Source organism: Neisseria basseii (genome assembly GCF_962707005.1).
Lineage (GTDB): Bacteria > Pseudomonadota > Gammaproteobacteria > Burkholderiales > Neisseriaceae > Neisseria > Neisseria bergeri.
On the sequence record NZ_CAUIXH010000005.1, the window covers coordinates 1 to 55,375 of the forward strand.

Consider the following 55,375-nt stretch of genomic DNA (forward strand, 5'->3'; position numbering starts at 1 on the left):
CCGTTTTTTTTTTTTTTTTCAACGGTTTATGTTGGTCATTGTGTAGTGGGTTAACAAAAATCAGGACAAGGCGGGGCAACGCCGTACCGGGTTTTGTTAATCCACTATATATTTGTGCGTTGTGGGGCTGCCTTTTGTACACGGGTATGAGAATGCCGTCTGAAGGGCTTCAGACGGCATTGTGTGTTTAGGGTTTATTTTTTCATCGCTTCGCTCATTGCCTTGATGTTGTGGCGGTACATTCCGATGTAGGTGTCTGCGGGCGCGTTGCCGAGTGCGTCGGAATACAGTTTGCCGCTGACGTTGACGCCGGTCTCTTTGGCGATGCGGTCAACCATACGGGTGTCTTTGATATTTTCGGTAAATACGGCTTTGATGCCTTCGCGTTTGATTTGTCGGATGATGGCGGCGACTTGTTTGGCTGAAGGCTCGGCTTCGCTGCTCACGCCTTGCGGGGCGATGAACTCGATATGGTAACGTTTGCCCATATAGGAAAAGGCATCGTGCCCGGTCAGGACTTTGCGTTTGGCGGCAGGGACGGCGTTAAATGCGGCTTGTGCGTCGCTGTGCAGTTTTTTGAGCTGCATTTGGTAGTTGCCCAAGCGTTGTTGATAATAAACTTTGCCTTCGGGGTCGGCCTTTATCAGGGCTTCGGCGACGTTTTGGGCATAGGCGGACATAAGGACGGGGTCGTTCCAGACGTGCGGGTCATATTCGCCGTGGTCGTGGTGGTGTCCTTCGTGGTCATGGTCGTGGTCATGATCGTGGTCGTGATGGTGTCCGCCTTCTTCTTCGGCTTTGAGGGGTTGGATGCCTTTGGTCGCTTCGGCATAGGATACTTTGCTTTGTTTGACGGCACGTTGCACATCGGCAGCTTCAAGACCTAAACCGTTAATCAGGACGAGTTTTGCACTGCGGATTTTTTTAATGTCGCCGCTGGTCATATGATAGGCGTGCGTGTCTTGGTTGGCGCCGACCAAACTTTGTATGGATACGCGCTCTCCGCCGATTTGCTTGGCAACGTCGCCCAAAATGCTGAAACTGGTTACAACCGGCAGGGGTGCGGCAGTTGCGGCAGTGGTCAGCAATGCGGCAATAAGGGTGAGTTTGGGGTGTTTCATAACTGTTCTCCTGTGATATAACGTAACATTCATTATGGTAAAACAAGCTGCCTGTTTGTTCAAGCGGCTTGCGAGGTCAGGTGGTGTGGTGGCGGTGGTTTTTGAGCCATTTGGTCAGAATGCCGCCTTCTTTGCCGAGTATGACGGAAAAGAGATAAAGGACGCTGCAACAGAGGATGATGGCGGGACCGGAGGGAATTTCGATGTGGTAGGAAATGAGCAGTCCGCTCAAGCCGCACAGCAGGGCTGTCAGAACGGATAGGAGGATGAGTGCGCCCATGTGCTTCGCCCATAGGCGGGCGGTAATGGCTGGCAGCATCATGAGTCCGACGGACATGAGTGTGCCGAGGGCTTGAAAGCCGGATACGAGGTTCATGACGACCAGGACGAGAAAGAGGACGTGCCAAAGCCCGCCTTTGCCGCCGACGGATTTGAGAAACAGGGGGTCGATGCTTTCGAGTACGAGCGGGCGGTAGATGACGGCAAGGGTAATGAGCGTGAGGCTGGAGACGGCGGCGATGAGTTGCAGGGCAGGAATGTCGACGGCAAGTACGGAGCCGAAAAGGAGGTGGAGCAAATCGACGCTGCTCCCGTTTTTGCTGACGAGGACTACGCCGATGGCGAGGCTGCTCAGGTAGAAGGCGGCAAAGTTGGCATCTTCTTTCAGGGTGGTGAAGCGGCTGACGAGTCCGGCAAGCAGTGCCATCAGCATGCCTGCGGCTACGCCGCCCAAACCCATGGCGGGCAGGCTCAAGCCGGCAAACATGTAGCCGACGGCGGCACCGGGCAGGACGGCGTGGCTCAATGCGTCGCCTATCAGGCTCATACGGCGCATGACGAGGAATACGCCGACGGGTGCGGCACTGAGGGACAGGCAGAAGACGGATGCGAGGGCGTAGCGCATAAAGTCGAATTCTGCAAAGGGGGCAAGGAGCAGGTCGTAGAGGTTCATGGTTTTTCGGTTTCAGACGGCATTTATGACGCGCACCACTCGGGGCTTTCCTGTTGCTGCATTTTGGCGTTGGCTTGAGCGAGGTAGGGTTCTGTCAGAATGGTCTCGGTTGCACCTGCCGCAATTTTTTCACGTGCAAGCAGCATAGTGTTAGGAAAGTAGGCACGGACTTGTTCGTAATCGTGCAAAACGGCAATGATAGCGTGTCCGTTGCAATGACATTTTTGCAATACGTCGAGAAGCTCGTAGGTTGTCCGTGCATCAACGGCATTGAAAGGTTCGTCCAGAAGTAGGAATTTGGCGTTTTGAACCAGCATTCGGGCAAAAAGGACACGCTGAAATTGTCCGTTGGAAAGGTGGGCGATTTGGCGGCGTGCAAACTGCCGCATTCCTACACGCTCCAAGGCTTCGTGAACGCGTTGTTTTTGAGCGGTATTTATCCCTTTGAAAAAACCGATTTCATACCACAGCCCCATTGCCGCCAAGTCGAAAACAGTCATAGGTTGGGAGCGGTCGATGTCGGACTGCTGGGGAAGGTAGGCAATGTTCTGACGGGTCAATCCGTCCAGCCGGATGCTGCCCGTATCGATAGGCTGCAATCCCATTAAGGATTTGAGAAAGGTGGATTTCCCTGCGCCGTTGGGACCGAAAACCGCCCACATACTATGTTCTTCAAAAGTAATGTCCACATGGTGCACGGCAGGTCGGCGGCGGTAGCTGACGGTCAGGTTTTCGACAATGATGCTCATGCGGATACTGCCCAAAAGTAAACGCCCCATAAAAGGGATACGGCAATCAGGGCAAGGATGAGGCGGAAAGTCAATCCTGATAGTAAAAGGGAAAGTGTCATGATGATTTGCGGTTTTGAAAGGGAAGGCGGTAAAGCGTTTATCGTTATATGGCTGATATGATACTGTATAACGTTTGGTCTGTAAATTTTGTTCGGTTCGGACGGGGATTCGGGATGTGCCGGAAGGGGTGTGCTTCTTGGTGCTGTTCCGTTGCGGATGTTGCGGCAATAAGAAATGCCGTCTGAAGGTTCAGACGGCATTGGGGAAAACGGTTTGAATCAACCTTTGCGTGCAGGCAGTTTTTCTTTGATGCGTGCAGCTTTACCGGTCAGGCCGCGCAGGTAGTAAAGTTTGGCACGGCGTACGTCGCCACGGCGTTTGACTTCGATTTTCTCAACGGTAGGAGAGTACAGTTGGAAAGTACGTTCAACACCTTCGCCGCTGGAGATTTTGCGGACGATGAAGTTGCTGTTCAGACCACGGTTGCGGCGTGCAATGACAACGCCTTCGTAGGCTTGCAGACGGCTACGGGTACCTTCCACGACGCGTACGGATACGACTACGGTGTCGCCTGGTGCGAATTCGGGGATTTCTTTGTTCAGGCGGGCAATTTCTTCTTGCTCGAGCTGTTGAATCAGGTTCATTGTTTTTTTCCTAAATTATGATTGGATTTCCCGTTGCTCTTGCCGGATGGTTTCTAAGAGGCGGGATTCCTTTGGGATTAAAACGCGCTTTTCCAAAAGATCGGGTCTGCGCTCCAAGGTGCGACGCAGCGATTGTTCCAACCGCCATTCCGCTATCAAGCCATGATTGCCGGAACGCAATACTTCCGGAACAGCCATGCCTTGAAATTCTAAGGGTTTGGTGTATTGGGGATAATCCAAAATACCGTTTGAGAACGAGTCTTGCTCGGCAGACTGCATATCACCCAATACGCCGGGTACGAGCCTCAATACCGCATCCATCAGCATCATGGCGGGAAGCTCTCCGCCGGAAACAACGAAGTCTCCGATGCTGATTTCTTCATCGACGCTGGTTTGCAGCAGTCTTTCGTCTATTCCCTCATAGCGTCCGCACAGCAGAATCAGATGCGGAAGTTCTGCCAATTCTGCCGCTTTTTGGTGTGTCAGCGGTTTTCCTTGGGGGCTGAGGTAGATGACTTTTGCGGTTTGGGAAGATTGTGCTTTGGCGTGTTCTATCGCCGCATGAAGTGGCGGAGCCATCATAATCATTCCCGGACCGCCGCCGAACGGGCGGTCGTCGATGTAGCCCAATCTGTTGTCGGCAAACTTTCGGGGATTGACTGCTTCAAACTGCCAGATTCCCTGTCTGTTCGCGCGTCCCGTTACGCCGTAGCGGGTAATGCTGTCGAACATTTCGGGGAAAATGGTAACTGCCTGGATAAGCATCAGTAGTCCAAACCCCAGTCGGTAGTAATGGTCTTGCTGCCGGTATCGACGGTTTCGATATATTGGGAAACGAACGGAATCAGAATCTGCCCGTGTTCTCCGTCAATCATCAATACGTCGTTTGCGCCGGTTTCCATCAGGTTGCTTACCTTGCCTAAAACGGTGTGGTCTTTGTTGACGACGGTCATGCCGACCAAGTCTGCCCAGTAGTATTCGTCTTCTTCCGTCGGTGCGAATGCTTCACGGGGTATTTCGATGGTGTAACCGCGCAATGAGAATGCTGAATCGCGGTTGTCTATGCCTTCGAATTTGACTTGGAGTTCGCCGTTGACGACTTTTCCGGCTTCAAGGGTAACGCTGACGGTTTTGCCGTCCTTGACCAAATGCCACTCGGGGTAGTCCAAAAGGCTATCGGAATATTCGGTGTTGGCGGCAATTTTCAACCAGCCCTTTATGCCGAATACGCCTTTGATGTAGCCCATGGCTACCCGGTTTTGAGTGTCTGTCATGGCGGCAAATGCGGATTAGGCGGCTTTTTGTTCTTTAATCAGTTTTGCAACGGAGTCGCTGACTTGCGCGCCTTGTGCAATCCAGTGGTTCAGGCGGTCTGCGTTGAGGCGTACGCGCTCTTGTTTTTCATTGGCTACGGGGTTGTAGAAGCCTACGCGTTCGATGAAGCGGCCGTCGCGGCGGCTGCGTGAGTCAGTAACGATGACGTTGTAGAAGGGGCGGTGTTTCGAGCCGCCGCGTGCCAAACGGATAACTACCATTTTGAGTCCTTTTGAGAAAATCGGATATATGGAAACTGCCAATTCTAGGTTATTTTGTGGTCGGTGTGCAAGTTTTTATTTGTTTTTTCTGTTGTTTTGTCCGCCGCAAGGTTCAGATATGCGCGGTACAGGTTTTTTTCGGTGTCCGATTCCTTGAGGGTAAATCCTGATTTTTCAGCAAGTTTGATCATGGGGGTATTGGTTTTGAGGATGTCGGCACTCATGCTCAGGTAGCCTTGCTGTGCGGCGGTTTGGATGATGAGTTCCATCATTTTCTGCGCCAGTCCGCTGCCGCGCATATGTTCCGCCAGTGTGATGCCAAATTCGCATTCGTTGCGGTTCAGGCGGCTGTGGCGGACGACGGCGATGATGTTGCTGTCGGCATCCCTTGCCGTCCATGCGGCTTCACAGTGGTAGTCGGGGTTGCACAGGCGTGCCAACGTTGCTGCAGGCAGTTCGTTGGTGTGGGTCATGAAGCGTGTGTACCGTGCTTCGGGGCTGAGGCTGCGGACGAACTGCTGTTTGGCTTCTGCGTCTTCGGGTAAAAGGGGGGTAATGGTAACGGTTGTGTTGTTTTTTAGGGACAGTGTTTTGGGGTGTGCTGCGGGATAGGGGGCAAGTACGTTGGGTACGGCTGCTCCGGTTTCGGTTTTGCTGCCGAGCAGTTCTGCGGCGGCTTCGCTTGTGTGGCGGAGAAATTCGGCGGCTGTTGGGTTTTTGTGTTTCAGGTATGCGGCGGCACTCTGCATTTTTGCGGCGGCATGTTCGAGGGTTTGGGCGGCTTTGCCTGTGTTCTTGCGTTTGGGCGTGTCGTGTGTTTCGGGTGTCTTTAAGATGAAATCGCTGCTGTATTGTCCGCCGTTGAGGTTGAGGGTGATGCCGAGAATGTGTTGGTGATATTCGGGAATGACGGTCAGTGTGTGCAGGAAGCAGTCGAGGGTTTGTGTGTCGTCGAGTTCGGCAAAGCGGGCAAGGTGGCGGCTGTCGAGTGTGGTAAACGGCGGGAGTACGGCAGTGGTTTGTCCGTTGCGGCGTGCGGTCAGGATGTCGCCATAGAGGGGGTGGCTGCCGACTTGGAATTGGACGGCGTTATGGGTGGTGTGCCGGTAGGGGGGGAGGTGCAGGGCTTCGGCGAGCAGGGAGGGGTTTGCCGCTGCAAGGGCTTTTTTGATGTTTTGGGGTTGCGGTGTTTTCAGACGGCATGGCTGCGGCGGTGCAATGTCGAGCTGTGCCTGTTTCAGGGCTGCGGCGGTGTTGCGGTAGGAAAGGGTGCGGATTGCCTGTGTGGGTGTGTCGAAATGGGTTATGCCGTCTGAAAAGGGGCTGCTGACGAGCAGGGGTTTGGCGGTCTGTTCGGACAGGCGGATAAGGGCGCGTGCTGTTTTTTTGTAATCCTCGTGTCCGTAGGGGCTGAGGATGGTCAGGACGGCTTGGGTGTCGGGGCGGGCAAGCTGACGTGAGGCGATGTCGTGGCAGATTGAGGGTGTGGGTGTGCCGGTCAGGTGTCCGTTGCGGATGTGGTGGGGAAGGTTGGGAAAGTGGAGGGTGAGGTTTTTTGGCGCGTGCGCGTGCAACCATTCGGCAGGCGTGTCGGACAGGATGTCGAGTCGGGACAGAGGTGGAATGTCGGACAGTTGGGCGCGCAGTGCGGCTTCGAGGTCGTCGGCGTTGAAACTGATGAGGAAGTTGCAGTGTCGGGCGAGGCAGTGCAGTACGGCACGGTCGGTTTCTGTCGTGCGGCAGGTAATGTGGAGAATCAGCGGCGTATGGCGGGTAAATTGGCGGATTGCGCTGAACAGTTTGCGCTGATCCTCTTCAGGGTTGTGGTGTAGGACGGCGGTTTTGGTGTGCAGGCTGTGTCCGAAGCGGTTGAGCCAATCGGCGGATGCGATGGGGCTGATGCCGGGATGCAGGCTGATGTGGCGGGATGTGCCTTGACGGAGTTTGTTCAGGATGTTGTCGATTTGGCGGCTGACGGCGGCATTGCCGGTCAGTATGGCGGTATGGCCTGCGGCGTATCCGTCTTGGGTACTGATGTTGAGTCCGAGTGAGGGCAGTTGGATGCCTGCGGTGGTGCAGGCGGTGATGTTGAGTCCGTTGCCGTGGTGTTTGCGGATGGCAGTTTCGGCGGTGTGCAGTTCTGCGGCAGACAGGCTGTCCCAGTCCTGTATGAGGATGATGTGTCGGAGCTGCTTTTTACGGCAGGTTTTGAAGAGGGTGTCGTAACTGTCGGGCGGGGTAACGGCAATAATCAGGTCTGCACTGCCGGGGATTTTGTTGAGGCTGGTGTAGGCGGGCAGTCCGGCTATGGTGTGGTGGCGCGGGTTTACGGGGGTGATTTTTCCTTGAAAGGGCGTACTCAGCAGGTTACTGAGTACGCGTTCGCCCAGGCTGTACGGACGTTCGCTTGCGCCTATCAGGATGATGTGGTTGGGCATGAAGAAGTAGCCGGGATCGGTTTGTGTCGGCATGACATATTCCTTTGCGGACGGTATGTGCGTGATTGTTGGAGATGCACTCACTGTGTGTTTGTTTTGGGGTAACTGTTTGTGCAATGCCGTCTGAAGCGGGTTCAGACGGCATTATGGTCAGTTCGCACTTTTTTCTGTTTTGGAACCGGTTTTTTTCTTGGGTAGGATGAAGCGCATCCGCAGACCGTTCGGTTTGATGTTTTCGGCGATGATTTTGCCGCAGTGCTGCCCGATGATGTGTTGTGTCAGGGCAAGTCCAAGCCCTGTTCCGGGTTTGTTGGCACTGGAGTCTGCACGGTAGAAAGCGGTGAAGATGTGCGGGAGCTGCATTTCGTCCACGCCGGGACCATTGTCGGTAACGTCGATTATCCAGTGTTTGTGGTCTTGTCCGATGTTGATCAGGATGGTGCTGCCTTCGGGGCTGTAGTTGACGGCGTTGCGGATGACGTTGTCGAAGGCGCGGTACAGGTAGCTTTCGTTGGCAAGGATGGTTGTGTTTTCGGGGATTTTTCCGTCGACGGACAGGGCGACCGTCTGTCCGTTCTTTTGGGCGATGCTTTGGTTGTCTTCTACAAGGTTGCTTAGGAAGGGTAGGAGTTTCAGGTTTTCTTTTTCCAAAGCCATATTGGAGGTTTCGAGCCGGGACAAGGTTAAGAGTTCGCCGACCAGCGTATCCATGCGGGTCAGTTCGCCTTCGAGTCGTTTTAGGTATTGTTCCTGTTTTTGGGGTTGTGCCTGAATTAATCCGACAATTGCCTGCATGCGTGCAAGGGGAGAACGCATTTCATGGGAAACGTGGTGGAGCAGGTGGCGTTCTTTGGCGACAAGTTTTTCGAGTTTTTCCGCCATTTTGTCGAATTGGAGGGCAAGATGGGACAATTCGTCATCACGGTCGTCGACCTGTTGGGAGATGCGGGTTTCAAGTTCTCCGTTTGCCACCCTGTCCATGCCGTTGCCTAAGATTCTGATGGGTTTGGCAATGTTGCCGGCAAGGATATATGCCATCAGCAGTCCGACGATGATGATGAAGGAGAGGATGATGAATTCGTGCCAAATCGGGGCAAGCGGCAGGCCCGGGATAAACAGCGGGCTGGGCAGGCGTTGTGCCTGGTGGTTGTCCCAGCCTTTAATGAAGAACAGGTATTCTTCGCCGAAACGGTCGTATTCGATGTGGACAAGGTTGGAATGGGGGTTGTTGGCGGCAAACAGCCGGGCGCGTTCTATGGTGTAATTGTCGATATAGCGGTTTAAGATGTCTTTTTTCTCGTCGCCCTGTATGACGTAAACGGCGGATGAGACGGGGCTGTCTTTCCATTCCGTCAGGATTTCGCGTGCGCCGTTGTCGCCCCGTGTCTTGAATGCGGAAATAATGCTGCCCATCAATGTGGTTTCGATGGTGCGGCGTTGGTTGAATTGGTTTTCGGCAAGGGTGTTCTGCACCAGCCAAAAAGAAAAACTCGCCACAAAGATTGCGCAGACGATAACCGCGCAAAATGTGGCGAAAATGCGTTGGAACAGTTTCATTTGCCCGCTGCTTCAGTTTTTGACAAACAGGTAGCCCAAGCCGCGTACGGTTTGAATCAGGGAGGCATCGCCCAGCTTGTGCCGGATGCTGGAAATGTGCACGTCGATGCTGCGGTCGAATTTTGCCAGCTTGCGGTCGAGTGCTTCGACGGACAGGGTTTCTTTGCTGACTACCTGTCCGGCATGGCGCATCAGGACTTCGAGCAGGTTGAATTCGGTGCTGGTCAGTTCGAGCGGCGTGTCTTTGACGGATGCCTGGCGTTTGGCGGGGTACAGGACGACATCGCTGACGGAGATGCTGTTGGGTGCGTTGTTCTGTTCGCCGCTGTGTTGTGCGCGGCGGAGGATGGCATTGATGCGTGCCAAGAGTTCGCGTGGTGTGCAGGGTTTGGGGACATAGTCGTCCGCACCCATTTCCAAGCCGATGATTCGGTCGATGTCGTCGCCTTTGGCGGTCAGCATGATGATGGGGACGGTGCTTTGGGCGCGTACGTTTTTCAAGACATCCAAGCCGTTCATTTTGGGCATCATGGAATCCAATACGACTACATCGTATTGCCCGCTCAGGATTTCTTGTACGCCTGCTTCGCCGTCGGGAACGCTGTGGACGTTCAGACCTTCGGCGCTCAGGTATTCGGTCAGCAGTTCGGTCAGCAGGGCATCGTCATCTACGAGTAATACGCGGCTCATGGTGTTTCCTTTTCCGTGGTGGTATGCGCCCGCTAGGTTTGGGACGGGCATGAAACAGGTGTTTAACGGTTTATCTTAACACGGCTGTAATGTTTTTTGATAGCGTATTTCCCTACCGGTTTGCTGTTTTTTGCAATGTCTTGCATGGAGCTTTACATTTCGGGCGGTATCCGCATCCGCCGGCGCGGGTCATTTGCAGGGTTTTGCTTCCGGATGGCCGGGCGCGGCGGCGAAGGCTTTGCAGTCTTTGAGCAGTTCGGGCAACAGCGGCGCCCATACGGGCAGTTTGCGGATTTCGTCGGCGTATCGGGGCATCAGGTAGGGGTAATAGGACTGTGTCGCCCGCATCCATTGTTTTGCTTCTGCAACTTTGCCTTGCCGCATCAGGTAGAGGGCAATCCGGTAGGTGGCGGAGTAGGGGCGGTATTTTAGTGCTTTGAGGGTTGCTTCTTCCGCCCAAGTCTGGGTTTCGGGGTATTCCGGCAGGGCGAAGTTTACGAGGGAGAAGTCGGCATAAAAGGACAGCATCGGACTGTTTGCGGAAATATAGCGCAGTTCGTTGATTTTCCGGTTGAGGGTTTTGGCACTGTCGTCAGTGGCGGGGGAAAAGGCGTTAACCATCCGGGTGTATGTCCAGTCCAAGTGCAGCAATCCTGCGAATATGGCGGCGGAGGCGGTCAGTATGCCGAGATTGGCGGCTTTTTTGAAGGCGATGCCGTCTGAAGCCTCTGCGGGGGACAGGAAGAGCATCAGTCCGAAGGGGATGAGGAAATAGACATACCATAAAGGATATTCGAGCATACTGTGGCACATACTGACGGCAAGCGTGCAGATCAGGAAAAGCGATGCGGGGGTCAGGGGGTGTTTCAGCAGCCTGGCAATGCCCGTCAGCAGGGTTGCGGCAACCAGAAGCGTGCCGCTGATTCCCATCTCTGCAAGGAGTTGGAGGACGATGTTGTGGGAATGGGTGAACAAGTTGCTGAGGAGGTTGTCGTGTATGTTGTGCTGTTCGGCATTGATGAGGAAGGTTTGTTGGGCAAAACTGTTCCAGCCGTGCCCGAATATCGGGGCGGACTGGAAGGCGGCAAGGGCTTTATTCCATTCGATTTGGCGCGGCAAGTCTGTGAAACCGCCGTTGGCAACGCGTTCGACGGCAGTTTCGTAGCGGATGCCGGTAAAGGTTTCCAGAATGGTGTTCATGGAAAATTGGAACAGCGCGGTAAGGAATACGGCTGCGGCTATGTTGAGCATCGTCCGCCTGTTGGATTTGTCCGAACGGAAATACCAGAAGGGAAGGATGAGGGCGATGGCGGCTATGTAGGTCAAGATGGTGCGCGAATTGACCAAACCTAAAACGGCGGTCTGCATAATCAGGCAGATTGCGCCCAAGGCGGGCGGGATTTTTCGTTGTCCGTTGAGGTAGGCGGCGGCGAGTATGCCCCACATGAGGTAGTGTCCGAGGTTGTTGCGCTGCCCGATGTGTCCGATTACGCCTTGCCCGCTGTAAACGATGATGTTTTGAAGCAGGGGGGTGTCTTCCCAGCCGGCAAACTGGATGACGACGATACAGGATTGAAGCAGGGAGCCGATAAGCAGTGACCAGGCAAACAGGGTAACGATGCGTTCTTGTCCGTAGTGTGCGACCAAGCTCCGGCAGGCCCACGCGCTGACGGCGAGCAAGATGAAAATCCAAGAGACGATGTCGTTCATACCGGGGTAAATCAGGTTCATCAGGCGTGCCTGAAGATACCAAAACGCCGCCATTGCAAACAGAAGGAAGCTGATGGGTGGGATTTTGACATCAAACAGCTTTTTTCCTGCCGTGAGGAACAACAGGACAATCAGGCCGGCTGCGGCTACGGCATCGTGGTAAAAGTCGGGCGACGGTTGCAGCCTGAGCGCGAAGGTAAAGGGGACGATGCCTATCCAAAGGAAGCAGGGCAGGATGTAAATCGGCAGTTTGGCGGCGGGGCGCGCGCCGGATACGGTCGTTTCAGCGGGCATTGTTTGTTTCCTTGTATTGTTTGACGAACGACAGGCATGATATGAAGAAGATGATGCTGAATACTGCGGAAAGCGCGGCGCAAATTTGTTCTGCCGGATAGGCGTCGAACAGGCGCATGACGGCTTCGGCAAAATAAATCAGAATCAACATGGAGCTGTATTGGTAGGTGTAGATTTTTTTCTTCAGGATGCCTGAAAGCGGCAGGCAGAGGGGCAGGGTTTTGAGCGCAAGCCACGAACCGCCCGGGCGCAACGGTGCAATCCACAGTTCCCAGGAAAGGGACAGGATTATCAGTGCGATCAGGCTGAAAGAGGCAAGGAAGTAAGCGGTTTGTTTGTTCACGGCGGACTTTACGGTTTAAGGGCGGACAAGGGGGAGCGGTATCCCAAATCCTGCAACATCGAAACGGTTTCATAAACGGGCAGTCCCATAATGCCGCTGAAGCTGCCTTCGATAGATTGGATAAAGATGCTGCCTATACCTTGTACGGCGTAGGCGCCGGCTTTGTCCATCGGTTCGCCGCTTTGCACATAGGCGACGATTTCTTCGGCTGTAAGGGGCTTAAAAACAACGCGGTTGGTTTGGATGCGGTTTTCCGCATTGCCGCGATAATGAATGCAGACGGCAGTCAGGACGATATGCCCGGTTCCCGACAGCAGGTTTAGAAAGGTTGCCGCTTCAGCTTGGGAGCGGGGTTTGCCCAATATGATGCCGTCTGAAACGACGCAGGTGTCGGCGGTAATCAGGGGGAAATCGGGCATTGTGCCGTTGGTTTCGCAAAAGAGGGTCAGGGCGGTTCGGTTTTTTTCTTCTGCCATCCTTTGAACGTAACGGGCAGGGTCTTCGTTCTGTCTGACCGTTTCGTCGATGTCGGCAGGCAGCTTGACGACCCGATAGCCCAACTGCGTCAGGATTTCCATTCTGCGTGGGCTGTTTGAACCTAAATAGAGGGTATTCAAAGGTATTCCTTAATCTGTGGCGGTATGAGGCGTGGCTTCAGACGGCATAGTGTCAGGTTTTTGCAGGCGGCCGTATGTCGCCATCCTGTTCTGAGCGTGGCGTGAAAAAGCGTCCGAACCAAATACCTGCTTCGTATAAGAGAATCAGTGGAATGGCAAGCAGGGTTTGTGAAATAACGTCGGGCGGTGTGATGACTGCGGCAATGACAAAAGCACCGACAATAACATAGGGGCGGGCATGTTTGAGCTGTCCGGTTGTTACCACGCCGATTTTGGTTAATAGGATAACGACGATGGGAACTTCAAAGGTTGTGCCGAACGCAACGAACATGCCTAAGATAAAGGACAGGTATTTGTCGATGTCTGTCGCCATATTGACGCCGACAGGGGTAACGCCGGCAAGGAATTTGAAAATGACGGGAAAAACCAGAAAATAGGCAAATGCCATGCCGATGAAAAACAGGCTGACGCTTGAGAGGACAAGCGGGGTAATCAGGCGTTTTTCGTTTTGATAGAGTGCGGGGGCGACAAATGCCCAGATTTGGTAGAGCGTATGCGGCAGCGAAACCAAAAACGCCGCCATCAGGGTAACTTTGACCGGCACGAAAAATGGTGCGATGACGTCGGTGGCAATCATGCTGGTGTTTTTTGGCAGGTTTGCCATCAGCGGGTCGGCGATAAAAGTATAGAGTTGTTGGGCAAACGGCATTAGGCCGAAAAAGCAGACTAAGATGCCGACAACCGTCCACATCAGGCGGCGGCGCAGCTCGATGAGATGCTCGACAAGCGGTTGGACGGTTTGTTCGTTTTGTGTTTCGGACACCGGATTTGCCCTCTTTATGATTTACGGACGCGCAATTTAGGTTTGGCGCGGTGTTTCGGACGCAAACCGCGTTTGCGGCTTATTGCCTGTTTGCGCAGGGAAGTGGTGTGCGGAACAGGCGTTTCAACAGCAGTATCGATATAGCTGACTTCGACGGTCTGTACGACGGGTGCGGCGGCAGAAGCAGTCAGGTATTCCCGCCATGCGCGGTCTTTATCGGTTTCCGAAGGCTCGGCTGTACTGCCGGTTTGCCCGTCGTCCCCAAGGGGTTCGGCGGAAGTATCGGAACGTTCAGACGGCATAACGTCGGAAATGCCGTCTGATACGGTGTTTGCCGTATCGGGAAGGGGATTGCCGCCTTCATCAACGCCGAAATCGGCAGGTGTCCGCTGTTCGGGTAGTTTGTCCCATGGTTTCAGCCCGTCGGAAATGTCGTGCAGATTACCCTCCATATCCGTACCGGTTTCTTTGAGGCTGTCTCGAACCTGAGCGGCGGCAGCTTCGAATTCCTGCTTGGCCTTACGCAGTTCTTCCAGTTCGATTTGAGTGTCAAATTCTTGTTTGACGCTTCCGACAAAGCGTTGCAGCCTACCGATGAGCCGTCCGGCAGTGCGGGCGGCTTCGGGCAGGCGTTCGGGGCCGAGGACAATCAGGGCGATAATGCCGGCCAAAATCAGCTCGCCCAAACCGAAATCAAACATAAATTACGCTTTGTCTTCGTCTTTTTTGTGTTCGATTACATCGTCTTTTCCAGCATCTTTGCCATCAGTGCCTTCGTTCAGCCCCTGTTTGAAGTCATGAACCGCGCCGCCGAGGTCTTTGCCGACGTTGCGCAGTTTTTTGGTGCCGAATATCAAAACGACGATAATCAGTACGATAATCCAGTGCGTAAGAGAAAAACTGCCCATGATGTATCCTTAAGTAAGTATTAGGGGTTGATTGTGAAATAACGATTTATACGGGTGTGCCCATGATGTGTATATGCAGGTGGAAGACCTCTTGTCCGCCGCCTTTGCCGGTATTGATCAGGGTTTTGAAGCCGTCTGCCAGTCCTGCCGCTTTGGCGATTTCGGGAACTTTCAACATCATTTTGCCCAGCAGCATCTGATGTTCGGGAGCGGCGTGTGCCAACGAATCGAAATGGACTTTGGGAATCAGCAGCAGATGAACCGGAGCGGCGGGGTTGATGTCTTTGAAACAAATCATCTCCCCGTCTTCATAGACGGTTTGCGCCGGAATGTCTTTGGCGGCGATTTTGCAGAAAATACAGTTGTCCATAACAGCTCCGATGCCGTCTGAAAAGCGGTCAGACGGATTGAATGTGGGAAAGTGCGGATTGTAATATAAATTCAAGATTCTGTGCGAGCGGCTTTTTCGGCTAAGCCCGACAAACCTTGACGGCGCGCAAGTTCGTCCAGTACGTCTTCCGCCTTCAGGTCGTGGTGTGTCAGAAGAACCATGGTGTGAAACCATAAGTCGGCAACTTCGTAAACCAGGTGGGACGGGTCTTTGTCTTTGGATGCCATCAACACTTCGCCCGCTTCTTCAATCACTTTTTTTAGGATTTTGTCTTCGCCCTTATGCAGGAGCTGTGCGACGTAAGATTCGGACGGGTCGGCAGATTTTCGCTGGGTGATGGTTTGTTGGATGGCGGATAGTACGGAATCTCCCATGATTTTCCTTCTGTTTGTTTCTGTTTGTTCGGAATGATAGGCTAAACGGCTGCTCTCGGGCAATACGCCTGTTACGTTTCGTTGGAAAATGCCGTCTGAGCGTTTCAGACGGCATTTGTGCTGTTGCAAATATAATTTGCTTACAGGTTTGGATTCACAATAATTTTAACGGCGGATTCGTTGTTGTGGATCAGACGCTCGAAGCCTTCGGAAACCAGTTCGTCCAGCTTGATGCGCTGGGTGATAAAGGGTTCGAGGTTGATTTTGCCTTCTTCAACCAGTTTGATGGTTTCGGCGTGGTCGTTGCAGTAGGCGATGGTGCCGCGCACGTCCAGCTCTTTCATCACGACGCTGTGGACGTTGACGGTGGCGGGGTGACTCCAGATGGATACGATAACCAAGTTGGCGGCAGGTTTGCAGGCTTCGACCAAAGTATCCAACACTTTGTTCACGCTGGTACATTCGAATGCCACGTCCACGCCTTCGCCATTGGTCAGTTTTTTCACTTCTTCGACAACATCGACTTCGGACGGGTCGAGGATGTAGTCGGCAACGCCGGATTCGCGCGCTTTGTCTTTGCGTGCTTTACTCAACTCGGTGATGATGACTTTGATGCCTTTGGCTTTCAGTACGGCAGCCAACAGCAAACCGATCGGACCTGCGCCGCCAACCAATGCGACATCGCCTTCTTTCGCGCCGCTGCGTACATAGGCGTGGTGTCCGACAGACAGCGGTTCGATCAAAGCGGCTTGATCCAACGGGATTTTGTCGGAAATCGGATGCACCCAACGACGTTTGACGGCGATTTTTTCGGACAGACCGCCGCCGCAGCCGCCCAAGCCGATAAAGTTCATGTCTTTGGAGAGGTGGTAGTTGCTGCCCGGACCGGTCGGTACGTCGTCGTGTACGATGTAAGGCTCGACAACGACGTGTTGACCGACTTTGATGTCGTCTACGCCTTCGCCGACGGCATAGACCACGCCGGAGAACTCGTGTCCCATCGTTACGGGAGCGGACTCGCCGGAAATCGGGTGCGGATGACCGCAGGGCGGGATGAAAATCGGACCTTCCATGAATTCGTGCAGGTCGGTACCGCAGATGCCGCACCAGGCAACATTGATGCCGACGGTGCCGGGGGCGACGGTCGGTTCGGGGATGTCTTCGATGCGGATGTCGCCTTTGTCGTAAAAACGTGCTGCTTTCATTGTAACGCTCCTTGTTGTCAGTAGGGTGCCGTCTGAGAGATGTCCGGCGGCGGTTGGGATGGGAATGGCGGCCGGTAACGGCCGGATTCAATCTGCCTGATTGTTATTTTGCTACAAAAAACTTATTTCCAGCAGGTAAAAGTTTCTTGTTTTGCTTCAGGTCAAATAATGATACCGCCTGCAAACCGGATTGGATTTAGATAATACCTATGCCGTCATAGCCCTTGTTTTAAAACGGCCGGTCCGGCGTGTTTGTACCGGATTCGGGCGGGACGCGCTTCAATTCCTCCTGATAGGCGGCTGCCGTTTCGGATTTTCCCAGTCCTGCCAGCACGCGGATGTGTTCGGCGGCAGATTCCGATAGGGATTCAAGGGTATAACCGCCTTCCAACACAGATACGACCTTGCCCGGGCAGCCAGATGCCGTCTGAATGATTTTGTGTGTCAGCCAGCCGAAATCCGCCTCGTGCAGGTTGAGCCTGCCCGATTCGTCCAGACGGTGTGCGTCGAATCCTGCCGACAGCAGCACCAGTTCGGGTTTGAATGCGGCAAGCCGGGGCAGCCACTGCCTGCGGACGGCATCCCGGAACGCCGCGCTCCCTGTGCCCGGCGGCAAGGGCAGGTGCACCATATTGCCGCCGTCGGGCATATCGTTGTTTTCGGGGAAGGGGAAAAGGTCGGTTTCAAACAGGTTGAAAAACAGGATGCGCGGATCGTCTTTGAATATTTCTGCCGTACCGTCGCCGTAGTGGACATCGAAATCGATGACGGCAATGCGTTTCAGGCGGTATTCGGCAATGGCATGCATGGCGCCGGCGGCAACGTTGTTCAGCAGGCAGAATCCGCCGGCTTTGCCGCTTTTCGCGTGATGCCCCGGAGGGCGGGCGGCGCAAAAGGCGTGCCACGCTTTGCGTTTCATAACCATATCGACCGCCTGAACTGCCGAACCTGCGGAAAAACGGGCGGCGGACAGGGAGTTTTTACTGATAACGGTGTCGTCGTCCAAACGGCAAATCTTGCCGTCTTCGGGCAGGCAGGACTCTAGCCGGTTTAAATATTTGCTCGTATGGGCAAGCGCGAGGCGCGCATCGCTGATTTCTTCCGCGTCCAGTGTTTGGAGCCGCCGCCAAACGCCGGAACGGCGCAGCGCCTGTTCGATGCTGCCGATGCGTTCGGGGGAATCGGGATGGTTCGCGCCGGGTTCGTGCCCGGTGCAGGCGGGATGGGAAATCCATACGGTGCGGGCGTTTTTGCCCGAAAAAAGGCGCAACAGGGAATAAAATTTCAGAATCAGGCGGATAGGCGGCATAGTTTCGCAGTCGGGTCGGCGGGCGGCATACGGCCGGATGCCGGCGGCAAACCCGATATATTGTTTACGGTCTTATGCTATTATATACCCCGTTTAATTTTCAACCCTATTAGAAAGAACGGATAAATTTATGAATCAGGCTGTTGCACAATTCGCCCCTTTGGTGCTGATTATGGTGGTGTTCTATTTCTTGATTATGCGCCCCCAGCAGAAGAAATTTAAAGCGCATCAGGCGATGCTGGCCGCTTTGAAGGTCGGCGACAAAGTCGTTTTGGCGGCAGGTTTTAAAGGGCGTGTGACCAAAGTCGGCGAGCAATTCTATACTGTCGACATCGGACAAGGTGCGAAAATCGAAGTGGAGGTCGAGCGCAACGCGGTTGCCGCAAAAGCCGAATAATCCGTTTTCCGAGAAAAGCCGCCTCATTTTCCGAGTGCGGCTGTTTGCCTTTACAAACAAAGCAAAGGTTTATTTATGAACCGCTATCCTTTATGGAAATACCTGCTGATTGCGCTGACGGTTGCCGTTGCGGCCGTTTATTCGCTGCCCAACCTATTTGGTGAAACGCCCGCCGTGCAGGTATCGACCAACCGACAAGCTATTGTAATCAATGATCAAACACAGTCTAAAGTGGATGCTGCGCTGAAGCAGGCAGGTATTCAGACGGACGGGATGTTCGTTGTCGATAATTCGCTGAAAGTGCGTTTTAAAGATACTGAAACGCAATTGAAGGCACGCGACGTTATTGAAAACACTTTGGGCGAAGGCTATATTACCGCGCTCAACCTTTTGGCGGACAGCCCCGAATGGATGGCGAAAATCAAAGCCAATCCGATGTTTTTGGGTTTGGACCTGCGCGGCGGCGTGCATTTTACCATGCAGGTCGATATGAAAGCTGCGATGCAGAAAACGTTTGAACGTTATTCGGGTGACATCCGCCGCGAACTGCGCCGCGAAAAAATCCGCAGCGGCACGGTGCGTCAGGCTGAAAACAGCCTGACCGTCCCTTTGCAGGATGCCGGCGATGTGCAAAAGGCACTGCCGCAGTTGCGCAAGCTGTTTCCTGAAGCAACGCTGAATTCAGACGGCAGCAATATTGTATTGACGCTTTCGGAAGAGGCGGTTAATAAAGTACGCTCAGATGCGGTGAAGCAAAACATCACTACACTGCATAACCGTGTAAACGAATTGGGTGTGGCAGAGCCGATTATCCAACAGTCAGGTTTGGACCGTATTGTCGTACAGCTTCCCGGCGTGCAAGATACTGCCAAGGCAAAAGACATTATCGGTCGTACCGCGACTTTGGAAGTGCGCATGGTGGAGGACGATCCTGCCAAGTTGCGCGAGGCTTCGGAAGGTAATGTACCCGCAGGTTATGAGCTGCTTTCAAGTGGTGGGGATCATCCGGAGACCCTGTTGATCAGCAAGCAGGTTGAACTGACCGGCGACAATATCAACGACGCGCAACCCAGCTTTGACCAAATGGGCGCGCCTGCCGTCAGTCTGAGTTTGGACAGCGCGGGCGGCAGCATTTTCGGCGAACTGACTACTGCGAATGTGGGTAAACGTATGGCGATGGTTTTGATCGACCAAGGAAAATCCGAGGTTGTAACCGCGCCGGTTATCCGTACTGCCATTACCGGCGGACGTGTGGAAATTTCCGGAAGCATGACGACAGCCGAAGCCAACGATACGTCTTTGCTGTTGCGTGCCGGTTCTCTTGCCGCACCGATGCAGATTGTCGAAGAACGTACCATCGGTCCGTCTTTGGGTAAGGAGAACATCGAAAAAGGCTTCCATTCGACTTTATGGGGTTTTGCCATCGTTGCTGCATTCATGGTGGTTTACTATCGTCTGATGGGTTTCTTTTCTACCATTGCATTGAGCACCAACATACTGTTTCTAATCGGTATTTTGTCTGCCATGCAGGCAACGTTGACCCTGCCAGGTATTGCCGCGCTGGCTTTGACCTTGGGTATGGCGATTGACTCCAATGTATTGATTAACGAACGTATCCGCGAAGAATTGCGTGCCGGTGTGCCGCCGCAGCAGGCAATCAATCTCGGTTTCCAACACGCATGGGCGACCATTGTCGATTCGAACCTGACTTCGCTGATTGCCGGTATCGCGCTTTTGGTATTCGGTTCCGGCCCGGTACGCGGCTTTGCTGTCGTACACTGTTTGGGTATTCTGACTTCGATGTATTCGTCCGTCGTCGTATTCCGTGCGTTGGTCAACCTGTGGTACGGACGCAGACGCAAATTGCAGAATATTTCCATCGGTGCGGTATGGAAACCTGAAGCCGAAACTGCGGCAGGTAAGGAGTAAGCTATGGAACTCTTTAAAATCAAACGCGATATTCCGTTTATGAGCTACGGCAAACTGACGACTTTTATTTCGTTGGTTACCTTTATTGCCGCCGTATTCTTTTTGGTAACCAAGGGCCTGAATTTCTCTGTCGAATTTACCGGCGGTACGGTAATGGAAGTCCAATATCAGCAGGGTGCGGATGTCAATAAGATGCGCGAACGCCTCGATACGCTGAAAATGGGTGATGTACAGGTTCAGGCATTGGGTACGAACAAACACATCATGATCCGCCTGCCGAACAAAGAAGGTGTTACTTCCGCACAATTGTCCAATCAGGTTATGGATTTGCTGAAAAAAGACAGTCCCGACGTTACTTTGCGCCAAGTTGAATTTATCGGCCCGCAAGTCGGTGAGGAATTGGTAAGTAATGGATTGATGGCTTTAGGTTTTGTCGTTATCGGCATCATTATTTACCTGTCGATGCGTTTCGAATGGCGTTTTGCCGTATCTGCCATTATCGCCAATATGCACGACATCGTGATTATTCTCGGCTGCTTTGCCTTCTTCCAATGGGAATTTTCGCTGACCGTCTTGGCAGGTATCCTTGCCGTATTGGGCTATTCTGTGAACGAATCCGTCGTCGTCTTCGACCGTATCCGTGAAAACTTCCGCAAGCCGGCGATGCGCGGACATACCGTACCGGAAGTCATCGACAACGCGATTACTGCAACCATGAGCCGGACCATCATTACCCACGGTTCGACCGAGGCGATGGTCGTATCCATGCTGGTGTTCGGCGGTGCGGCCTTGCACGGCTTTTCTATGGCGTTGACCATTGGCATTGTGTTCGGCATTTATTCTTCCGTATTGGTTGCCAGCCCGCTCTTGCTGATGTTTGGCTTGAGCCGCGACAATATCGCCAAGGAAGCGAAACAGAAGGAAGAAATTGTGGTTTGATGTCAAATGCCGTCTGAAACCGGAAGATGTCTCCGTTTTCAGACGGCATTTCGCCGACATCGCAAAATATCGTGCAGAACAGCAAAAATTGTGTGATAATGCGCCGTTCCTGTTTCAGGAATAGGGAGTTTGCCGTTGTCGAGGCTTGGCAAACTTGTCCGAATCCCATTTGGGGTTCTTTTTATTTTTCGGAGTTTTTCCATTATGGCACTGACCGTAGAACAAAAAGCACAAATCGTTAAAGATTTCCAACGTAAAGAAGGCGACACCGGCTCTTCTGAAGTACAAGTCGCCCTGTTGACTTTCCGCATCAACGACCTGACCCCCCACTTCAAAGCCAACCCCAAAGACCACCACAGCCGTCGCGGCCTGTTGAAAATGGTCAGCCAACGCCGCCGCTTGTTGGCATATTTGCGCCGTACTCAACCCGATACGTATCGTGCGTTGATTACTCGCTTGGGTCTGCGTAAATAATTGCGCTTTCCGACACCGCCCAGAAAAATGGGCGGTGTTTTCTTTTCTGTTGCTTTCCGACAAGTTCAAATCCATATTTATTGCCCGAAAACCGCATAAACTAATATAATATAAAGTTCTTTGGAATCCTGTTCCATTTCATGCTGCCCGTGCGCTTCACAAGAGTTTCAGACGGCATCAGACGTTGCGACTCCCGCCAGCAATCAAACAGCTTTTTATCACCCATTCGAAAATCCGTTTTGCCGGTACTCGTCTTTTTATTGGAGTATTGCCATTATGACCGCAACCACTGCGTCTTCAGCCAAACCTTATCTGCAAATCCAAGGCTTGGTGAAAAAGTTTGGTGACAATTACGCTGTCGATAACATCGACTTGGACATTTATCAACACGAAATCTTTGCCCTTTTGGGCAGCTCCGGCAGCGGTAAATCCACGCTGCTGCGTATGCTGGCGGGTATGGAAAGCCCCAATCAGGGCAAAATCATCCTTGACGGTCAGGATATTACTAAGCTTGCACCCTACGAACGTCCCATCAATATGATGTTTCAAAGCTATGCCCTGTTCCCGCACATGACCGTGGAGCAGAATATTGCCTTCGGATTGAAGCAGGACAAAATGCCTAAGGACGAAATCGCCGCGCGCGTCGAAGAAATGCTCCGTCTGGTTCAGATGACCAAATTTGCCAAACGTAAACCGCACCAATTGTCCGGCGGTCAGCAACAGCGCATCGCTTTGGCGCGCAGTTTGGCAAAACGACCGAAAATCCTGCTGCTTGACGAACCCCTCGGTGCATTGGATAAAAAACTGCGCCAGCAAACCCAGCTCGAATTGGTCAACACGCTCGAGCAGGTCGGTGTAACCTGTATCATGGTCACGCACGACCAAGAAGAAGCCATGACGATGGCGACCCGCATCGCCATTATGTCCGACGGTCAGTTGCAGCAGGTCGGCACGCCAAGCGATGTGTACGACTATCCCAACAGCCGCTTTACTGCCGAGTTTATCGGCGAAACCAATATTTTTGACGGTGTTGTGATTGAAGATCATGCGGATTATGCCGTCATCGAATGCGAAGGTTTAGAAAACCACGTCCGTATCGATCATGGTTTGGGTGGCCCGAGCGAGCAGGACCTGTGGGTCAGTATCCGTCCCGAAGATATCGATTTGTATAAAGAAAAACCCGAACATTTGGGCGATTACAACTGGGCGAAAGGCACAGTCAAGGAAATCGCCTATCTGGGCAGCTTCGCCATTTACCATATCAAACTCGCCAACGGCCGCGTCGTCAAAAGCCAAGTTCCTGCACCTTACTGGTATGTGCGCAACATTACACCGCCAACTTGGGACGAAACCGTGTATATCAGCTGGCCGGAAAACCAACCGACTCCGTTGTTCCGTTGATTTAAGGGGAGTGAGATGAACCTTAAAAAACTGAAAAACAAACTGTTCCGCCGCCCGGGGCAGCGCGCGGTCATAGCCGTGCCTTATATTTGGCTTTTGGTGCTGTTTCTGATTCCGTTCGCCATCGTGCTGAAAATCAGCTTTGCCGAACAAGAAATCGCTATCCCGCCGTTTACGCCGTTAACCAGCATCGATGAAGATTTAGGTCGTTTGAATATCGCCATCAGTTATCAAAACTATGCCGATATTTTCCAAAATTTCTGGAATACCCTGAATCCCTTCGGCGACAGTGAAAACAGCAATATCTATCTGATGACCTATTGGTCTTCAATTAAGACTGCGCTGACGACGACGGTGATTTGCCTGTTGGTCGGTTATCCGACCGCCTATGCGATTTCCCGTGCCAATCCTTCCGTCCGCAATGGTTTGCTGCTTGCCATTATGCTGCCCTTTTGGACATCGTTTCTGCTGCGCGTCTATGCGTGGATGGGGCTGCTCGGACATAACGGCATCGTCAACAATATGTTGATTAAAATGGGTATTATCAGTGAGCCTTTGGATTTGTTCTACAATGCCTTTTCGCTCAATTTGGTGATGGTTTACGCCTATCTGCCGTTTATGATTCTGCCGCTTTACACGCAGCTGGTGAAACTGGACAGCCGCCTGCTCGAAGCGGCTTCCGACTTGGGCGCGGGGCCGGTCAAATCGTTCTTGACGATTACACTGCCTCTGTCTAAAACCGGCATTATTGCAGGTTCGATGCTGGTGTTTGTCCCCGCTGTCGGCGAGTTCGTCATTCCCGAGCTGGTCGGCGGTTCGGAAAACCTGATGATCGGTAAAGTCTTGTGGCAGGCATTCTTCGATCAAAACAACTGGCCGCTGGCTTCCGCCGTCGCCGTCGTGATGGTCGCGCTGCTGGTCGTGCCGATTGCCCTGTTCCAGCATTATGAAAACCGCGAATTGGAAGAAGGAGCCAAATAATGCAGAAATCCCGATTATCTTGGTTCCTGAAACTGATGCTGATGTTGTCGCTGGCGTTTCTGTATATCCCGCTGGTCGTTTTGGTTGTCTATTCGTTTAACGAATCCAAGCTCGTTACTGTTTGGGGCGGCTTTTCGACCAAATGGTATGCCGCACTGATGGAAAACGACACCATCTTGGAAGCTGCTTGGTTATCGCTGCGTATTGCCGTTGTGTCTTCGCTTGCCGCCGTCGTTTTGGGCACGCTGGCGGGCTATGCGATGGCGCGTATCAAACGTTTCCGTGGCAGTACCTTGTTCGCCGGTATGATTTCCGCGCCTATGGTGATGCCCGATGTGATTACCGGTTTGTCCATGCTGCTCCTGATTATTCAGGTGCAGATATTTTTGCAGGGCAGCGAATGGTTGCAACATCTCTACTTCGATCGAGGCTTTTTCACCATCTTCCTCGGACATACGACGCTGTGTATGGCGTACATTACCGTTGTCATCCGTTCGCGGCTGGTCGAGCTTGACCAGTCGCTCGAAGAAGCCGCAATGGATTTGGGCGCGCGTCCGCTGAAAATCTTTTTCGTGATTACCCTGCCGCTGATTGCGCCCGCGATTGCCTCCGGCTTCCTACTCGGCATTACCTTGTCTTTGGATGATTTGGTGATTACCTCCTTCCTGTCCGGCCCCGGTTCTTCCACATTGCCGCAGGTGATTTTCTCCAAAATCAAGCTGGGTCTTGATCCGCAGATGAACGTTTTGGCGACCATCCTGATCGGCATCATCGGAACATTGGTCATCATCGTCAATTATTGGATGATGAGGCAGGCAACCAAGCGCGACCGTGAGGCAGCGGAAGCCTACCGCCAGGAAAAACTGGCTGCCGAGAAAGCGCATTGACCGACAGGGCAGGCTGACCGCATTATCAGGTCAGCCTGTTTTCTTAAAGTAATTTCCCGTTCAGACGGCATGGTCCGGCAAACCGCATCATACCGTCTGAAAATACACCTGATAAAGCAAACACAATGATTCGCCCTGATTTTCAAGAATATCTGCCTTCCTATTATTTCAGTTCGGTTAATCCGCATACTGTTTATCCGAAACTTCAATGCCGTCTGAAAACCGATACCTGTATCATCGGTGGCGGTTTGAGCGGTTTGTGTACCGCATTGCCGCTGGCGGAACACGGACATAAAGCCGTCGTTTTGGAAGCCGCGCGTATCGGTTTCGGCGCATCGGGACGGAGTGGCGGGCAGGTTATCAGCGATTACGCCTGCGGTATGGAGGAAATTGAAAAACAGGTCGGCTTGGAGCAGGCGCAATGGTTTTGGCAACAGTCTTTGCAGGCGGTCGAACTGGTGGACGAACGCGTCCGCAAACATGCCATCGATTGCGATTGGCAACGCGGTTATGCCACGGTTGCCGTTCGTCCGCAACATTGGGAAGAATTGCAACAATGGCATGAGCACGCCCAACGGCATTACGGTGTGAGTCATTATCAACTTTGGGATAACACTGAACTGAAGCAGCAGCTTGACAGCGATATGTATCAAGGGGCGCAATTCGATCCCTTATCAGGACACCTCCATCCGCTCAATTACACTTTGGGCATCGCCTGCGCCGCTGCCGAAGCCGGCGCGCAGATTTTCGAGCAGTCCCCGATGACGCGTATCGAACCGCATCAAAACGGTTGGCTGGTTTACACGCCCGAAGGTAGCGTCGAGTGCAAAAATGTGGTCTATGCCGTCAATACTTATGCTGGTTTGAATCCGATATTCAAGCCTTTGGAGCGCAAGGCGATTGCCGTCAGCACCTTTATTATTGCCACCGAACCCTTGGGCGCGCGTGCAAAAGGGCTTATCCGCAACAATATGGCAGTATGCGACAACCGCCATATTTTGGACTACTACCGCCTCAGCGCGGACGGCAGACTGCTTTTCGGTGGTAAGGATAACGAGTTTATCGACAATCCCGCGCGTATGACCGAGCTTGTCCGCCAAGATATGCTTAAAGTTTTTCCGCAGCTTGCCGATGTTAGAATCGAATATTCATGGGGAGGTGAGTGTGATATTACTGCCAACCTTGTCCCACATTTCGGACGTTTGGCCGAAAATGTTTTTTATGCACAAGGTTATTCCGGCCATGGTATGGCAATAACGGGTATTGCCGGTTTGGCGGTTGCAGAAGCAATTTTAGGGGACGAATGCCGTCTGAAGCCGTTTGAGCAGTTGCGCCAGCCGAATATCATCCTGCAACCTTTTCTGAGAAAGCTCGGTTCATTTCTCGGTTCTCAATACTATCAGTGGAAAGATAACCGTTAAGTGTCGTAGGCAGTATGTTTATCCGTTGGCGGTTAATGTGAAAAATGCCGTCTGAAACCCGATTTTCAGGTTTCAGACGGCATTTCGCATTAATGCGGGCGGCGTGTTTATTTGCCGCGCATCAGTTCAAAGAAATCATCATTGTTTTTAGAGGCTTTGATTTTTCCGATTAAAAATTCGGCTGCCTCGATTTCATCCATCGGGTGCAGGAATTTGCGTAAGAGCCACATACGTTGCAACTGGTCGTTCGGCACAAGCAGCTCTTCGCGGCGCGTGCCGGATTTGTTGATGTTGATGGCAGGGAAGAGGCGTTTTTCCGCCATACGGCGGTCAAGATGCAATTCCATATTGCCGGTGCCTTTGAATTCTTCGTAAATCACATCATCCATACGGCTGCCGGTTTCAACCAATGCGGTGGCGATGATGGTCAGCGAACCGCCTTCTTCCACGTTGCGCGCCGCGCCGAAGAAACGTTTGGGACGATGCAGTGCGTTGGCATCGACACCGCCGGTCAGGATTTTGCCCGAGGTAGGCACGACGGTATTGTAGGCGCGGGCAAGGCGGGTAATCGAATCAAGCAGGATGACCACATCTTTTTTGTGTTCTACCATACGCTTGGCTTTTTCAAGCACCATTTCGGCAACTTGGACGTGACGTTGCGCCGGCTCGTCAAAGGTGGAGGAGACTACTTCGCCACGGACGGAGCGGCTCATTTCGGTAACTTCTTCGGGACGCTCGTCAATCAAGAGGACGATGAGTTCGACTTCGGGATAGTTTGCGGTAATGGCATGGGCAATATTTTGCAGCATCACGGTTTTACCGCTTTTGGGCGGGGCAACCAAGAGGGCGCGTTGACCTTTGCCGATGGGGGAAATCAGGTCGATGGCACGTCCGGTCAGGTTTTCTTCGGACTTTAAATCGCGTTCCAGTTTTAACTGTTTGGTCGGAAACAGAGGAGTCAGGTTTTCAAACAGGATTTTATGGCGGCATACTTCCGGGTGGTCGCCGTTGATGGTATCAAGCCTGACCAGGGCAAAATAGCGTTCGTTGTCTTTGGGGACGCGCACGCTGCCTTCGATGGTGTCGCCCGTATGCAGATTGAAGCGTCGGATTTGGGTGGGTGAGACATATATGTCATCAGGACCCGCAAGATAGGAGGTATCTGCACTTCGGAGGAAACCGAAACCGTCGGGCAGGATTTCGAGTGTGCCGGAGCAGGTAAAACTCTCGCCTTTTTTCATCATTTGGCGGACGATGGCAAATACGAGGTCTTGTTTGCGGAAACGGTTGGCATTTTCGATAGCGTGTTCTTCTGCCAACTCTAAAAGTTTGGAAATGTGCAGGGTTTGTAGTTCAGAGACGTGCATAATAATGATATATAGAAGAGGAAAAGACGGGCGGATGCCGTCTGAAAGAAGAAGCTGACCGTTGCCGGTTGCTCGGAGAAAGGGGGAATTGTAGGCAGTCGGCGTGCAGGTGTCAAATATTATCTCAGGCGGGGTTAGCCTTTATCGGCAGGATATATCGCTTGAGTAAAGTCGTTTGGAAAAATACCCCCGAGCTTTTCAGGCTTGGGGGTATGGGCATTGATTATTTATTCAATTCATCAGCCAAATACAGCCAGGTTTCGATGACGGTATCCGGATTCAGGGAGACGCTTTCTATGCCTTCTTCAACCAGCCATTTGGCGAAGTCCGGATGGTCTGACGGACCTTGACCGCAAATCCCGACGTATTTGTTTTGTTTGCGGCAGGCGGAGATTGCCAAGTGCAACATTACTTTAACGGCAGGGTTGCGTTCATCGAAGGATTCGGACACCAAGCCGCTGTCGCGGTCGAGGCCGAGGGTCAGCTGGGTCATATCGTTAGAGCCGATAGAGAAGCCGTCGAAGTATTGCAGGAATTGTTCTGCCAATACCGCGTTGCTTGGCAACTCGCACATCATGATCAGGCGCAAGCCGTTTTTGCCGCGTTCCAAACCATTTTCTTTCAGGGCTTTAACAACGGCTTCGGCTTCGCTCAAAGTGCGGACGAACGGAATCATGATTTCGACGTTGGTCAGACCCATTTCGTCACGGACGCGTTTTAATGCTTTGCATTCCAAGGCGAAACAGTCTTTGAAGCTCTCGGCAACATAACGCGCCGCGCCGCGGAAGCCCAACATTGGGTTTTCTTCGTGCGGTTCGTAAATGCTGCCACCCACCAAGTTAGCGTACTCGTTGGATTTGAAGTCGGACATACGGACGATGGTTTTACGCGGGTAAACCGATGCGGCCAAAGTTGCTACGCCTTCTGCGATTTTATCGACGTAGAAGTCGACAGGGGACGCATAGCCGGCGATGCGGCGGGTAATTTCCGCTTTCAATTCGTCGTCTTGTTTGTCAAATTCCAACAAGGCTTTGGGGTGGATACCGATTTGGCGGTTGATGATGAATTCCATGCGTGCCAAGCCGATGCCTTCGCTGGGCAGATTGGCAAAGCTGAATGCGAGCTCGGGGTTACCGACGTTCATCATTACTTTTACAGGTGCTTTAGGCATGTTGTCCAAAGCAACATCGGTAATTTGTACGTCCAGCAGGCCGGAGTAGATAAAGCCGGTATCGCCTTCGGCACAGGATACGGTAACTTCTTGACCGTTTTTCAGCAATTCGGTTGCATTGCCGCAGCCGACAACGGCAGGAATGCCCAGTTCGCGCGCGATAATCGCCGCGTGGCAGGTGCGTCCGCCGCGGTTGGTAACGATGGCGGAAGCACGTTTCATCACGGGTTCCCAATCCGGATCGGTCATGTCGGTAACCAGTACGTCGCCGGCTTCGACGGAATCCATCTCGGAAGCATCTTTAATCAGGCGTACTTTACCCTGTCCGACTTTCTGACCGATGGCACGGCCTTCGCATAATACGGTTTTGTCGCCGTTGATGGCGAAGCGGCGCAGGTTGCGGTTGCCCTCTTCTTGGGATTTGACGGTTTCGGGACGGGCTTGCAGGATGTAGAGTTTGCCGTCCAAGCCGTCGCGTCCCCATTCGATATCCATCGGACGGCCGTAGTGTTTTTCGATGGTCAGTGCGTAATGCGCCAACTCGGTGATTTCTTCGTCAGTAATGGAGAAACGGTTGCGGTCTTCCTCGGGGACATCGACGTTGGTTACGGATTTACCGGCTTCTGCTTTGTCGGTAAAAATCATTTTGATGTGTTTCGAACCCATGGTTTTACGCAGGATGGCGGGCTTGCCCGCTTTGAGCGTGGGTTTGAACACATAGAATTCGTCGGGGTTGACCGCGCCTTGTACGACGTTTTCGCCCAAGCCGTAGGATGAAGTGACAAAGACGACTTGGTCGTAACCGGATTCGGTATCGAGGGTGAACATCACGCCGGACGCGCCGCTGTCGGAACGCACCATACGCTGCACGCCTGCGGAAAGGGCGACGATGTCGTGTTCGAAGCCTTTGTGGACGCGGTAAGAAATGGCGCGGTCGTTGTACAGGGAGGCGAATACATGGCGCATCGCTTCTTTAACGTTTTCCAAGCCGTTGATATTCAGGAAGGTTTCCTGTTGTCCGGCGAATGATGCGTCCGGCAGGTCTTCGGCGGTTGCGGAAGAGCGTACGGCAACGGAAATGTCCGCACCGCCGGCATCGGCAACCATTTTGTTCCATGCCGCTTCGATTTCGGCATCGAGCTGTTCGGGGAAGGGAGTGTCCAAAATCCATTGGCGGATTTCTTTGCCGACACGCGCCAGTTCGGCAACGTCTTCGACATCCAATTTTGCCAGTGCGGCGGAAATGCGTTCGCTCAGACCGTTGTGTGCGAGGAATGCGCGGTAGGCATCGGCCGTGGTGGCAAAACCGCCGGGGACGCGCACGCCTTTTTCGGTCAGCTGACTGATCATTTCGCCCAGCGAGGCGTTTTTACCGCCCACGCGTTCAACATCTGTCATACGCAGGTTTTCAAACCAGATTACATAGTTGTCGGCCATTTGTGTGTCCAATCCAAAATATGTTAAAAAAGAAACAAATCCGCGTCCTTATTTTAAGCGATTCGTTCCGCCGCTGTCACGTTTTTATCTGTCCGGACAATCGCGGCACCGTCTGAAAAATGGCGGGTTCGGGCTGTGTAGCGGTTTGAAATCGATGGGCGGCATATTGTTTTTTTCAGGTATTTCCTTTATAAAACAGATGGTTTTGAATAGGTTAATGTTTTGTGCCGTATTTTTCCGGTTTCTTTTTTTGGAATTTTATTTTAAAGAAATATAGTTTTTCGGTAATTTGTTTTAAAATATGATTTGTTTTTTTGGGGTGTAATCCGAGGTAGGGGCGGCGGGGTGCTTCCCCCTTGTCTGCCGCTGCTGTTATGATGATATTTTTATCCTGTATTTAAGGAGGGGCGATGGGCAGTCCGCGCCAAGTGTTTTATATTTCCGACCGCACCGGCCTGACGGCCGAAAATATCGGCGAGGCTTTGTTGAACCAGTTTGGCAATGTGGCGTTCAAACGCCATACGCACCCGTTTGTCGATACGCCGGACAAGGCGCGCGAGGTGGTGGAGAAGGTCAATCGGAGCCGGCAGGAAAACGGTCAGCGTCCGATTGCGTTTGTCAGCGTGGTCAACGATGAAATCCGTGAAATCATCAAGCAGGCAGACGCTTTCCATATCAATTTTTTTGAAACTTTCCTCGGGCTTTTGGAAAAGGAACTCAACACCGAGGCGGTTGCCGCTACGCAAGGACACCACAGTATCGGTAATACCCAACGTTACGATGCGCGTATGGAGGCGGTCAATTTTTCGCTCAACCACGACGACGGTGTCAGCGATAAAAACCTTCAGGAAGCGGATGTAATCTTGATGGGTGTATCGCGTTCGGGCAAAACGCCGACCTGCCTTTATCTCGCCCTGCAATACGGCATCCGTGCGGCAAACTATCCGCTGATTCCCGACGATTTAGAATCGACCGATCTGCCGCGTATGGTCAAACCTTATAGGGATAAGCTGTTCGGGTTGACCATCCAGCCGGAACGTTTGCAGGCCATCCGTCAGGAACGCCGCCCGAATTCGGCTTATGCGCGTATCGATACCTGCCGCAGCGAGGTGGCGGACGCGCAGAATATGTTCAGACGGCACGGGATTCCGTTTGCGAATACGACCGATAAATCGGTGGAGGAGCTTGCCGTGCACATCCTTCAGGCGTGCAAGTTGAAGCGCAGGTTTTGATGTTTTTTGCCTAAAATTCAGGCAAAATTTCGTTCATCGGTATCTTGCACAGGAGTTGCGCCATTAAATATTCGTCAAACAAAGATGTCCAAAGGCTGATAACCGGCCTGCTCAAGTCTAATCCCGATTGGCGTTTTCACAGTCGGGGCGGACGGCATATCAAGCTGATTTACCTGCCGACATCCGATGTCTTGCCCGTACCGTACAGCCCGTCGGATTTCAGGGCTGCTAAAAATCTAAGCAGCCATATAAAGAAGATTGAAAGCGGGCACAATAAAATTCGATGATTTCCGACGGATTCTTTCGACCGGTTAATGTGGATTTTTGCCTATTTTCAAACGAGGTGCCGGAATACGGGAAATGCCGTCTGAAAGGTTTTCAGACGGCATTTTTCAAGGACGGATTTTGTTTAGCGTCCCGAGTAGCTCGATTGGTGCGGGGATGCGGATGTCCGCCTGCCAAGAGTCGGTATCGTCTTCATCGGAAATATAACCCCATTCGGCAAGGACGGTCGTCATACCGGCGTTGCGCCCGGCTTGGATGTCGCGTTCGGCATCGCCGACGTAGACAGTGTGTTGCGGCTCGGCGTGGATTTGTCCGCACGCATACAGCATAGGTTTGACGCTTGGTTTGGGTTCGCCGCAGGTGTCGCCGCTGACGACGACGGCGGGCGGAACGGCAAAGCCGAGTTTGGGAACGAGTTTGTCGGTAAAGCGGGCGGGTTTGTTGGTGATGATGCCCCATTTGATGCCGCGCCTGCCGAGTTCGGCGATGAGTTCGTCCACGCCGTCGAAGAGGGCGGTGTCTTGGGCGTAGCGGCTGTCGTATTCGTCTAGGTATTCGACGCGCCACCAGGCGTAGTCGGGGTGGTCGGGCGTGATGCCTGCGCCGAGTTTGAGCAGTCCTGCCGCACCGTGTCCGGCATACGGGCGGATTTCCGCGATGCTTTTTTCGGGCAGGTTGTGGCGGCGCAACACGGCGTTGAGCGCGCCGCCGAGGTCCGGGGCGGTGTCGGCGAGCGTGCCATCGAGGTCGAACAATACGGCTTGTATCATAAGGCTTCCTTTGGTTTTCCGATGGGTTTGCCTGCAAGGCTTTGGGTTTGACGGCGGCAATGGTGCGCGCCGCCGGTTTTGTTGGCGCACAAGACGCTGTCGGGATGCGGGTGGTGTTCGCTTTCGATTTGGATGGTGCAGTGTCCGATATTTTTGTGGGACAAACCGTGTTCGATGCGGTAGGCGATTTGTTCGGATTCGGCAACGGTTATGCTGCCGTCCACGACGATGTGGCAGGATAGGGCGTTGATATTGCTTGTAATCGTCCAGACGTGTAAGTCGTGGACGGATTTTACGCCTTCGGTGTTGCGGATAACGTCGAGCAGGTCGTCGGTGCGGATGTTTTCGGGTGTGCCCTCCATCAGGATGTGCAGCGTTTGTTTGAGCAGGCTCCGGCCGCTTCGTCCGACCAGCGCGGCAACGAACATACTGACGAGCGGATCCGCCCATTTCCAGCCGAACGCCATCATAAGTACGGCGGCGGCAACCGCGCCGACCGAGCCGAGAAGGTCGCTTAAAACGTGCAGATACGCGCCGCGCATATTGACGTTGGCTTCGGTGTCGCTGTTTTTCAGCATATAAACCGCCACGCCGATGTTGACCAGCAGTCCGATAATGCTGATGACGAGCATCCCCGGCGTGGCGATTTCGGGCGGATAAAGCAGGCGTTTGACGGCTTCGTAGAAAATCATTACGGCGATGACCACCAGCGACAAGCCGTTGAACATGGCGGTGAGGATTTCAAAACGTTTGTAGCCGAAGGTCTTTTGCAGCGTGGTTTCTTTTTCGCCGAGCTTGAACGCCCACAATGCCGCGCCCAAGGAAAACGCGTCGCCGAACATATGCCCAGCGTCGGAAAGCAGCGCGAGCGAGTGGGTCAGCCGGCCGCCGGCCGCCTCCAGCAGCATAAAGGCGGCGATGATGATGAACGACACGCGCAATACTTTTTTGTTGGCGGTATGCGTGTGGGCGTGTGCGTGATGATGGTGTTCGTGATGGTGAGACATAACGTTCCTCAACAGAGGCCGTCTGAAAATCCGGATTCAGGGTTTTCAGACGACCTTTTTGCCTTGTTTCAAACCCTGCTCGAAATCTTCCAGCATATCCAGCTCGAAGCGGCTGAAGCCCGCTTTTTCCCGCGCTTCGATGTTCACATAGCCGCGGAAGATAAACATATCGTAACGGGCAATCAGACTGCGGAACAGGGCAATCGGTTCCAAACCGCGTTCGCGGCAAAGGTGTTGATACCAATGGTTGCCGATGGCGACGTGTCCCACTTCGTCGCTGTAAATGATGTCCAACACGCCGCAGGTTTCCGAATCGCCGCGCTGCGCCACCTTCGCGCGTATCCCCGGCGTAACGTTCAGCCCGCGAGCTTCCAATACGCGCGGCACTAAAGCCATACGCAACAAAGGATCGTAGGCGGTTTTGTATGCTATATCCCATAAATGATTGTGCGCCTCAAAATCGCCGTAATCGAAGCCGAAAGCGCACAGCCGTTCGCGCATCAGGCGGAAGTGGTACACCTCTTCCTTCGCCACTTTCACCCAATCGCGGACAAACTGAAACGGCAGCGTGCGGAAACGGTATGCCGCGTCCAAAGCCAGATTGACGGCATTGAATTCGATATGCGCAATCGCGTGCAGCATCGCCGCATAGCCTTCTGCCGTGTTCATCTTGCGCGGAGTCAGTTGCGACGGCGCGACCAAAATCGGCTTGTCCGGTCGTCCCGCGCGGGGGAAATCCAGCGGCGGCGCGTTTGTTTCAGCCCCGTCCATGTTTTGAACGGCGGCAAACGCCTCATCCGTCAGCCGTCCTTTTTCATCGGGGTCGCCCGAAAGCAGGGCGCGTTCCAGCAAAGCATAAATATCGGGTTTCATCTCAAGTCCGCCGTGTTCGGAAAACAAATATTATAGCGTTTTAAAAAAACAAGATGAGGCATATAATCTCCGCGATTCGGCATTCCGCGCCCAAACCGTCAAATATAGTGGATTAACAAAAACCAGTACGGCGTTGCCTCGCCTTAGCTCAAAGAGAACGATTCTCTAAGGTGCTGAAGCACCAAGTGAATCGGTTCCGTACTATTTGTACTGTCTGCGGCTTCGTCGCCTTGTCCTGATTTTTGTTCATCCACTATAACGCGGCACACAATTAAAGGGCGGCGTGGCGTGCCTACCTTTTCCGGGTGGTCAAAAAAATCAGCCTTCGGAAAACGCGGTTTGTAAAATGCAAACCGCCCGTAACGCCGCCCGTATGATTGTTTTGCCGCGCCGATACTTTGCGCCACACCCATCCCGACAAGGAAAGATAATGATGAAACCGCACAACCTGTTCCAATTCCTCGCCGTTTGCTCCCTGACCGTCGCCGTCGCTTCCGCACAGGCGGGCGCGGTGGACGCGCTCAAGCAATTCAACAATGATGCCGACGGTATCAGCGGCAGCTTCACCCAAACCGTCCAAAGCAAAAAGAAAACCCAAACCGCGCACGGCACGTTCAAAATCCTGCGCCCGGGCCTCTTCAAATGGGAATACACTTCGCCCTACAAACAGACTATTGTCGGCGACGGTCAAACCGTTTGGCTCTACGATGTCGATTTGGCACAAGTTACCAAGTCGTCCCAAGACCAGGCCATAGGCGGCAGCCCCGCCGCCATCCTGTCGAACAAAACCGCCCTCGAAAGCAGCTACACGCTGAAAGAGGACGGTTCGTCCAACGGCATCGATTATGTGCTGGCAACGCCCAAACGCAACAACGCCGGCTACCAATACATCCGCATCGGCTTCAAAGGCGGCAACCTCGCCGCCATGCAGCTTAAAGACAGCTTCGGCAACCAAACCTCCATCAGTTTCGGCGGTTTGAATACCAATCCCCAACTCTCGCGCGGCGCGTTCAAGTTTACCCCGCCCAAAGGCGTGGACGTATTGAGCAACTGATGTCGTCCGCCCCGATGCCGTCTGAAAGCCGCCGAGGCTTCAGACGGCATTTTCACGCAGGCGGAACAATGTCCCGCATTACCGCCCGATCGGGCATCGGAACGGCAAACCCGTGAAAATTAACGGTTGCGCCCCGGCTGTTTTTGCCGTTTAATGCAAACCTTGCTGCACCAAGGGCCAAGAAAGCCGACCGGCCGCCCCCACAGCTTCCGATGCAGGCGGCCCGTCCGTCCCTGCAATGTTTTTTATTTTTGAACGAAAGGTCGAAAACCATGAAAAAAACACTGGTGGCGGCGGCAATCCTGAGCCTCGCCTTGACTGCGTGCGGCGGCGGAAGCGATACCGCCGCCCAAGCCCCCTCCGCCAAGCCCGAAGCCGAACAATCGGGCAAACTCAATATCTACAACTGGTCGGATTATGTCGATCCAGAAACCGTTGCCGCCTTTGAAAAAGAAACCGGCATCAAGACGCGTTCCGACTATTACGACAGCAACGAAACACTGGAGGCAAAAGTCCTGACCGGCAAATCCGGCTACGACCTGACCGCGCCGTCCATCGCCAACATCGGCCGTCAAATCAAAGCGGGCGCGTATCAGAAAATCGACAAGGCGCAAATCCCCCATTACGGCAACATCGATAAAGATTTGCTGAAAATGATGGAAGTCGTCGATCCGGGCAACGAATACGCCGTCCCCTATTTCTGGGGCATCAACACCTTGGCAATCAACACGCGGCAGGTGCAAAAGGCATTGGGTACGGACAAGCTGCCCGAAAACGAATGGGATTTGGTGTTCAAACCCGAATACACCGCCAAACTCAAATCCTGCGGCATCAGCTATTTCGACAGCGCAATCGAACAGATTCCCTTGGCGTTGCACTATTTGGGCAAAGACCCCAACAGTGAAAATCCCGAAGACATCAAAGCCGCCGTCGATATGATGAAAGCCGTCCGGGGCGACGTGAAACGCTTCAGCTCTTCCGGCTATATCGACGATATGGCGGCGGGCAACCTGTGTGCCGCCATCGGTTACGGCGGCGATTTGAACATTGCCAAAACCCGTGCCGAAGAAGCCGCAAACGGCGTGGAAATCAAAGTATTGACCCCGAAAACCGGCGTGGGCGTGTGGGTGGATTCCTTTATGATTCCGCGCGACGCGCAAAACGTTGCCAACGCCCACCGCTATATCGATTACACGCTCCGGCCCGAGGTGGCGGCGAAAAACGGCAGCTTCGTTACCTACGCGCCCTCCAGCCGTCCCGCGCGTGATTTGATGGAAGCCAAATACACAAACGATCCATCGATTTTCCCGACCAAAGAACTGATGGAAAAAAGTTTCATCGTATCGCCCAAATCCGCAGAATCCGCCAAACTGGGCGTGAAGCTGTGGCAAGGGCTCAAAGCGGGCAAATAACCGGAATCCCTGCCGTCTGAAACCTTTCGGGCGGCAGGAAACGGCGTGTCCGCATTAAGTCAGGATTAGAATTATTTAGGATAATAATATGGATATGAATTTAAGTATCGTAGTTCCCATTTATAATGTCGAAAGTTATTTGGAAGCGTGTTTAAGTTCCATAGAACCTATATTAAGTAATGAAAATGTCGAACTTATCCTTGTGAATGACGGGTCAAAAGACGGAAGTGAAGATATATGTTATAAATATATAGATAAAATATCAAACAACAAACAACAAACAACAAACAACAAACAACAAACAACAAACAACAAACAACAAACAACAAACAACAAACAACAAACAACAAACAACAAACAACAAACAACAAACAACAAACAACAAACAACAAACACCGGACACCAAACATCAAATATATATATCAGGATAACCAAGGATTGTCGGAGGCGAGAAATACCGGAATAAAAAATTCAAACGGAAAATATATAACATTTATTGATTCGGATGATTTTATTAATTGTCAGGTCTTGCTGGATTTTCTTGGTAAAGATGATAGTGATATGCCGGATGTGGTTTTTTTAAATGCAGTTAAATATGATAAGGGAAGTGTTTCATATTTTGGCGAAGATTATCAGCCTGAAAAAATACTCAATCAACCCAAAGTCGAAGTTTTGAAAGGATTATGCCGATTTAGAAAATTTCCGGGTTCGGCATGGAATAAGATTATAAAAAGAGAATTGATTATTAGAGAAAAACTGTTTTTTGAAAAGGGAATTTATTCTGAAGATATCGAATGGTCAATGAGATTATTTAATGCGGCAACAACTTTTTCTTATTTGGACGGTTGTTATTACTATTATCGGCAGGGAAGAAAAGATTCTATTACGGGAACTGTTTCGGAAAAAAGTATAAAGTCATTATTATATATTTTGGAGAAAAATGCGGAAATGGAATTTAATAGGGATATATCAAGTTATCTTTATTCTTTTCTTTCCTACGAATATCTCGTTTTGCTTTTTATCATGACGAGTAAAAATATAGGGTGTGATACTGATATAAAAAGGAGGGCGTATCATTTAAGGTTTGTGTTATTAAAGTCCAATAAGTTGATATATAAGCTGATATTCCCGATAATCACATTATTCGGTGTAGATATTACAGGCCGGATTTTAAAAGCAATCAGAGGGAATATTTAATAAATTCCTTAACAATATATACCTTGCCAAAGGAGGAAAAATGACCGCAATCCGCAAATTTTTGGAACACGCGCCCCAAATTCACGAAAGCTGCATGATAGACGAAGCCTGCGTCGTCATCGGCGAAGTCTCGCTTGCCGAAGACGTTTCCGTGTGGCCGTGCGCCGTGTTGCGCGGCGATGTGAACAGCATCACCGTCGGCGCGCGCAGCAATATACAGGACGGCAGCGTCCTGCACGTTTCCCACAAAACCGCCGCCAAACCCGAAGGGTCGCCGCTGGTTATCGGCGAAGACGTTACCGTGGGGCACAAAGTGATGCTGCACGGCTGCCGCATCGGTAACCGCGTCTTGGTCGGTATGGGCAGCACCGTTTTGGACGATGCCGTGATTGAGGACGAAGTGATGATCGGTGCGGGCAGCCTCGTTCCGCCGCGCAAACGCTTGGCGGGCGGCTACCTTTATATCGGTTCGCCCGTGAAGCAGGCCCGTCCGCTGACCGATGAGGAAAAAGCCTTTTTGAAATATTCCGCCGCGCATTATGTGAAGCTGTCGAAACAGTACGGGATGTGAAATCACACCGACGTTCTTGCGTCAGCCCCAAATTCACGCGCTTGGACGCACCAGATAACGGCATCCGATGCGCCTTGATTTTGACCGTCTGCGTTTGAGTTGCAGGCAAAAAATGCCGTCTGAAGACCTTTTTTCGGGTTCAGACGGCATTTTATCGCCGATTGCTTTTTACAGTTTGACCGAATGTTCGCGCGTTTCGTGGAACACGATGTCCGGCCAACGTTCTTGCGTCAGCCCCAAATTCACGCGGCCGGGATGCACCCGGTAACGGCATCCGATGCGCCTTGATTTTGACTGTCTGCGTCTGAGTTGCAGGCAAAAATGCCGTCTGAAAGCCTTTTTTCGGGTTCAGACGGCATTTTATCGCCGCTTGCTTTTTAAAGTTTGACCGAATGCTCGCGCGTTTCGTGGAACACGATGTCGGGCCAACGTTCTTGAGTCAGCCCCAAATTCACGCGGTTGGGGGCGAGGTAGGCGAGATTGCCGCCTGCGTCGATGGCGAGGTTGCCCGCGTTGGCTTTTTCAAACTCCGCCAGTTTTTTCTTGTCGTCGCACGATATCCAGCGCGCCGACCAGATGGATGCGCTGTCGAACACGGCTTCCACGCCGTATTCGTTGGCGAGGCGCGAGGTTACGACTTCAAACTGCAACACGCCGACCGCGCCCAAAATCAAATCCGCGCCGCTCATCGGTTTGAACACCTGTACCGCGCCTTCTTCGCCGAGTTGTTGCAAACCTTTTTGCAGTTGCTTGATTTTCAGTGGGTTTTTGATGCGGACGCTGCGGAACAGTTCGGGTGCGAAGAAAGGGATGCCGGTAAATGCCAGTTGTTCGCCTTCGGAGAAGCTGTCGCCGATTTGGATGTTGCCGTGGTTCGGGATGCCGATGATGTCGCCCGCGTAGGCTTCTTCCACCAGCTCGCGGTCGTGCGACATGAAGGTAACCACGCTGGAGGCGGCGATTTCGCGGTTGATGCGCAGGTGTTTCATCTTCATGCCGCGTTCGAATTTGCCGGAGCAGACGCGTAAAAAGGCGATGCGGTCGCGGTGTTTCGGATCCATATTGGCTTGGATTTTAAAGATAAATCCAGAAAATTTCGGCTCGTCAGGCTCGACCATGCGTATGGTCGCGTCGCGCGGTTTCGGTGCGGGCGCCCAGTCAATCAATGAATTGAGGATTTCCTGAATACCGAAGTTGTTAATCGCAGAGCCGAAGAACACGGGCGTGAGTTCGCCGGCAAGGAATTCATCGAGATTAAATTCGTTGGAAGCCGCCTGAACCAATTCGATTTCGTCGCGCAACTGCTGGATTTCCAGCGGAAAGCGTTGTTCCAATTCAGGATTGTCGATGCCTTTGATGATGTCGAACTCGTGCGGCAGACGTTCGCCGCCTGCGTCGAAGAGATAGATTTCGTCGTTCAGGATGTGGTACACGCCTTTGAAGTTTTTGCCCATGCCGATTGGCCAGGTGACGGGCGCGCAGCGGATTTGCAGGATGTTTTCCACTTCGTCCAGCAATTCCAAAGAATCGCGTACTTCGCGGTCGTATTTGTTCATGAACGTGACAATCGGCGTATTGCGCAGGCGGCAGACGTTCAAGAGTTTGATGGTTTGCGCTTCCACGCCTTTTGCTGCGTCGATAACCATCAAGGCGCTGTCCACGGCGGTCAATACGCGGTAGGTGTCTTCGGAGAAGTCTTGGTGTCCCGGCGTGTCCAAGAGGTTGACGGTGTGGTCTTTGTAGTCGAACTGCATCACTGACGAAGCGACGGAAATGCCACGCTGCTTCTCGATTTCCATCCAGTCGGAAGTGGCGAATTTGCCGGTTTTCTTGCCTTTTACCGTACCTGCGCTTTGAATTGCACCTGAAAACAGCAAGAGTTTTTCGGTCAACGTGGTTTTACCCGCGTCGGGGTGGGAGATGATGGCAAATGTGCGGCGGCGGCGCACTTGGTCGAGGATTTCTTGGGACATGGTTTTCTTTGCAAAAAGGTTCAGGCCGCTTTTCAGACGGCCCGGACAGTGTTTGAGACGGCGAAATTGTACAAAAAAATGCCTGATAATTCAATGTCGGAGGTGGTCAGTGCGTGCTGCTGTAAATCTCTTTTTCGTCTTTCAGGACGGCATCGGCGGTTTCCCACGCGCCGCCGTTCCAGACTTTGTAAAAGCAGCTTTCGCGCCCGGTGTGGCAGGCGATGCCGCCGTTTTGGGCGATGAGCATCACAATGGCGTCGCCGTCGCAGTCGAGGCGCAGTTCGCGGACTTTTTGCGTGTGTCCCGACTCTTCGCCCTTCATCCATTGTTTTTGGCGCAAACGGCTGTAATAGTGGGCAAAGCCGGTTTCGACGGTTTTTTGCAGGGCTTCGGCGTTCATCCACGCCACCATTAGAACACGTTTGGTTTCGGCATCTTGGGCGATGGCGCAAACCAAACCTTTTTCGTCAAATTTGACGGCTTCAAGCAGGTTTTTATCCATATTTCCTTTCAGACGGCATAATCGGGGCGGTCAGAGGCGCACTTCGATGCCGGCTTCGCGCATAGCGCGTTTGGCTTCGCGGATGGCGATTTCCCCGAAATGGAAAATGCCGGCGGCAAGTACGGCATCGGCTTTGCCTTCGGTTATGCCTTCAATCAGGTGCCGGACATTGCCGACCCCACCGGAGGCGATGACGGGGATGTCGACGGCTTCGGCAACGGCGCGGGTCAGCGGCAGGTTGAAACCCTGTTTCGTCCCGTCCCTGTCCATACCGGTGAGCAGGATTTCGCCCGCGCCGCGTTTTTGCATTTCGACTGCCCATTCCACCGCATCCAAGCCGGTCGGATTGCGCCCTCCGTGGGTAAAGATTTCCCAGCGTGTGTTTTCGGGGTTGACGGCTTTGGCATCGACGGCGGCGACGATGGCTTGCGAACCGAAAAATCCGGCGGCTTCGTCAATCAGGTCGGGACGGGTAACGGCGGCGGTGTTGATGCTGACTTTGTCCGCGCCGGCATTGAGCAGGCGGCGGATGTCGGCAACGGTGCGTACGCCGCCGCCGACGGTCAGCGGGATGAAGACTTGTCCGGCAACCTCTTCGATGATGTGCAGGATGGTATCCCGATTGTCGGATGAGGCGGTGATGTCGAGGAAGGTCAGTTCGTCCGCACCTTCGCCGTTGTAGCGTTTGGCGGCTTCGACGGGATCGCCCGCGTCGCGCAAACCGATGAAGTTCACGCCTTTGACGACGCGCCCGTCTTTTACGTCGAGACAGGGGATGATGCGTTTTGCCAGTGCCATAATCGGATGCCTTTAGTCGAGGGAATCTGCCAGTTGCTGCGCTTGGGCAAAATCGATGCTGCCCTCGTAAATCGCGCGGCCGGTAATCGCGCCTGCTACGCCACGTTTTTCGGCGGCACACAGGGCGCGGATGTCGTCCAAGCCGGTCAGTCCGCCGGAGGCGATGACGGGAATGCGGACGGCTTGGGCGAGTTTGACCGTCGCGTCGATGTTCACGCCGCTCATCATACCGTCGCGCCCGATGTCGGTGTAGATGATGCTGTTGACACCGTCGTCTTCAAAGCGTTTTGCCAAATCAATTACATGATGCCCGGTTACGGTTGCCCAGCCGTCGATGGCGGCCATACCGTCTTTGGCATCCAGCCCGACGATAATCCTGCCGGGGAAGGCTTTGCACGCCTCGCGCACGAAGTCGGGGTTTTTGACTGCCGCCGTGCCGATAATCACGTCGTTCAGGCCCAAATCCAAATATTGTCCGATGGTTTTCAAATCGCGTATGCCGCCGCCGAGCTGTACGGGGATGTCTTTGGCGACGGCGGCAAGGATGTCTTTGATGGCGGGCAGGTTTTGCGGAACGCCTGCAAACGCACCGTTCAAATCTACCAGATGCAGGCGGCGCGCACCTTGTTCGAACCAGTGCAGCGCGGTTTCGGCGGGCGAATCGGAAAAGACGGTCGCCTCTTCCATCAGCCCTTGTTTCAGGCGGACGCAGCGTCCTTCTTTCAAATCGATGGCGGGTATCAGCAGCATAGTTTTTCTCCTTGTGCGGGGCCGTGTCCGGCTTACCAGTTTAAAAAGTTTTTCAACATCGTCAGCCCGGCATCGTGGCTTTTTTCGGTGTGAAATTGCGTGGCGAATACGTTGTCTTTGCCGACGATGCAGGCAAACGGGGACGGGTAGTCGCTTTCGCCCAATATGGTTTCGGGATTTTCGGGGGCGAAATAGTAGCTGTGGACGAAGTAAAAACGCGTGTCTTGGGGAATATCTTTAAACAGCGGGTGGTTTTGGGTTTGGCGCACGGTGTTCCAGCCCATATGCGGGACTTTCAGACGGCATCCCTGCGGGTCGAGGAGGTCGCGGGCAAAGCGTCTGACTTTGCCGCCGAACCAGCCCAAGCCGTCGGTGTTTCCTTCTTCGCTGTGGTCGAATAAGAGTTGCGCGCCGACGCAGATTCCGAAAAACGGTTTGTTTTTTAAGGCATCTTTGACTGCCTCGTCCAAGCCGCCGCGCTTCAGTGCCGCCATACAGTCGGGCATCGCGCCCTGTCCGGGAAAAATGACTTTGTCGGCGCGGGACACGCGGTCGGGGTCGCCGCTTAAAAAGATTTCGGTATTTTTTCCGGCAAGCTGCCCCGCCGTCCGGACGGATTTCAATACGGAATGCAGGTTGCCCATACCGTAATCGATAATGGCGGTTTGCATGGCTTCCTCCTCTTTTTTGCAATATGGCTGCGATTTTAACAAACAAATGTGCCGGGTTGATAAAAATGCCGTCTGAAAACGGGAATCTGTCTTCAGACGGCATAGGGTTCAAATCCGGAAAGCCGTTTGTCAGCCTTCCATTTGTTTTGCCTGAACGGCAGTCAGGGCGATGGTAAACACGATGTCTTCTACCAGTGCGCCGCGGGAGAGGTCGTTGACCGGTTTGCGCAGGCCTTGCAGCAGCGGGCCGACGCTTAAGACGTTGGCACTGCGTTGGACGGCTTTATAGGTGCAGTTGCCGGTGTTCAGGTCTGGGAAGACCAAAACGGTTGCCTGTCCTGCGACCGGGCTGCCCGGGGCTTTGGATTTGCCCACGCCCGGTACGGTTGCCGCGTCATATTGCAGCGGGCCGTCGATGGCGAGGTCGGGGCGTTTTTCTTGGGCAAGTTTGGTTGCTTCGATGACGGTATCGACATCGGGACCGCTGCCGGAGTTGACCGTAGAGTAGGAAATCATGGCCACTTTCGGGTTGATGCCGAAGGCTTTTGCGGAATCGGCAGACTGGATGGCGATGTCGGCAAGCTGTTGCGCAGTCGGGTTCGGATTAACCGCGCAGTCGCCGAAGACGAGGACTTGGTTGGGTAGCAGCATAAAGAATACGCTGGATACGAGGCTTGCACCCGGTGCGGTTTTAATCAGTTGCAAAGCAGGGCGGATGGTGTTGGCGGTCGTATGAACGGCACCGGATACCAGGCCATCCACATCGTTTTGCGCCATCATCATTGTACCGAGTACCACGGTGTCTTGCAGTTGTTTGCGCGCGTCTTCGGGTGTCAGGCCTTTGGATTTGCGCAGTTCGCACATCGGCTCGACGTATTGTTCGACCAATGAGGCGGGATCGACGATTTCCAAAGAGTCCGGCAGGTTGATGCCGCGTTCTTTGGCAACGGCTTCAACTTCTTCGCGTTTGGCAAGCAGGACGCAGCGGGCAATGCCTTTTTCGTGACAGATGGCGGCGGCTTGGACGGTACGCGGCTCGGCACCTTCCGGCAGGACGATGCGTTTGTCGGCTTTGCGTGCGAAGTCAATCAGGTTGTAGCGGAATTGGGCGGGCGAAAGGCGTTTGGTTTGTCGGTTTGCCAATACGGATACGTCTTTCAGCGCGCTGCTTGAGCCGAAGAACGTCAAACCGGTTTTTTCGGCAGCCGCTTCGGCAACGGAGGCTGCCGCGCCGTCGACAATAAAACCTTCCAATACGCCCGGCGCAGTGGCAAAGAACTGTTTGGCAAGGTTCAGCCGGTGTGCCAGTTCGTCTGCATCGGCGTTGTCGGAACGGACGGCAAATACGGCGGCGGCATCCAAAGAGAGCACCAGTTCGACGTTTTTGCCTGCAAGGTAGATTTTGTCGGCATCGGGTGCGATGCCTTCGATAATGAGGTTGTCGGCATCGAGTGCGGCAACTTTACCGACCGTCGCGTCAAACCAGTCGTCGCTTTTGCCTTGCGCCAACAGGGCTTCTGCTTGTGCGTCAAAGGCTTGGAAAATTTGTGCGTTCAAGGCTTTTGCAAATGATCGGGCGGCGGCAGATGCGTCAAGTCCGGCAGATACGGGTACGATGAGTACTTTTGCCATGATATATCCTTTCGTATGCTGCGGTGTGCGGCATGTATGTTGGAAGTGTTGTGATTTGAGGGGAAATGTCGGGATAGGCTATTTCCCGTCCGGTTTGCGCAAACAGGTATTTTCTGTTTTTGAGCGGCAGTCGGTCTTACGCTGCCGCGTGTTTCTATATTAACAAATAAATTATGTTTTCAACAAGATGAATATCGCCAGACATTGGCACGCCTTTCAGACGGCATGGTGTTTCCAAACTTACGGGGCAGGTTGTTCCGGGAAAAACAGTGCTTCTGAATTCAAGTAGATGCGTGTCTGTGTGCCGTCTGAAAAATCGGGTGCGTAGGGGGTGTTCAGCGTCAGGATGGTTTGCTCGATTTTCAGGCGGATTTGGATGTGGCGTGCTTTGGGTATGGCGTTGAGGATGGTGGCGGATAATTCGGCAGCATGGGTGTTCGGGCAGTTGAAGCTGAATTGTTCCGGACGGATGAGCAGTGTACCGCGTGTGCCTGCGGGTAAGGTGTTTCCGACGGGGAGCCTGCCTAATTCGGAGTCTGCCGTACCGTCGGCGTTGAGTGTGGCGGGCAGGGAGATACCTTCGCCGATAAACAGGGCTGTTTCAAGGTCGGCAGGTTGTCGGTACAGTTCGTGGGGGGCTGCAGTCTGGAGGATACGCCCTTGTTTCATGACGGCAATCCGGTCGGCGTATTGCAGGGCTTCTTCCCGGTCGTGGCTGACGAAAACGGCAGATTTGCCGTTGGCGCGCAGGGCGGCAATCATGTCTTCGCGAATCTGGCGGCGCAACTGTTCGTCCAGTGCGCTGAAGGGTTCGTCCAGTAGGATGAGTTCGGGATCGGGGGCGAGGGCGCGGGCGAGGGCGACACGTTGTTGCTGTCCGCCTGAAAGTTCGTGCGGATGACGGTTTGAGAGTTCGGAAATGCCGGTCAGGGTCATCATGGCTTCGATGCGTTGCCGCTCCTGCGCCGTCTTGCCTTTGCCGTTGCCCAGTCCGTAGGCGATGTTGCGGTAAACGGTCAGGTGGGGGAACAGTACGCCTTCTTGTACGACGTAACCCAAACGGCGTTCGCGGACGGGAAGGTTGGTATTTTCTGAATAGATTGTTCTTCCGTAAAGCGAGATTTCTCCGGAATCGGGCTGTTCAAAACCGGCAAGGCAGCGCAGCAGCGTGGTTTTGCCGCAACCTGATGCACCGATGACGAAGAGGATTTCCCCTTTGCCGAGTGTGAGCGAGATATTTTGCAGAACGGCATGGTTCTGGAAGTTTTTGGTCAGTTGGCGGATTTGGAGTGCGGGCGCGGTCATAGTCGGTCTTTCGCAGCAGTGTTATTTGAAGGCGTATTTTTTCAGTATGAATACGGGCAGGCCTGAAAACAGTACCAGCATAAGGGCATACGGGGTGGCGGCGGCATATTGTGCGTCTGACGTGTATTCCCAAACGGCGGTGGAGAGCGTGTGGACATCATCTGCGGTCAGCAGCAGGGTGGCGGTCAGCTCTTTCATCAGGTTGAGGAAGACGAGTGCGAATGCGGCGGTAATGCCGGGCAGGATGGACGGCAGCACCAACGTCCTGAAAATAAAGAAGTGTCCGCGCCCCAATGTTGCGCCGACCTGTTCCATGCCTTTGGGGAATTGTTCCAAGGAAGTCCTCAGGGTGGTTTGCGCCATCGGCAGGTAAAGCATGAAATAGGCAAGGACGACGACGATAAAGGTTTGGTAAACGGATGGTGCGTAGTTGATGCTGAAATAAATCAGCGACAAGGCGATCACCAGGCCGGGTACGGCGTGCAGCAGGAAGGGCAGCCTGTCTATCCATACGGTCAGCAGGTTGCGGTAGCGTATGGATGCCCAAACCAAGGGCAATGCGCACAAAATGGTCAATAATGCGCCGGCGGCGGATACGCCCATCGATCGGGCAAATGCATCGAATACGGATACGAGTTCAAATGTGCCGGACGAGCCGACCATCATCCAGCGGATAAGGATGCCGAATGGGATGACGATGCTTAAAACCAGCAGCGAGCCAAGAAAAAATACTGTGCAGATTTGCGCGGGCAGCTTCATCGTTTTGACCGGGTAGGGGCGGGCAACGCCTTTGCCGCTGTGATAGAGCTTGGTTTTTCCACGGAAAATGCTTTCTCCAAATACGACGATGCCGCACACTGCCATTAAAACGGCGGACAGCAGCGCGGCGGTGTTATTGTCGAACGACATTTCGTATTCTTGGAAAATGGCGGTGGTAAAGGTCGGATAGTTGAGTATCGATACTGCACCGAATTCAATCAACATGTGCAACGCAATCAGCAGGATGCTGCTGCCGATGGCAGGTTTGAGTTGGGGAAGTATGGCGGAAAAGAAAGTTTGCAGGCGGCTTTTACCCAAGGAAAGGCTGACTTCTTCAAACGACAGGCTGATGCGTTTGAGGGCCGCCTCGACCGGTAGGTAGGCGAGGGGAAAAGACGACAGGCTCATAATCATAACGGTTCCCCAAAATCCCTCCACGCGGAAAGTCAGGCTGATCCAAGTGAAGCAGCTGACAAATGCGGGGATGCACAAAGGCAGGGTAATGGCCGTCTGAAAAAAGGTTTTGCCGAAAAAGCGGTAACGTTGGAACAAAAGGGCGCAGGCAATGCCCAAAACAATGGAAATCAGGGTTACGCCGAACATCAGCAGCAGGGTGTTGCCAAGCAAATCCCACATACGCGGGCGGAACAGCAGTTCATAGGCGCGTGCCGCGCCGACCTGCCACGAACGCATAGCGACATAAAGGAAGGGGAGGATGAGCGGCAGTCCGACAAACAAGATGAGGACGGTCAGCCATAAAGGTGGTTTGTTGCGGGACATAAATCGGATTCGGATAGAAAACGGCCGGACAGCAGGGTTGCCCGACCGTTTGAACGGAAAAAGTTTATTTCAGGCCTGCCTGTTCGAGAAGGCGGGTCGCTTTTTCTTTATCGGCGATGGTGGTTGCAGATACTTCAGGTGCCTCCAGTTTGGCATAAGGTTCCATATTGAACGGGGAAGACACGCCGGCGTGCAGCGGATATTCTGCGCGGGCGGAAGCCAAGACCTGCTGTCCTTGTTTGCCTGCGAGGAAGGCGACGAATTTTTGTGCTTCGGCTTTATTCGGGGAAGATTTCAGCACTGCCGCGCCGGAATAGGTAACGAGTGCGCCGGGGTCTTTGCGGCGGACGAAGTTCAGGCGGGAATGGATGTTGTGCACGCCTTTTTCTTTGGCAAACGCATACCAGTAGTAGTTGTTGATGAGGGCGGCCGGTACTTCGCCGTTTTCGACGGCTTGGAGCGCGACAGTGTTTTTAGCATACAGTTTGCCGTTTTCTTTTAAGCCTTTGAGCCATTTCAGGGCGGCTGCTTCGCCTTTCAGTTTGACGATGGCGACAACCTGTTCCAAGAACGCGCCTGAAGTCGGCACATAACCGATGCGGTCTTTCCATTTCGGCGTGGCGTAATTCAGGACGGATTTTTCCAAATCTTTTTCAGACAGTTTGCGGGTGTCGTAAACGACGACGCGCGAACGGCCGCTCAATGCCACCCAGTCTTTTTTGGCGGCAACCGGCACGCCTTTGCGGCGTGTGTCGTTAATCGTTTTTGCGGGGAGGGTTTCTAAGAGGTTGGCTGCGGAAAGCGTAACCAGCGGGGGGATTTGTTCGGAATAGAATACGTCGGCGGGGCTTCGGCTGCCTTCTTCTTTGATTTGGCCGGCAAGCTGGTCGCTTTTGCCGCTGTTAATTTTTACTTTGATACCGGTGGCTTGGGTAAAGGCATCGGCAAGTGCCTGCGTGGCTTCTTTGTGTTGACCGTTGTACACGGTAATGTCTGCCAGCGCAGGGGTTGCGGCGGTCAGGGCTGCGGCAAGCAGTGCGTATCGGATAGATGTTTTCATATCGATTTTCTCCTAATGAATGAGGGTGTATATCTTGTTAAGACATAACGGAGTGTAGTGTATTCCTTCTTTTTTATAAATGCAAATAATTATTTTTTTAAATTTGTTGTTGTCCAATCCGGTTATTGTTTGTTCTGACTTGTATTTTTTTCCGTGCATCGCGCCCGTAAGGTGGAAGCGGCGGGTAATGCGTGTCGGAATGTGGGTAAAGGCAGCATTTTGACTTGTCTGAATACTTGAGAACCCTTCCCTTTAAAACGCTGCCTGAACAGGGTTGCCGGAATAGTATTGCCATCCCAGCGGATACAGTTTGTCGGGGTCTTGCCAATATTGTTCATCCAGACTGTTCAACAGAGAGACGGTTTTGTTGTCGAGATGTTGCGTTATATCCCACATTTCTTTCAGGTTTTTACCTTCCGATTGGAGGTGGCGGATTTCTTTGTCCAATGCGTCTGCCGCCCGATGGATCAGCATTGCGCTGTGTACCGCGCCGATTTTTTTCAGAACGGAACAAGTCTTTTCGGCGGCGGGAAAACCCCAGTTGCAGACAAATTGCAGTATGCCGCCGTTGCCGATGTCGGCTTCCGCCCGCCAAATTAAAACCAGCTCCTGTTCTCGTCCGTTCATGCTTTCGAGTTTGCCGTCATGCTGTTCAAAAAGTTTGTCCACCGCCTGCCACATCATCTGTTCGAAGCGGTCGGCTTGGGTATCCGTATCGGTCATAGTGTTCTTGCCTTTTAAGAATGCCGTCTGAACATTTCTTCAGACGGCATCGGGGGTTAAGCTGACACTTCACGCCAGCGTTTGACTTGGAAACGGACTTGTTCAGGCGCGGTGCCGCCCAAGTGGTTGCGCGCGTTTAAGCTGCCCTCGGGTGTCAGCACGCTGTAAACGTCGTCTGAAATCAGCTTGCTGAAACCTTGTAAGACTTCAAGCGGCAGTTCGCTCAAATCAACGTCAGCTTCATCGGCGTGGCGCACGGCTTGAGCGACGATTTCATGACTGTCACGGAAGGGCATGCCTTTTTTCACCAAGTAATCCGCCAAATCGGTGGCGGTGGCAAAACCCTGCATTACGGCGGCGCGCATATTGTCGGGTTTGACGGTTACGCCGCGCATCATGTCGGCGTAAATCCGCAACGTGTCGATAAGCGTGTCGGCGGTGTCAAACAGCGGTTCTTTGTCTTCCTGATTGTCTTTGTTGTACGCCAAGGGCTGCGATTTCATCAGGGTAATCAGGCCGATAAGGTGTCCGATGACTCGGCCGGATTTGCCGCGCACGAGTTCGGGCACGTCGGGGTTTTTCTTCTGCGGCATGATGGACGAACCCGTACAGAAGCGGTCGGCGATGTCGATAAAGCCGAAACGCGGGCTCATCCACAAAATCAATTCTTCGGACAGGCGGCTCAGGTGAACCATAACCAGCGAGGCGGCAGCCGTGAACTCGACGGCGAAATCGCGGTCGGATACGGCATCGAGCGAGTTTTGGCAGATTTGTTCAAAGCCCAATAGCTCGGCGGTGATTTCGCGCCGAATCGGATAAGTCGTACCGGCAAGGGCGGCTGCTCCGAGCGGCATACGGTTGACGCGGCGGCGGCAGTCCGCCATCCGTTCGTTATCGCGTCCGAGCATTTCGACGTAGGCGAGCATATGGTGTCCGAAGCTGACAGGCTGGGCGACTTGCAGGTGGGTAAAGCCGGGCATAACGGTTTCGGCGTTTTGTTCCGCCAAATCCAGTAATGCCGTCTGAAGGTTTTGAATCAGGTTTTGGATAACGGTAATCTGGTCGCGCAGCCAAAGGCGGATGTCGGTGGCGACTTGGTCGTTGCGGCTGCGGCCGGTGTGTAGGCGTTTGCCCGCGTCGCCGATTTTGTCGGTCAGGCGGCGTTCGATGTTCATATGGACATCTTCCAAATCGGACGACCATTCGATTTCGCCGTTGCGGATTTCTTCGAGGATTTCCGCCATACCCCGGCGGATGTCCGCCAAATCGCCTTCGTCCAACACGCCGGTTTCTTTCAACATTTGCGCGTGGGCGAGCGAGCCTTGAATGTCCCATTCGGCAAGGCGTTGGTCGAAACCGATGGAGGCGGTGTATTGTTTGACGAGTTCGGAAACGGGTTCGTTGAAACGTCCGGACCAGGTTTTGTCGTGCATAAGGATTCCTTGATGTGGTTATTCGGTACGGTATTTTTCCAAAAGGCGGCGGAAGGGTTCGCCGGTTTCGGGGTGTTTCAGGCCGTAGGCGACGGTGGCTTCGAGGTAGCCCAGTTTGCTGCCGCAGTCGTAGCGTGTGCCTTCAAAGGGGTGCGCCAGGACAAATTCGTGATCGAGCAGCTTGGCGATGCCGTCTGTAAGCTGGATTTCGTTGCCCGCGCCGCGAGGCAGTCCGGTCAGTAAGTCGAAAATGCGCGGGGTGAGGATGTAGCGTCCAACAACGGCAAGGTTGGAGGGCGCGTCTTCGGGCTTGGGTTTTTCGACAATGCCGGTAATGCGTTGGAACTGTTTGAGCTGTTCGGTTTCGACGATGCCGTATGAGCCGGTTTGCGACGGTTCGACGGTTTCTACGCCCAAAATGCTGTTGCCGCTGCGTTCGTACACTTCGACCATTTGTTTGAGCGCGCCTTTTGGAGCATCGATTAAGTCGTCAGCCAAAATCACGGCGAAGGGTTCGTCGCCGATGGCAGCGCGGGCGCACAAGACGGCGTGTCCGAGTCCCAGTGCTTCGGCCTGGCGGATGTAGAGGCAGGTAATGTTCGGCGGCAGGATATTGCGGACGTGTTCCAACAATTTGTCTTTATGACGCATTTCCAACTCGGTTTCGAGTTCGTATGCCTTGTCGAAATGGTCTTCGATGCTGCGTTTGTTGCGTCCGGTAACAAACACCATTTCCGTGCAGCCGGCTTCCACGGCTTCTTCTACGGCGTATTGGATCAGCGGCTTGTCGACAATGGGCAGCATTTCTTTCGGGCTTGCCTTGGTGGCGGGCAGGAAGCGGGTTCCCATCCCTGCGACGGGGAAGACGGCTTTTTTTATCGGTTTCATTCTTTTTCCTTTGTATTGTTTTGATGTTAAAGGGCGAGTTTGCGTAAGAGTTCGGCAAGTGCCTGCGCGCGGTGGCTTTCGCGGTTTTTGACCTCCGAATCCAATTCGGCGGCAGTTTTGCCGTGTTCGGGCAGATAAAAATACGGGTCGTAACCGAAACCGTTTTGCCCGAGCGGTGTGTCGTTCCATTGTCCGTGCCATACGCCTTCGGCGATAATCGGACGCGGGTCGTCTTTATGGCGGACAAAAACCAATACGCAGACATAAGAACAGCTTTTGTCGGCTTTGCCGGCAAGTTCGGCGGCAAGTTTCAGGTTGTTGGCGGTATCGGATTTGGGATTGTCGCCCGCGTAACGTGCGGAATGTATGCCCGGCGCGCCGTTTAAGGCGGCGGCACAGATACCGCTGTCGTCGGCAAGCGCGGGCAGCCCGCTGTATTCGGCGGCGTGCCGGGCTTTTGCCAGCGCGTTTTCGACAAAGGTGGGATAGGGTTCGGGGCATTCGGGTATGCCGAATGCGGATTGCGGCAATACGGTGATGCCGTAAGGTTTGAATAAGTTGCCGAATTCTTTGAGTTTACCTGCATTGCCGCTTGCCAAAACGATTTTTTCCGGTTTTTCAGCCATGGCGGTTTTCCTTTGCGGCGGATTGGGCGGCGCGTAGGGATTTGTGCCGCAGGTAGAGGGCGAGTGCGCCGATTTGCCCGAACAGCGCGCCGAATGCGAAAAGGAAGGACGCGACGGCGAAGGCTTTGCTGCCGACGGTCAGCAGATAAGCACCCAAGAGGACGAGCAGCATAAATGCCAGTGTGAACAGGGCAACAGACAACAGATAGGTTTTTCGGCGGTTCATGGCGTTCGGTCGGAAACGGTATGTTCGGATTATAGCCGATTGGGACGGTATTCCCTAGGGCTTGGAAAAATGCCGTCTGAAGCGGCGTTCAGACGGCATGGCGGGCGTTATGCCTGTTTGTTCCAACGTTCGATGGATTCTTTGATGACTTTTTTCGCTTCTTCCACATCGCCCCAGGATTCGACTTTGGTCGTACCCGCTTTTTTCAGGTCTTTGTAGTGGTTGAAGTGGAACTCGATTTGTTTGATGAGCTGTTGCGGCAAATCGGCCAAAGTTTTGTAGGCGTTGCCGTTGTTGCGGTCGTCGGCAGGAACGCAGACGATTTTGTCGTCAACTTCGCCGTCGTCAACGAATTTCATCACGCCGATAACGCGCGCTTCCAAGAATACGCCGGTTGCCAGAGGTTGTTCGGTAACGAGCAGCACGTCCAATTCGTCGCCGTCTTCGTCCAAAGTTTGGGGAATGAAGCCGTAGTTGGTCGGTTTGGCGAAGATGGCGGGTTCGACACGGTCGAGTTGGAATACGGCGAGTTTGCGGTTCCACTCGATTTTGTGGTTGCTGCCGGCGGGGATTTCGTTGACGACGTTGATGATGCCGCCGTCCACGTCGCCCGGGGTCAGGATTTGGTTGAAGTCTGCCATTTGGTTTCCTTTGTTTCTGAGGATTTGAACGGCAGGAGTATAGCAAACAAAAAGTTTGATGGAAACGCCGTCATGCCGTCTGAAAAGGGTTCCGGATATTTTCAGACGGCATTTTTCAAAGCCTGCCCAAGCGTCTGCCTAATTCCAAAATCGCGCGCCTATTGGACGGGGAAAACACTTTTTCCGCCGCTTCTTCCATATCGAACCAACCGTAGGAGACATGTTCTTCGGGTTGCAGGACGATGGGCGTATCGTGCGGGATTTCGGCAGAGAAGAGGTGTTCGCGGTTTTCAAACACGCCTTTTGGATAGCGGTGCCGCCAGTGGTGGTAGATTTCGTAAACCGTGCTGTCGTGCCAGTCTTGAAGCTGTCCTTCCGCCAGCAGTATGCCGGTTTCTTCCCAAACTTCGCGCCTTGCCGTTTGGGCAACGGTTTCCCCGGGTTCGAGGCTGCCGGTTACAGACTGCCAAAATCCTTTCGGATGCGTGCGTTCGATGAGGAGGATACTGCCGTCCCCGTCATGGAGTACGACCAGTGCGGAGACGGGGTATTTGAGCGGTTTTGCCATCGGCATCTTTCGGCGGGCTGATGTAATGAAGGGGCGGATTATAGCAAACGCCGCACGTTATGGCGTTTATCCTTTTCCGCATTCTTTTCCGTCCGGGCGGGACGTGTCGGCGTTTGCCGGTAAATTTTCCGTTGTGTCAAAAAGATAAGGGCGGTTGTGATTTTAATGCTTGCCAAAGTGACGGGCGGAAACTATAATCCGCAACTTATCGAGTCGGAGTGTGGCGCAGTCTGGTAGCGCACTTGCATGGGGTGCAAGGGGTCGAAGGTTCGAATCCTTTCACTCCGACCAAAAAAACATAAGGCAGCCGTTTTTGAAACGGCTGCTTTTTTGTCTGTATAAAGAAAGGTCGTTTGAAACCGTATTTATTGTTTAAGACAACCTCTTAGCTCAAACTTTGAGAACCGCATGCGTGCGTTCCGCACACATGCTGCTTGTTGAGTTTAGGTTTCATATGGGCTATGGCTTGCTAGTTGCACAGGCTGTGCTTGTTAATACTTATTCATTAGCTATTTTGGAATACATATGCTCCACAGACTTGGGTGATAGTGGTGCTTTACACTCGGTGCAATAATCTTTATTAAATGGGGAAATTCCTCTTGAATAAGTTAAATTATTAGCATCAATCTCAAATGATTTGCCATTAAATTTTTGAAAAGAATGGCAATATGGACATATGCCGGCAATCGGAATATAAATAATACAAAAAAGTAATCCAACAACCCAATATAACGAGAATGGGAAAATAAAACAGGGTTAGATTTTAATCATTTTATAGGTGGTGATATCAATAAGAAAGGCACAGTAACAGGAGGGCATAGTCTAACCCGTGGTGATGTACGGGTGATACAACAAACCTCGGCACCTGATAAACATGGGGTTTATCAAGCGACAGTGGAAATTAAAAAGCCTGATGGAAGTTGGGAAATGAAAAAAGGAAGGGGCGGAAAACCTATGACAAATCATTCTATGTTCCCAAAAGATTGGGATGAGGCTAGAATTAGGGCTGAAGTTACTTCGGCTTGGGAGAAAAGAAAGGAATTAGAAGGTCAAAAATGGAGAGGTACAAGTAAATCTGGTGTTGAAATAGAAGGATTTACGGAACCTAATCGAACAGCTTATCCACTTTATAATAGTAAATGAAGTATTGATTAAAAAGGTGTTTTTAAATGTATAAAATAAAATGTTTTTATGATCAGTTTAGTTCTGGTGAATTATTTAACTACTGCCAGTTTTTAGATAATTCTTCTAATCAAAAGATAAATACACGAGGAACAGTGTATCAATATATTATTTATGTTTTAACAGGAGACCTTTATCTACAAAAAGACATAGATGAAAATTTAGAATTTATCCATCAAGCAGAAAATAATCCCAATGAAGTTTATTCAGGAGGTGGACAAGGTTTTTGCTGGGATATTTCTGCTGAAAAAGTAGTTTTCTATCACAACGAATTTGATGAAGAAGACGGCTGGCCTGATTTAAGCTGTTCGCTGCATACTTTTAAAACTGCTTTAATTGCTTGGAATGCTT

At 52.8% G+C, this 55,375-nt stretch carries 56 protein-coding genes, 1 tRNA gene and 3 pseudogenes (1 of these 60 cut by a window edge); 16 read left to right on the forward strand and 44 right to left on the reverse strand.

What is annotated here, in order from left to right; all coding sequences use genetic code 11:
* Positions 1–194: 194 nt before the first annotated feature.
* From Q9I99_RS03845 to Q9I99_RS03945, 21 genes are all read right to left on the reverse strand, one after another.
* Positions 195–1,121, reverse strand: a complete 927-nt coding sequence (locus tag Q9I99_RS03845) for a metal ABC transporter substrate-binding protein (protein WP_118787257.1) — start codon at positions 1,119–1,121, stop codon at positions 195–197.
* A gap of 76 nt (positions 1,122–1,197) precedes the next feature.
* The gene (locus tag Q9I99_RS03850) at positions 1,198–2,073 is read right to left on the reverse strand and encodes a metal ABC transporter permease (RefSeq protein WP_002222859.1); all 876 of its coding nucleotides are present in this window, start codon (positions 2,071–2,073) and stop codon (positions 1,198–1,200) included.
* A 23-nt stretch (positions 2,074–2,096) separates the two neighbouring features.
* Complete coding sequence (locus tag Q9I99_RS03855) at positions 2,097–2,822, reverse strand: metal ABC transporter ATP-binding protein (RefSeq protein WP_301668397.1); 726 nt, start codon at positions 2,820–2,822, stop codon at positions 2,097–2,099.
* Positions 2,819–3,124, reverse strand: a complete 306-nt coding sequence (locus Q9I99_RS03860) for a hypothetical protein (RefSeq protein ID WP_301668391.1) — start codon at positions 3,122–3,124, stop codon at positions 2,819–2,821. The genes Q9I99_RS03855 and Q9I99_RS03860 overlap by 4 nt, the downstream gene beginning before the upstream one ends.
* A gap of 18 nt (positions 3,125–3,142) precedes the next feature.
* On the reverse strand, positions 3,143–3,508 hold the full coding sequence (rplS, locus tag Q9I99_RS03865; RefSeq protein ID WP_002217809.1) for a 50S ribosomal protein L19: 366 nt from the start codon (positions 3,506–3,508) through the stop codon (positions 3,143–3,145).
* A 15-nt stretch (positions 3,509–3,523) separates the two neighbouring features.
* The gene (gene trmD, locus Q9I99_RS03870) at positions 3,524–4,273 is read right to left on the reverse strand and encodes a tRNA (guanosine(37)-N1)-methyltransferase TrmD (RefSeq protein WP_301668388.1); all 750 of its coding nucleotides are present in this window, start codon (positions 4,271–4,273) and stop codon (positions 3,524–3,526) included.
* Entirely contained in the window at positions 4,273–4,782 is a 510-nt protein-coding gene (gene rimM / locus Q9I99_RS03875; protein WP_127238819.1) for a ribosome maturation factor RimM, read from the reverse strand. The genes trmD and rimM overlap by 1 nt, the downstream gene beginning before the upstream one ends.
* Positions 4,783–4,797: 15 nt before the next feature.
* Complete coding sequence (rpsP, locus tag Q9I99_RS03880) at positions 4,798–5,043, reverse strand: 30S ribosomal protein S16 (RefSeq protein WP_002214315.1); 246 nt, start codon at positions 5,041–5,043, stop codon at positions 4,798–4,800.
* 44 nt (positions 5,044–5,087) lie between these two features.
* On the reverse strand, positions 5,088–7,514 hold the full coding sequence (locus Q9I99_RS03885; protein WP_301668386.1) for a bifunctional acetate--CoA ligase family protein/GNAT family N-acetyltransferase: 2,427 nt from the start codon (positions 7,512–7,514) through the stop codon (positions 5,088–5,090).
* Between the two features lie 117 nt (positions 7,515–7,631).
* A complete protein-coding gene (misS, locus tag Q9I99_RS03890) occupies positions 7,632–9,038 on the reverse strand; it encodes a two-component system sensor histidine kinase MisS (RefSeq protein ID WP_301668385.1) in 1,407 nt (468 codons plus the stop codon).
* A 12-nt stretch (positions 9,039–9,050) separates the two neighbouring features.
* Positions 9,051–9,728, reverse strand: a complete 678-nt coding sequence (gene misR, locus Q9I99_RS03895; RefSeq protein ID WP_061699231.1) for a two-component system response regulator MisR — start codon at positions 9,726–9,728, stop codon at positions 9,051–9,053.
* 189 nt (positions 9,729–9,917) lie between these two features.
* Positions 9,918–11,732 (reverse strand): PglL family O-oligosaccharyltransferase, encoded by a 1,815-nt coding sequence (locus Q9I99_RS03900; protein ID WP_301668383.1) that lies wholly within the window; start codon positions 11,730–11,732, stop codon positions 9,918–9,920.
* Positions 11,722–12,075: a DUF2069 domain-containing protein gene (locus Q9I99_RS03905; RefSeq protein WP_123825618.1), complete on the reverse strand. Its 354-nt coding sequence runs from the start codon at positions 12,073–12,075 to the stop codon at positions 11,722–11,724. Before Q9I99_RS03905 ends, Q9I99_RS03900 begins: the two co-directional genes overlap by 11 nt.
* 8 nt (positions 12,076–12,083) lie before the next feature.
* Positions 12,084–12,692 (reverse strand): Maf family nucleotide pyrophosphatase, encoded by a 609-nt coding sequence (locus tag Q9I99_RS03910; protein ID WP_123825620.1) that lies wholly within the window; start codon positions 12,690–12,692, stop codon positions 12,084–12,086.
* 52 nt (positions 12,693–12,744) lie between these two features.
* Entirely contained in the window at positions 12,745–13,515 is a 771-nt protein-coding gene (gene tatC, locus Q9I99_RS03915) for a twin-arginine translocase subunit TatC (RefSeq protein ID WP_301668382.1), read from the reverse strand.
* 14 nt (positions 13,516–13,529) lie between these two features.
* A complete protein-coding gene (gene tatB / locus Q9I99_RS03920; RefSeq protein ID WP_301668381.1) occupies positions 13,530–14,216 on the reverse strand; it encodes a Sec-independent protein translocase protein TatB in 687 nt (228 codons plus the stop codon).
* 3 nt (positions 14,217–14,219) lie between these two features.
* A complete protein-coding gene (gene tatA / locus Q9I99_RS03925; RefSeq protein WP_003753955.1) occupies positions 14,220–14,423 on the reverse strand; it encodes a Sec-independent protein translocase subunit TatA in 204 nt (67 codons plus the stop codon).
* A gap of 46 nt (positions 14,424–14,469) precedes the next feature.
* A complete protein-coding gene (locus Q9I99_RS03930) occupies positions 14,470–14,793 on the reverse strand; it encodes a histidine triad nucleotide-binding protein (protein WP_002246030.1) in 324 nt (107 codons plus the stop codon).
* Positions 14,794–14,864: 71 nt separating this feature from the next.
* The gene (locus Q9I99_RS03935) at positions 14,865–15,188 is read right to left on the reverse strand and encodes a phosphoribosyl-ATP diphosphatase (protein ID WP_025457909.1); all 324 of its coding nucleotides are present in this window, start codon (positions 15,186–15,188) and stop codon (positions 14,865–14,867) included.
* 140 nt (positions 15,189–15,328) lie between these two features.
* Positions 15,329–16,393, reverse strand: a complete 1,065-nt coding sequence (locus tag Q9I99_RS03940; protein ID WP_025456896.1) for a 2,3-butanediol dehydrogenase — start codon at positions 16,391–16,393, stop codon at positions 15,329–15,331.
* 229 nt (positions 16,394–16,622) lie between these two features.
* The gene (locus tag Q9I99_RS03945; protein WP_301668380.1) at positions 16,623–17,702 is read right to left on the reverse strand and encodes a histone deacetylase family protein; all 1,080 of its coding nucleotides are present in this window, start codon (positions 17,700–17,702) and stop codon (positions 16,623–16,625) included.
* 130 nt (positions 17,703–17,832) lie between these two features.
* On the opposite strand from Q9I99_RS03945, the gene yajC reads away from it, so the two are divergent.
* The 8 genes from yajC (at position 17,833) to Q9I99_RS03985 (ending at position 26,131) form a co-directional block, all read left to right on the forward strand.
* Positions 17,833–18,099, forward strand: coding sequence for a preprotein translocase subunit YajC (yajC, locus tag Q9I99_RS03950; protein WP_003710464.1), 267 nt, complete (start codon positions 17,833–17,835; stop codon positions 18,097–18,099).
* 75 nt (positions 18,100–18,174) lie between these two features.
* A complete protein-coding gene (gene secD / locus Q9I99_RS03955; protein ID WP_301668377.1) occupies positions 18,175–20,028 on the forward strand; it encodes a protein translocase subunit SecD in 1,854 nt (617 codons plus the stop codon).
* Between the two features lie 3 nt (positions 20,029–20,031).
* On the forward strand, positions 20,032–20,967 hold the full coding sequence (gene secF, locus Q9I99_RS03960) for a protein translocase subunit SecF (protein WP_301668375.1): 936 nt from the start codon (positions 20,032–20,034) through the stop codon (positions 20,965–20,967).
* Between the two features lie 204 nt (positions 20,968–21,171).
* The gene (gene rpsO / locus Q9I99_RS03965; RefSeq protein ID WP_002217790.1) at positions 21,172–21,441 is read left to right on the forward strand and encodes a 30S ribosomal protein S15; all 270 of its coding nucleotides are present in this window, start codon (positions 21,172–21,174) and stop codon (positions 21,439–21,441) included.
* A 276-nt stretch (positions 21,442–21,717) separates the two neighbouring features.
* The gene (locus Q9I99_RS03970; RefSeq protein WP_301668373.1) at positions 21,718–22,842 is read left to right on the forward strand and encodes an ABC transporter ATP-binding protein; all 1,125 of its coding nucleotides are present in this window, start codon (positions 21,718–21,720) and stop codon (positions 22,840–22,842) included.
* Between the two features lie 15 nt (positions 22,843–22,857).
* Positions 22,858–23,823 carry an ABC transporter permease subunit gene (locus Q9I99_RS03975; protein WP_301668372.1) on the forward strand — a complete coding sequence of 322 codons (966 nt, stop codon included), beginning with the start codon at positions 22,858–22,860 and terminating at the stop codon, positions 23,821–23,823.
* Positions 23,823–24,710 carry an ABC transporter permease subunit gene (locus Q9I99_RS03980; RefSeq protein ID WP_301668371.1) on the forward strand — a complete coding sequence of 296 codons (888 nt, stop codon included), beginning with the start codon at positions 23,823–23,825 and terminating at the stop codon, positions 24,708–24,710. The genes Q9I99_RS03975 and Q9I99_RS03980 overlap by 1 nt, the downstream gene beginning before the upstream one ends.
* Before the next feature lie 125 nt (positions 24,711–24,835).
* Positions 24,836–26,131: an NAD(P)/FAD-dependent oxidoreductase gene (locus tag Q9I99_RS03985; protein WP_301668370.1), complete on the forward strand. Its 1,296-nt coding sequence runs from the start codon at positions 24,836–24,838 to the stop codon at positions 26,129–26,131.
* Between the two features lie 107 nt (positions 26,132–26,238).
* On the opposite strand, the gene rho is transcribed toward Q9I99_RS03985, so the two are convergent.
* Both rho and ppsA read right to left on the reverse strand, forming a co-directional pair.
* The gene (gene rho, locus Q9I99_RS03990; protein WP_301668369.1) at positions 26,239–27,498 is read right to left on the reverse strand and encodes a transcription termination factor Rho; all 1,260 of its coding nucleotides are present in this window, start codon (positions 27,496–27,498) and stop codon (positions 26,239–26,241) included.
* A gap of 223 nt (positions 27,499–27,721) precedes the next feature.
* Positions 27,722–30,106, reverse strand: a complete 2,385-nt coding sequence (gene ppsA / locus Q9I99_RS03995; RefSeq protein ID WP_301668368.1) for a phosphoenolpyruvate synthase — start codon at positions 30,104–30,106, stop codon at positions 27,722–27,724.
* A gap of 410 nt (positions 30,107–30,516) precedes the next feature.
* Between ppsA and ppsR the strand changes: the two genes are divergently transcribed.
* Positions 30,517–31,338 (forward strand): posphoenolpyruvate synthetase regulatory kinase/phosphorylase PpsR, encoded by an 822-nt coding sequence (ppsR, locus tag Q9I99_RS04000; protein WP_013449355.1) that lies wholly within the window; start codon positions 30,517–30,519, stop codon positions 31,336–31,338.
* Positions 31,339–31,730: 392 nt separating this feature from the next.
* Here the strand turns inward: ppsR and Q9I99_RS04005 are convergent, their stop codons facing one another.
* From Q9I99_RS04005 to Q9I99_RS04015, 3 genes are read right to left on the reverse strand one after another with little or no spacing between them, the layout of a single operon-like run.
* Entirely contained in the window at positions 31,731–32,393 is a 663-nt protein-coding gene (locus Q9I99_RS04005; RefSeq protein ID WP_118782948.1) for an HAD family hydrolase, read from the reverse strand.
* Positions 32,390–33,400, reverse strand: coding sequence for a cation diffusion facilitator family transporter (locus Q9I99_RS04010; RefSeq protein WP_003710434.1), 1,011 nt, complete (start codon positions 33,398–33,400; stop codon positions 32,390–32,392). The genes Q9I99_RS04005 and Q9I99_RS04010 overlap by 4 nt, the downstream gene beginning before the upstream one ends.
* 45 nt (positions 33,401–33,445) lie before the next feature.
* Entirely contained in the window at positions 33,446–34,273 is an 828-nt protein-coding gene (locus Q9I99_RS04015; protein WP_301668367.1) for a ferritin-like domain-containing protein, read from the reverse strand.
* Between the two features lie 430 nt (positions 34,274–34,703).
* On the opposite strand from Q9I99_RS04015, the gene lolA reads away from it, so the two are divergent.
* The 4 genes and pseudogenes from lolA (at position 34,704) to Q9I99_RS04035 (ending at position 38,507) form a co-directional block, all read left to right on the forward strand.
* Positions 34,704–35,327: an outer membrane lipoprotein periplasmic chaperone LolA gene (gene lolA, locus Q9I99_RS04020; protein WP_002232177.1), complete on the forward strand. Its 624-nt coding sequence runs from the start codon at positions 34,704–34,706 to the stop codon at positions 35,325–35,327.
* A gap of 272 nt (positions 35,328–35,599) precedes the next feature.
* Entirely contained in the window at positions 35,600–36,739 is a 1,140-nt protein-coding gene (locus Q9I99_RS04025) for a polyamine ABC transporter substrate-binding protein (protein WP_301668366.1), read from the forward strand.
* 94 nt (positions 36,740–36,833) lie between these two features.
* A pseudogene (locus tag Q9I99_RS04030) lies at positions 36,834–37,936 on the forward strand (glycosyltransferase).
* Between the two features lie 40 nt (positions 37,937–37,976).
* The gene (locus Q9I99_RS04035) at positions 37,977–38,507 is read left to right on the forward strand and encodes a gamma carbonic anhydrase family protein (protein ID WP_301668365.1); all 531 of its coding nucleotides are present in this window, start codon (positions 37,977–37,979) and stop codon (positions 38,505–38,507) included.
* Between the two features lie 168 nt (positions 38,508–38,675).
* Here the strand turns inward: Q9I99_RS04035 and Q9I99_RS11550 are convergent.
* The 18 genes and pseudogenes from Q9I99_RS11550 to nudB form a co-directional block, all read right to left on the reverse strand.
* Positions 38,676–38,762: pseudogene (locus Q9I99_RS11550) on the reverse strand (gamma carbonic anhydrase family protein); the annotation flags it as partial.
* Positions 38,750–38,866 carry a peptide chain release factor domain protein gene (locus Q9I99_RS04040; protein ID WP_301668364.1) on the reverse strand — a complete coding sequence of 39 codons (117 nt, stop codon included), beginning with the start codon at positions 38,864–38,866 and terminating at the stop codon, positions 38,750–38,752. The pseudogene Q9I99_RS11550 and the gene Q9I99_RS04040, both read right to left, overlap by 13 nt.
* 18 nt (positions 38,867–38,884) lie before the next feature.
* Positions 38,885–40,480 (reverse strand): peptide chain release factor 3, encoded by a 1,596-nt coding sequence (locus Q9I99_RS04045; protein WP_301668363.1) that lies wholly within the window; start codon positions 40,478–40,480, stop codon positions 38,885–38,887.
* A 106-nt stretch (positions 40,481–40,586) separates the two neighbouring features.
* Positions 40,587–40,982, reverse strand: a complete 396-nt coding sequence (gene hisI, locus Q9I99_RS04050) for a phosphoribosyl-AMP cyclohydrolase (protein WP_301668362.1) — start codon at positions 40,980–40,982, stop codon at positions 40,587–40,589.
* A gap of 30 nt (positions 40,983–41,012) precedes the next feature.
* Positions 41,013–41,780 (reverse strand): imidazole glycerol phosphate synthase subunit HisF, encoded by a 768-nt coding sequence (gene hisF, locus Q9I99_RS04055; RefSeq protein ID WP_127254149.1) that lies wholly within the window; start codon positions 41,778–41,780, stop codon positions 41,013–41,015.
* Positions 41,781–41,792: 12 nt separating this feature from the next.
* The gene (hisA, locus tag Q9I99_RS04060) at positions 41,793–42,530 is read right to left on the reverse strand and encodes a 1-(5-phosphoribosyl)-5-[(5-phosphoribosylamino)methylideneamino]imidazole-4-carboxamide isomerase (RefSeq protein ID WP_002246851.1); all 738 of its coding nucleotides are present in this window, start codon (positions 42,528–42,530) and stop codon (positions 41,793–41,795) included.
* Between the two features lie 32 nt (positions 42,531–42,562).
* Positions 42,563–43,201, reverse strand: a complete 639-nt coding sequence (gene hisH / locus Q9I99_RS04065) for an imidazole glycerol phosphate synthase subunit HisH (protein ID WP_301668361.1) — start codon at positions 43,199–43,201, stop codon at positions 42,563–42,565.
* 129 nt (positions 43,202–43,330) lie between these two features.
* On the reverse strand, positions 43,331–44,833 hold the full coding sequence (gene pta, locus Q9I99_RS04070) for a phosphate acetyltransferase (protein ID WP_301668360.1): 1,503 nt from the start codon (positions 44,831–44,833) through the stop codon (positions 43,331–43,333).
* A 240-nt stretch (positions 44,834–45,073) separates the two neighbouring features.
* Positions 45,074–46,138, reverse strand: a complete 1,065-nt coding sequence (locus tag Q9I99_RS04075; RefSeq protein WP_301668359.1) for an ABC transporter ATP-binding protein — start codon at positions 46,136–46,138, stop codon at positions 45,074–45,076.
* A 21-nt stretch (positions 46,139–46,159) separates the two neighbouring features.
* Positions 46,160–47,677, reverse strand: coding sequence for an ABC transporter permease (locus tag Q9I99_RS04080; RefSeq protein ID WP_301668358.1), 1,518 nt, complete (start codon positions 47,675–47,677; stop codon positions 46,160–46,162).
* A gap of 64 nt (positions 47,678–47,741) precedes the next feature.
* Positions 47,742–48,737: an iron ABC transporter substrate-binding protein gene (locus Q9I99_RS04085; protein ID WP_118791939.1), complete on the reverse strand. Its 996-nt coding sequence runs from the start codon at positions 48,735–48,737 to the stop codon at positions 47,742–47,744.
* Positions 48,738–48,989: 252 nt separating this feature from the next.
* Positions 48,990–49,460 (reverse strand): DMP19 family protein, encoded by a 471-nt coding sequence (locus Q9I99_RS04090; RefSeq protein WP_301668357.1) that lies wholly within the window; start codon positions 49,458–49,460, stop codon positions 48,990–48,992.
* Between the two features lie 56 nt (positions 49,461–49,516).
* On the reverse strand, positions 49,517–50,893 hold the full coding sequence (argH, locus tag Q9I99_RS04095; protein WP_301668356.1) for an argininosuccinate lyase: 1,377 nt from the start codon (positions 50,891–50,893) through the stop codon (positions 49,517–49,519).
* An 18-nt stretch (positions 50,894–50,911) separates the two neighbouring features.
* Positions 50,912–51,781 (reverse strand): UTP--glucose-1-phosphate uridylyltransferase GalU, encoded by an 870-nt coding sequence (gene galU, locus Q9I99_RS04100; RefSeq protein WP_002217750.1) that lies wholly within the window; start codon positions 51,779–51,781, stop codon positions 50,912–50,914.
* Positions 51,782–51,807: 26 nt separating this feature from the next.
* Entirely contained in the window at positions 51,808–52,407 is a 600-nt protein-coding gene (rdgB, locus tag Q9I99_RS04105) for an RdgB/HAM1 family non-canonical purine NTP pyrophosphatase (protein ID WP_301668355.1), read from the reverse strand.
* Positions 52,400–52,633 (reverse strand): NGO_0222 family membrane protein, encoded by a 234-nt coding sequence (locus Q9I99_RS04110; protein ID WP_301668354.1) that lies wholly within the window; start codon positions 52,631–52,633, stop codon positions 52,400–52,402. Before Q9I99_RS04110 ends, rdgB begins: the two co-directional genes overlap by 8 nt.
* A gap of 107 nt (positions 52,634–52,740) precedes the next feature.
* The gene (locus Q9I99_RS04115) at positions 52,741–53,274 is read right to left on the reverse strand and encodes an inorganic diphosphatase (protein ID WP_301668353.1); all 534 of its coding nucleotides are present in this window, start codon (positions 53,272–53,274) and stop codon (positions 52,741–52,743) included.
* A gap of 115 nt (positions 53,275–53,389) precedes the next feature.
* Positions 53,390–53,848 (reverse strand): dihydroneopterin triphosphate diphosphatase, encoded by a 459-nt coding sequence (nudB, locus tag Q9I99_RS04120; RefSeq protein ID WP_301668352.1) that lies wholly within the window; start codon positions 53,846–53,848, stop codon positions 53,390–53,392.
* Between the two features lie 208 nt (positions 53,849–54,056).
* Between nudB and Q9I99_RS04125 the strand changes: the two genes are divergently transcribed.
* From Q9I99_RS04125 to mafI, 3 genes and pseudogenes are all read left to right on the forward strand, one after another.
* Positions 54,057–54,133, forward strand: a tRNA-Pro gene (locus Q9I99_RS04125).
* A 441-nt stretch (positions 54,134–54,574) separates the two neighbouring features.
* A pseudogene (locus Q9I99_RS04130) lies at positions 54,575–54,985 on the forward strand (EndoU domain-containing protein); the annotation flags it as partial.
* A gap of 26 nt (positions 54,986–55,011) precedes the next feature.
* A protein-coding gene (gene mafI, locus Q9I99_RS04135; protein WP_002214231.1) for a protein MafI crosses the window boundary here: on the forward strand, positions 55,012–55,375 show its 5' portion. 56 nt of this gene lie beyond the right edge of the window; only the first 364 of its 420 coding nucleotides appear in the window; it begins with the start codon at positions 55,012–55,014; its stop codon lies off the right edge, out of view.

What these genes read in the sequence shown, in the direction of transcription:
- Q9I99_RS03845 (WP_118787257.1), bottom strand. Translation starts at nt 1,121, where the DNA reads ATGAAACACCCCAAACTCACCCTTATTGCCGCATTGCTGACCACTGCC.
- Q9I99_RS03850 (WP_002222859.1), bottom strand. Translation starts at nt 2,073, where the DNA reads ATGAACCTCTACGACCTGCTCCTTGCCCCCTTTGCAGAATTCGACTTT.
- Q9I99_RS03855 (WP_301668397.1), bottom strand. Translation starts at nt 2,822, where the DNA reads ATGAGCATCATTGTCGAAAACCTGACCGTCAGCTACCGCCGCCGACCT.
- Q9I99_RS03860 (WP_301668391.1), bottom strand. Translation starts at nt 3,124, where the DNA reads ATGCCGTCTGAACCTTCAGACGGCATTTCTTATTGCCGCAACATCCGC.
- rplS (WP_002217809.1), bottom strand. Translation starts at nt 3,508, where the DNA reads ATGAACCTGATTCAACAGCTCGAGCAAGAAGAAATTGCCCGCCTGAAC.
- trmD (WP_301668388.1), bottom strand. Translation starts at nt 4,273, where the DNA reads ATGCTTATCCAGGCAGTTACCATTTTCCCCGAAATGTTCGACAGCATT.
- rimM (WP_127238819.1), bottom strand. Translation starts at nt 4,782, where the DNA reads ATGACAGACACTCAAAACCGGGTAGCCATGGGCTACATCAAAGGCGTA.
- rpsP (WP_002214315.1), bottom strand. Translation starts at nt 5,043, where the DNA reads ATGGTAGTTATCCGTTTGGCACGCGGCGGCTCGAAACACCGCCCCTTC.
- Q9I99_RS03885 (WP_301668386.1), bottom strand. Translation starts at nt 7,514, where the DNA reads ATGCCGACACAAACCGATCCCGGCTACTTCTTCATGCCCAACCACATC.
- misS (WP_301668385.1), bottom strand. Translation starts at nt 9,038, where the DNA reads ATGAAACTGTTCCAACGCATTTTCGCCACATTTTGCGCGGTTATCGTC.
- misR (WP_061699231.1), bottom strand. Translation starts at nt 9,728, where the DNA reads ATGAGCCGCGTATTACTCGTAGATGACGATGCCCTGCTGACCGAACTG.
- Q9I99_RS03900 (WP_301668383.1), bottom strand. Translation starts at nt 11,732, where the DNA reads ATGCCCGCTGAAACGACCGTATCCGGCGCGCGCCCCGCCGCCAAACTG.
- tatB (WP_301668381.1), bottom strand. Translation starts at nt 14,216, where the DNA reads ATGTTTGATTTCGGTTTGGGCGAGCTGATTTTGGCCGGCATTATCGCC.
- tatA (WP_003753955.1), bottom strand. Translation starts at nt 14,423, where the DNA reads ATGGGCAGTTTTTCTCTTACGCACTGGATTATCGTACTGATTATCGTC.
- Q9I99_RS03930 (WP_002246030.1), bottom strand. Translation starts at nt 14,793, where the DNA reads ATGGACAACTGTATTTTCTGCAAAATCGCCGCCAAAGACATTCCGGCG.
- Q9I99_RS03935 (WP_025457909.1), bottom strand. Translation starts at nt 15,188, where the DNA reads ATGGGAGATTCCGTACTATCCGCCATCCAACAAACCATCACCCAGCGA.
- Q9I99_RS03940 (WP_025456896.1), bottom strand. Translation starts at nt 16,393, where the DNA reads ATGAAAGCAGCACGTTTTTACGACAAAGGCGACATCCGCATCGAAGAC.
- Q9I99_RS03945 (WP_301668380.1), bottom strand. Translation starts at nt 17,702, where the DNA reads ATGCCGCCTATCCGCCTGATTCTGAAATTTTATTCCCTGTTGCGCCTT.
- yajC (WP_003710464.1), top strand. Translation starts at nt 17,833, where the DNA reads ATGAATCAGGCTGTTGCACAATTCGCCCCTTTGGTGCTGATTATGGTG.
- secD (WP_301668377.1), top strand. Translation starts at nt 18,175, where the DNA reads ATGAACCGCTATCCTTTATGGAAATACCTGCTGATTGCGCTGACGGTT.
- secF (WP_301668375.1), top strand. Translation starts at nt 20,032, where the DNA reads ATGGAACTCTTTAAAATCAAACGCGATATTCCGTTTATGAGCTACGGC.
- rpsO (WP_002217790.1), top strand. Translation starts at nt 21,172, where the DNA reads ATGGCACTGACCGTAGAACAAAAAGCACAAATCGTTAAAGATTTCCAA.
- Q9I99_RS03970 (WP_301668373.1), top strand. Translation starts at nt 21,718, where the DNA reads ATGACCGCAACCACTGCGTCTTCAGCCAAACCTTATCTGCAAATCCAA.
- Q9I99_RS03975 (WP_301668372.1), top strand. Translation starts at nt 22,858, where the DNA reads ATGAACCTTAAAAAACTGAAAAACAAACTGTTCCGCCGCCCGGGGCAG.
- Q9I99_RS03980 (WP_301668371.1), top strand. Translation starts at nt 23,823, where the DNA reads ATGCAGAAATCCCGATTATCTTGGTTCCTGAAACTGATGCTGATGTTG.
- Q9I99_RS03985 (WP_301668370.1), top strand. Translation starts at nt 24,836, where the DNA reads ATGATTCGCCCTGATTTTCAAGAATATCTGCCTTCCTATTATTTCAGT.
- rho (WP_301668369.1), bottom strand. Translation starts at nt 27,498, where the DNA reads ATGCACGTCTCTGAACTACAAACCCTGCACATTTCCAAACTTTTAGAG.
- ppsA (WP_301668368.1), bottom strand. Translation starts at nt 30,106, where the DNA reads ATGGCCGACAACTATGTAATCTGGTTTGAAAACCTGCGTATGACAGAT.
- ppsR (WP_013449355.1), top strand. Translation starts at nt 30,517, where the DNA reads ATGGGCAGTCCGCGCCAAGTGTTTTATATTTCCGACCGCACCGGCCTG.
- Q9I99_RS04005 (WP_118782948.1), bottom strand. Translation starts at nt 32,393, where the DNA reads ATGATACAAGCCGTATTGTTCGACCTCGATGGCACGCTCGCCGACACC.
- Q9I99_RS04010 (WP_003710434.1), bottom strand. Translation starts at nt 33,400, where the DNA reads ATGTCTCACCATCACGAACACCATCATCACGCACACGCCCACACGCAT.
- Q9I99_RS04015 (WP_301668367.1), bottom strand. Translation starts at nt 34,273, where the DNA reads ATGAAACCCGATATTTATGCTTTGCTGGAACGCGCCCTGCTTTCGGGC.
- lolA (WP_002232177.1), top strand. Translation starts at nt 34,704, where the DNA reads ATGATGAAACCGCACAACCTGTTCCAATTCCTCGCCGTTTGCTCCCTG.
- Q9I99_RS04025 (WP_301668366.1), top strand. Translation starts at nt 35,600, where the DNA reads ATGAAAAAAACACTGGTGGCGGCGGCAATCCTGAGCCTCGCCTTGACT.
- Q9I99_RS04035 (WP_301668365.1), top strand. Translation starts at nt 37,977, where the DNA reads ATGACCGCAATCCGCAAATTTTTGGAACACGCGCCCCAAATTCACGAA.
- Q9I99_RS04040 (WP_301668364.1), bottom strand. Translation starts at nt 38,866, where the DNA reads ATGCCGTCTGAACCCGAAAAAAGGCTTTCAGACGGCATTTTTGCCTGC.
- Q9I99_RS04045 (WP_301668363.1), bottom strand. Translation starts at nt 40,480, where the DNA reads ATGTCCCAAGAAATCCTCGACCAAGTGCGCCGCCGCCGCACATTTGCC.
- hisI (WP_301668362.1), bottom strand. Translation starts at nt 40,982, where the DNA reads ATGGATAAAAACCTGCTTGAAGCCGTCAAATTTGACGAAAAAGGTTTG.
- hisF (WP_127254149.1), bottom strand. Translation starts at nt 41,780, where the DNA reads ATGGCACTGGCAAAACGCATCATCCCCTGTCTCGACGTAAAAGACGGG.
- hisA (WP_002246851.1), bottom strand. Translation starts at nt 42,530, where the DNA reads ATGCTGCTGATACCCGCCATCGATTTGAAAGAAGGACGCTGCGTCCGC.
- hisH (WP_301668361.1), bottom strand. Translation starts at nt 43,201, where the DNA reads ATGCAAACCGCCATTATCGATTACGGTATGGGCAACCTGCATTCCGTA.
- pta (WP_301668360.1), bottom strand. Translation starts at nt 44,833, where the DNA reads ATGGCAAAAGTACTCATCGTACCCGTATCTGCCGGACTTGACGCATCT.
- Q9I99_RS04075 (WP_301668359.1), bottom strand. Translation starts at nt 46,138, where the DNA reads ATGACCGCGCCCGCACTCCAAATCCGCCAACTGACCAAAAACTTCCAG.
- Q9I99_RS04080 (WP_301668358.1), bottom strand. Translation starts at nt 47,677, where the DNA reads ATGTCCCGCAACAAACCACCTTTATGGCTGACCGTCCTCATCTTGTTT.
- Q9I99_RS04085 (WP_118791939.1), bottom strand. Translation starts at nt 48,737, where the DNA reads ATGAAAACATCTATCCGATACGCACTGCTTGCCGCAGCCCTGACCGCC.
- Q9I99_RS04090 (WP_301668357.1), bottom strand. Translation starts at nt 49,460, where the DNA reads ATGACCGATACGGATACCCAAGCCGACCGCTTCGAACAGATGATGTGG.
- argH (WP_301668356.1), bottom strand. Translation starts at nt 50,893, where the DNA reads ATGCACGACAAAACCTGGTCCGGACGTTTCAACGAACCCGTTTCCGAA.
- galU (WP_002217750.1), bottom strand. Translation starts at nt 51,781, where the DNA reads ATGAAACCGATAAAAAAAGCCGTCTTCCCCGTCGCAGGGATGGGAACC.
- rdgB (WP_301668355.1), bottom strand. Translation starts at nt 52,407, where the DNA reads ATGGCTGAAAAACCGGAAAAAATCGTTTTGGCAAGCGGCAATGCAGGT.
- Q9I99_RS04110 (WP_301668354.1), bottom strand. Translation starts at nt 52,633, where the DNA reads ATGAACCGCCGAAAAACCTATCTGTTGTCTGTTGCCCTGTTCACACTG.
- Q9I99_RS04115 (WP_301668353.1), bottom strand. Translation starts at nt 53,274, where the DNA reads ATGGCAGACTTCAACCAAATCCTGACCCCGGGCGACGTGGACGGCGGC.
- nudB (WP_301668352.1), bottom strand. Translation starts at nt 53,848, where the DNA reads ATGCCGATGGCAAAACCGCTCAAATACCCCGTCTCCGCACTGGTCGTA.